Raw genomic sequence first — 57671 nt, 5'->3', positions numbered from 1 at the left:
GGCTTGAAAGTCCATGCAAAAATTGCTTTGATTGTTAAAAAAGTGGGCAAAGATATTCGTGAGTATATTCATCTTAGTACCGGAAATTACAACCCTGCAACAGCAAAGATCTATACAGATATTAGCTTTATGAGTTCTAATTATCTTATTACAAAAGATGCAACTAAGTTCTTCCATAATTTGTCTGGTTTTACGCATCGTTCGCGACTAGAAACATTGCTTGTTGCACCTTTACAAATTAAACAAAAGATTCTTGCTTTAATTGAGTCTGAAACAAAGGCGGGAATTAATGGGAGGATTATTCTTAAGGCAAATTCTGTCGTTGATGTTGATATCATCAAAGCACTTTACAAAGCGTCAAATGCGGGCGTGAAAATTGATTTAATTGTGCGTGGGATTTGTTGTTTGCGTCCTAAAGTTCCACAAGTGAGTGAGAATATTCGTGTCATTTCTATTATTGGTAAATACCTAGAACATGCAAGAATTTATTATTTCAAGAATGCAAGTCCCCAAATTTATTTTGCAAGTGCAGATTTGATGCCACGAAATTTGGAACGTCGTATTGAGATTATGACTCCTGCTTTTAATCAAGATGTGGCTAACAAGCTATTTGGTATTCTTAAGATGCAGTTGGAAGACGATATGCAAGCGTATGAGCTTCAAAGCGATGGAAATTATGTGCATGTTGAGCAGACAAAAAATATTAATTCCCAAAAAGTCTTTGAAGATTATGCAAACACGCTTTATTCTGAATCCAAATGCACAGAGAAAACAAAAACAAAGCGACTAGTGCAAAGAATGTTGAAAGAAAGCTAGAATCTGTAGTAACTTTTGTTGGTGGGGGGCTAAGCCTCCTACCCTTTGTTTTTACAAGGATTCACATTTTAGTTTCTTATCCTCGATTTGCCAAATTGCATTGCCCCAAAACTGCAAGGGAGTAGAGGATAGAGATGTGTGGGTTTTATGACATAAAAACATAAAGAATCTAGCTTCATTACAACAAAGTAGATTAAAGCATTTTTGGTTTTTGCAGATAAGCTAGACCAATTTCTCTTTCTTGTGTGTAGAGGATCTTTCCTTTTTTAGCAAGATGGTTCACATAGTCTTGAATTAATGCGTTATCAGGGCATTGATTATGAATCTGAATGTGCCATTGAATATCTTTGATAGCTTGGGTTGGTTCTAATTCGCGTTCTAAAACTTGTTGTTTGTAGATGATTGGAGGAGTATTGATGTCTTCTTCTTGTAACCATTGTAGAACTTGCGGAAGTCCAGTGGGTAACTCAAAATCAATTTTATGTAGGGCAAAAATTTTTTCTAAGAGTGGATTTTTTCTGAATCGTCCAAAACCCACATAACACATACATTCTGTGCAGAGGTGATAAGCTTTTAAGAATGCCTCTTTAGTGTTCATGGCTGGAGTCATACAGGCAAAAGAGATTTGAATGGGTGCTAAATCTGTAGTTTTAATCTGTTGCCACGCATTTGCAAGAATTGTAATGTTGTTTAAGCCTAACTCTTTAGCGTCTGCAAGGAGATGATTAAGCATCATTTGTGATAAATCTGTTGCGTAAATATGTTTCGCCTTCTCTGCGAAATGGAGTGCGAATCGCCCATTACCGCAACCGATGTCTATTAAAGTCTTATGAAAAAAATCCATACCATTTTTCTGAAAAAAATGAAGAATCTCTAAAACCTCCTCGTTATTTTTCGTAAAACGCGGAAAAGATTGTGCTTTTTTATCCCATATTTGTGTTTGCATTATTGTCCTTTCAAGTAATATAAAAATTTCCAAAAAAAATGATTAATATAATGAGAGGAATGATGTATTTTACATAATAAAACCAAAAAGTAACAAATTTCTTTGCATTCAGGCTTAATCCGTTAGATACTTCTTCTTTTGCCTCTTTATCCAAAACCCAACCTACAAAAATTGCAGAACCTAAGGCGGTGAGTACAAAAAAGATATTACTGCTAATATAGTCAAAGGCACCAAAAATATTTTTGCCGATAATTGTTACATCTCTCCACTCTCCATAAGCCATAATGCAGGGGATATTAGCTGTTAAAAACAATACACCCAATACAAGAGTAACGGAAATTTTACGTCCAATTTTTAATTTTTCTTGCACAACAGTAATAATAACTTCATAAAGTGTGATAGATGTGGTGAATGCAGCAATAATTAACAAACAGAAGAATCCTATGGCAAGAATATTTCCAAAGTGCATATTTGAAAATACAATAGGTAAAACTTCAAAAACAAGTCTAGGTCCTTCGTCAGGCTGTAGTTGAAAACTAAATAGTGAGGGAAAAATCATAAAACCTGCTAAAATAGCAATAATGGTATTGATGATACCCGTGCTTATAGCTGCTTTGAATAAATCTTCATTTTTATCCAAATATGATGAAAGTGTAATCATTACCCCAAAGCCAAGAGAGAGTGCGAAAAAGACTTGCCCTAAAACAAGCACAAATAAAGAGGGGGTAATTTTACTAAAATTAGGTGTTAAGTAGAATGCAATACCTTCAGCCGCACCCGGTAAAGTTAGATTGCGTATCACAATGGCGATGAGGCAGAGAATTAGCAAGGGCATAAGATACTTCATTGCCTTTTCAATACCATTTGAAATACCTTTAACAAGCACAAACCAATTTAGAAAAACAAATATTAAAGTATAGAGTGTAATCATTAATGGATTGTTTTCGATCTGCGTATTATAAAATTCTCGAGTCATTGTTTTGCTAATTGAGCTTGAAAGATTCAAGTCACCTGTGAGAATATTGATAATATAAGTAAAAACCCAGCCACCTAAAACCATATAATAGCCAATAATGCCAAAGCAACCAATTAGCCCCATATAGCCTAGAATTGTCCATGCTTTCGAAAAAGATTTTTGTTGTGCTTTGGGACTAAAGGCGTCAATAGAATTTCTGTGTGCTCTCCTGCCAATCACATTTTCAACAAGTAGCATAGGGATTCCAATGAGTATCATAGCGATAATGAATATAAGGACATATGCACCACCACCATTCTGCCCAACTAGATAAGGAAAACGCCAAGTCGCGCCAAATCCAATTGTTGCACCTGCAACAGTTAAAATATAAGCAATACTACTAGACCATGTGTGCCTCTTTTGCATTTTAATTCCTTGAATGCTTATCTATTATATTTAAGATTGTAATTATAGCCACAATAAATGAAATTTAAAAAGTATTGATGTTGCCCCCTAAAAATTCATCTTAGTGATAGGAAATTTTTGATTCTTGAATATAAAATGCCTTTTCTTAAGAGATTTTTGTGTAGAATGTCGGGAAGTAAAGAAATATAGAGATATAAAGAATCTAAAAGGGTTAAGGTGATGGATAAAAATTCAAATGAGCCATATAAGCGCGTTCTTGTTAAGTTTTCTGGTGAGGCTTTGGCAGGTAAAGATGGTTTCGGGATTGATCTTGAGGTTTTGGAGTATGTTGCAAGAGAGATTCAGAGTGTTCATAGCACGGGAGTGGAAGTTGGCATCGTGATTGGTGGCGGAAATATTGTTCGTGGTGTGAGTGCTTCAAAGGGTGGTATTATTGGCAGGACAAGTGGCGATTATATGGGAATGTTAGCAACTGTGATTAATGCAGTGGCGACACAGGAAGCTTTGGAGCGGTTAGGCTTATTTGTACGTGTGCAAAGTGCGATTGAGATTCAAGAAATTTGTGAAACTTATATCTATCGTCGTGCAGTACGTCACCTTGAAAAAGGAAGAATTGTGATTTTTGCAGCTGGAACGGGTAATCCATTTTTTACGACAGATACAGCAGCAACACTGAGAGCGATTGAGATTGGTGCTGATGTCATTATTAAGGCGACAAAAGTAGACGGGATTTACGACAAAGATCCTAATTGTTTTCAAGATGCACAAAAGCTTTCAACCTTAACTTATGACAGGGCGTTGCATGATAATATTAAAGTAATGGACGATACGGCAATTGCCCTTGCAAAGGATAATGCGTTACCGATTATTGTTTGCAATATGTTTAAAACAGGAAACCTAAAGAGTATTATTTTAGGTAATCGTTCGCTATGTTCTATTGTTAAAAACTAAGGAGTAAAAAATGGCTAGAGGAATGAGAATGTTGAGAATGGAGGAGATTGCTTCAAAAGCTTTGGAGCGTGTCAATAACGATCGCTATATGCTTTCTAATATTATCTTTGCACGTGTTGAAGAATTAAGTAAGGGAGTGAAGCCTCTTGTGGATATGAATGTGAAAATCCATAAGCTTCCCGATATTGCTTTGATTGAAATTGCTGAAGGAAAAATAGGAGTGAAAGAGAGCGATGGCAGAGATTTTAAGCAGTCTCGAGTTCTTTAATGAAATTAGTGCTATCAATGATCCAGAACGAGCACATGAGCTTTTAAGGCAGACTGCAGGCATTCAACAAAAGATTGAAGATGCACTTGCGTATGCGACAAAAGCACATGAGGGGCAGTTTAGAAAAGGTGGTGGTCCCTATGTAACACACCCAATCCTTGTTGCTTGTATTGTTGCACATTATGGTGGTGATGAGGCGATGATTTGTGCGGCATTACTTCATGATGTTGTGGAGGATACTGTTGCGACAAGAGAAGATGTTGCTTCTTTGTTTGGGGAAGATGTTGCTTCTTTGGTGGATTCATTGACAAAAATTGTGGAGATTCGTGAGGAAGAATTGCCTCCTGCATCGTCAAATCGTAAAATGATTACAGCAGCCTTGACTTTTCGTAAAATGCTTATTGCCTCTGTGAGGGATATTCGTGCATTAGTCATTAAGCTTTGCGATCGTTTTCACAACATGTTAACACTTCAAGCGTTAGCTCCTAATAAACGAGTGCGTATTTCTGAGGAAACACTTGTAGTGTATGCCCCCATTGCACATCGGTTGGGTATATCATCAATCAAAAATGAATTAGAGGATTTGAGTTTTCGCTATATTTTTCCAGAAGAATATGAAAAAATCGACCTTTATTTTCAAGACAATCATCAAGAACTTCAACTGAAACTGAACACCTTTCTTGGTAAAGTTAAGCGATTATTAATTTCTAATGGAATTCCAGAGGGGCATTTTCAGCTAATGGGGAGAATCAAAAGACGTTATTCTACCTATTTAAAAATGCAAAGAAAAGGAATTTCAATTGAGGAAGTTTTAGATTTACTTGCTTTACGCATTATTGTTCAAGAACCCCTTGATTGTTATCGTGTTTTGGGGATTGTGCATTTAAAGTTCAAGCCCATTTTGTCGCGTTTTAAGGATTATGTTGCTTTACCTAAGGAGAATGGGTATCAGACGATTCATACAACAATATTTGATGACTCATTGATTTATGAAGTACAAATTCGTACAGAGGATATGCATAAAGGTGCAGAATATGGCGTGGCAGCACATTGGAAATATAAAGCAGGAGGAGCAAAAACACCTTCTTTAGGTTGGTTGAATGATTTGCAGTTTCAAAACAATACTATTGAGGAATTCTATGAGCTTGCAAAAAATGATTTATATCGTGAAGATATTGTTGTTTTTTCCCCTGATGGTGATACTTATACTCTTCCTGTTGGTGCAGTTGTGTTAGACTTTGCATATGCGGTTCATACAGATATAGGGAATCATGCAAAAAAAGCGATGGTTAACAATCAGCAAGTTTCTTTATTGACAGTTCTAAAAAGTGGCGATATTGTCAAGATTATTACTGTGGATAAGCCCATTGTTCGCCCGAGTTGGGGTGATGCAGTAAAAACATCTAAAGCAAAACATCAGATAAGAATCACAACAGCGGCGCGCTATAAGGAGGTAGAGAGGTTAAGTGCCTTCAATATTATTGCAACAATTTTTGGGAAAACACCTCAAGAAATTGCTGATTTTGTTAATACTGCAAAGCTAGAAAGTTCCATTCATCGTGCTTGTACAGATCTTATCTATCTAAAAGAGCTTGAAAGTCGTATTGAGAATAGTATAAAAAAGGATGCGAATTTATTTATGCTATTAAAGATCAAGATTCTTAAATTAAAAGAGTATGTTTTTGATAGCTTTTTGATTTGTTCAAATTATAATATTTCTGAGACATTGTTTGATTATTGTTGTCACCCTAAGTTTGGTGATGAGGTAATTGCATTAAAAAGTGGCTCAAAGGCATTTATTCACCATAAATTATGCGAAAGGGCACTAGGTGAGATTGAACGGGGTGCGAAAATGCTTTATGTTTCTTGGATAGAAGATGCAATGCAGAGGTTTGTTGTGATTGTTGCTTTGGAGAATCAAAAAGGCATTTTGGCAAATTTCTTGCAGTTTTTGGCAAAAAATGATATGAATGTTCTAAGTATTGATGTGGGTGGTAGAAAAAATAGTTATTCTGCACATAGCGAAATCCATATTGAATGCCATGATACTGATGTGAAGACGCTTAAGAAACTTTTATCACAAAAATTTCGTATTATTGATGTTTATAGTTTGAAGGATGCGTATAGTAATGGTTAGGAGATGATAATGAGTGATATAGATAATCAGTTACAAGAAGCAATGAAGGAACTTTTGAGAGGGTGTAGTGAGGTTATTGGAGAAGAGTATATCTCTCTGTGTGTCCGTGAATATCTTGTGAATGGGAAGAATTTTATCATTAAAGCAGGTTTTGACCCAACAGCACCCGATTTACATTTGGGACATACAGTATTGATTCAAAAAATGGCAACTTTCCAGAAGTATGGGGCAAAAGTTGTTTTTCTTATCGGTGACTTTACGGCAACAATCGGTGATCCAAGTGGAAAGAGTGAAACAAGAAAACCCTTAACGCGTGAGGAAGTTTTACAGAATGCAAAAACCTATCAAGAGCAGGTTTTTAAAATCCTAGACCCTAATAAAACGGAGGTACGTTTTAATTCAGAATGGCTTGCAGGACTTAAGCTAAGCGATATTTTAGACTTATGTTCCCGATTCTCTGTTGCAAGAATGTTGGAGAGAGATGATTTTGAAAAAAGGCTAAAGAATCAATCGCCCATTAGTATTGTTGAATTTTTATATCCCTTGATGCAGGGCTATGATAGTGTAATGTTAAAATGTGCGGTAGAATTTGGCGGTAATGACCAAAAATTTAATCTTTTAATGGGAAGGCATTTACAGCGAAGTTATGGACAAAAAGAGCAAGCAGCATTGATGATGCCTATTCTTGAGGGGCTTGATGGTGTCAATAAGATGAGCAAGAGTTTAGGGAATTACATTGGTGTTACAGAATCTCCAAAAGATATGTTTGCTAAGATTATGAGTATTTCTGATGACTTGATGTGGCGATACTATGAGCTTTTGAGTGCAAAAACTTTGAGGGAAATTCAGCAATTACAAACTGACATTCAAGATGGGAAAAAGCATCCAAAAACAGCAAAAGAAGAATTAGGTTTGGAGATTACAGCAAGATTTTACTCTTCTCAAGAGGCATTGGAAGCAAAAACGGAATTTGATAAAATATTTTCACTTCATGAAATTCCAGAGGAAATGCCTATTTTGCAAGCAGATTCCCCTCTGTGGATTTGCAAAGCCTTGGTTGATGGTGGCTTAAGTCCATCAACTTCTCAGGCAAGAAGGGATATTCAAGCGGGGGCATTGAGGGTAAATCAGCAAAAGGTGCAGGATATTCAAATGCAGTTAGAAGAGGGTGAGTATATCGTGCAAATTGGCAGAAGAAAATTTTTGCGTATTCAAATAAAATAGAGGAAAACAAGAAATGATAGGGCGGAAAACGACACTACCGGCATTAAAAATCAGAAATCATCTTATTCCTTATCCGATTGTTCAGGGGGGTATGGGGATTGGAATTAGTTGGGATGAATTGGCGGGTAGTGTTTCTAAAGAGGGCGGTTTAGGCGTGATTAGTGCAGTTGGAACAGGATATTACAAACATTTTGCATTTGCAAAAAAACTTGTTTCAGAACGTCCTTTAGAAGTAGAGAATTTTTATTCTAAAGAGGCTTTATTTGAGATTTTTAAGAATGCACGCAAACTTTGTGGTAATGCTCCTTTAGGTGCAAATATTTTATATGCAATTAATAATTATGGACGCGTTGTAAGAGATGCTTGTGAGGCTGGGGCTGATGTGATTATTACGGGGGCGGGACTACCAACTGATATGCCAGAGTTTACAAAGGATTTTCCTGAAGTCGCACTTGTGCCGATTGTATCTTCAGCACGTGCATTAAAAATTATCTGTAAAAGGTGGACTGGGCGGTATAATCGTCTGCCGGATGCAGTTGTGGTAGAAGGTCCATTAAGTGGTGGCCATCAAGGTGTAATGTATGAAGATTGCTTTAAGGAAGAATATCAGCTTGAAACTTTGATTCCAGAAGTTATTAAGGAAGTGAAGAATTGGGGAAACATACCGATTCTTGCGGCAGGAGGAATTTGGGATAGGGCAGATATAGATTCTTTTTTAAAGATGGGAGCAAGCGGTGTGCAGATGGGGACACGCTTTTTGGGTTCTCATGAATGTGATGCAAAATATTATGCAACTCTTATGCCTAGTGTTCAAAAAGAAGATATTAAATTAATTAAATCACCTGTTGGTTACCCTGCAAGAGCGATTGTAACAGGTGTTTTAGATAGATTAAAGGAGGGGAATGCACCTAAAGTTGCTTGTATTAGCAATTGTGTGCAACCGTGTCATCGTGGTGTGGAAGCAAAGGCGGTAGGGTATTGCATTGCCGATAGACTTGGGGATGCGGCATTTGGTGATTCTAAAAATGGATTATATTTTACCGGTGCTAATGGTTATCGTATTGAGAAAATTGTTAGTGTCCGAGAAATTATGGATGAATTAATCTGTGATTAGGTTTCTTTGCTGTAGTTTTTTTATTGTTCTGTTTTCCCTTTCTCTGGAGGCATCCAGTTTATTGCGTATTGTGGAAATCGATATTCAAGAGAACGGAAAGATTTTACTTCAATTTAACAAAGAGGTTAAAAAAAGTCATTATCGTTTTTTTACACTAAAGGACAAAAATTCAACACGTAATATTTATGATTTTGATGCTATTTTAACAGATGGTAATATAACCGACCAATTTGATAATGGTGTTTTAGTGAGGGTGGCACAGAATACACCACAAAAGGTAAGGGTTGTTTTTTCTTCTCAAGATACTTTTCAGAGTGATATTCAAGTTGATGATAAAAGCGTAATCATTAGTAGTCTGAGAGAGGAAAAGCGGGACACAAATCAAATTGTTGCTTTATTTGAACACAAAGAACGAACACAAAAGCCTACAGAGACAAAAAATAAAGCTCCCACCAGAAAAAAAAGTAAGAAAGTTGTTGTGCTTGATGCAGGTCATGGCGGAAAAGATTGTGGTGCTTTAGGTGTTGCGAAAATTTGTGAAAAAGTAATTGTGTTGAATCTTGCAAAGGAATTGCAAAAGGAATTGCAAAAGCGGGGATATAGCGTTTTTATGACGCGTTCAACAGATAAATTTATTTCTTTGCGAGAGAGAACGGAATTTGCTAATGCAAAGAATGCAGATCTTTTCTTGTCTATTCATGCGAATGCAGTGGATAAATCGCGTAGTGCGACACTTAATGGCGTAGAGACATATTTTCTTTCTCCTGCAAGAAGCAAAAGAGCAGAAGATGTTGCTGCCGCAGAAAATAAGAATGACATTGAAGTGATGGGGCATTTTTCGCGTCAGACGGTGATTGGAATTATTAGCTCTCAACGTTTGTATGCCTCTAATCGCCTGGCCATTGATGTACAATTTGGCGTTTTATCTGCTCTAAAAAAACATTATAGTGTCGTTGATGGTGGTGTACGTGAAGGTCCTTTTTGGGTTTTGGCTGGTGCATTGATGCCCTCAATTCTCTTAGAAATTGGGTACATTACTCACCCAAAGGAAGGTAAACTAATTCACCAAAATACTTATCAGAAATATCTTGCTAGAGGTATTGCTGATGGTATTGACGGTTATTTTATGAAGAATTTTTAAAATTAGAGTATAGGAGTTGCAATGAGTGGTCGTATAGGTATAAGTGAGGTTATTCTTTCAGCATTATTTTTTTTGGTTGCGATTTTTACAATATCTGTCGTATTGTTAACCTATACGTTTGATACCTTTTCAGGTTTATTTTATTTGGTGAGTAAGGTTAATGGATTTTATGAATTATTTTATCTTTTAATGGGCGTGATGGGCTGTGGAAGCTTGTTGTTTTTTATGGTAAAGGAACGTTCTATTCAACGAATGGGACGCCTTTTTTATATTTTTTGTGGTGTAATGTTTATTTTTTTTCTTGTCAATGCTAGTCTTGGAGCACGTTCTTATTTTATTAGCGAGGAAGATACAGATGCCTTGAGGTTATTTTTTGCTTTAGGATACAGTGGTCAAATTATTGATTTGCTCTTTTTTTTATGTTTTATTGTTATGCCTTTTGTGTATTATTTTCGCACAGATGAAGTTTCTGTTTTTAAGAGCCTTGATACTTATCCATTTTCTATGATTCCGAGTTTGAATATGATGATTGTTGCTTTATTTGTTTTTGCAATTCAGCCTTTTGACAAGCAATATTGGTGGGAATGGGGAGAAATTATACTTGTTTTTATTGGGCTTTTTATGATTTGTTATTTATATTACATTCGTCCAAATATTTTTGGATCTTATGAGAGATTTAATATTTTACTATTATTTTTGGGAATACTTGTTTTTTTTATTTCGCATTCTGTTTTTGAGGGCTATGCAAGCCAATATGTGGCAAAAAAAGCCTTGTACATTTTGATGATTTGGTGTTGGGTTTTAGGAGCAATAGAACGTTTACGCACTAATAAACTTAAACGAAACTCCTAGTTATTTACCAGTTGACTGCTAAGAAAAAGGCTGAAAGGAGGTAATTTGCACCAAAAATTGTGATAGCACTGAATACGACGGCCTGTGTTGTTGATTTTCCAACCCCCTTTGCACCACCTTTTGTATGGAATCCAATATAACTTCCGATAAGACTAACAAGAATGCCAAAAATAAAACCTTTCAGGATTGATGTAAATAAGTCACCAAAGGAAAGAAATTGTGCAATCATACTTTGATATTGTATGGGGTTAACATCAAGCACAAAAGTGGAAATACAGAATGCAGAAATATTGCCTAAAAAATCGAAAATAATTACTAATAAAGGTAGGGAAATGGAAGTAGCTAGAATGCGCGGTACAATAAGGAATTTTTTTGAATCAATACCCAAGAGATCAATGGCATCGATTTGCTCATTCACACGCATTGTGCCAAGTTCTGCCGCCATTGCCGAAATTGCACGACTAACAAGCATCAGGGATGCAAAAACAGGACCTAATTCCCTTGTGATAGCTAAAAAAATGGGATAACTCATAAATTCTTCTGCACCAAAGCGATGAAAGCCTTGATAGAACTGAATTGCTAAAACCATACCTGTAAAAATTGAACTTAAGGCAATAATAGAAAAAGAACCTAAACCAATTGTTTCAATTTGGATAAGAATTTCTCTGAATCGAAAAGGGCGGCTAAAATATGAGGGAATAAGGTGGACATGAAAAAGCACAAAATTTCCCAGAAATTTAAAAATGCTAAAGAGTGCCACAATGGGGCGTCCAAAAAAGCTAAAAAATGCTTCAATCCATTTCATCGCTTATTCCTAATTATACTGAATGGTGTTGATTTTGTGGGATAAAATAGTTTTCATACAGTCGAACAAGAGCGACAAAAAAAGCGGTAATCGTGGGTCCTAAAATCATACCCCAAAAACCAAAGGTGATAAGCCCAGCAAAGATTGCAAGAAAAATCGTCATCTCGTTGATTTTAATATGACTTTTTAGGATAACACGACTAATAAATCCAATAATAATTGGCTTTATGACATTGTCAGCAATAGTAGCAATGACAATGATAGAATAAAGGGCTAAAAAGATGGATTGAGAAATATTACCAAGATATATTTCGTATAAACAAAGAGGTATCCATACAAGAGTTCCCCCTACAATAGGGACTAACGAGGCAAATCCATACAGCATTCCAAATAAAACAGGATCATAATCAAGAAAGAATACAGCAATAGCAAAAAGCATACCTTGAAAAATCACAGAGACAATCAAGGAGTAAACAACAACGCTAAGAACTCCAGAAACTTCAAAACAAATCCCCTCACTCTCTTTTCTTGAAATGGGTAGCAAATTAAGGGTGTAGTTATAAAGTGTTCGTCCATAATAGTAAAATAGAAATAAAAATATGGTAACAAAAATTGTGTCATTTGCAAAGGAAACGCTCCACTTCCCTATCCGACTCCCAACACCGAGAATGTATTGAATAAACGCAGCAGTGTCAATATTATTTAAACCATTGTTTAAGGAAACAAGTATTTCGCTAAAAAAAGTATTTACAGATGGAATGTAGGGGTGCAAAAAAAGTTCAATGTTAGAGATGACACTATAAAGTTGTTGTTTAAAAAGCGTGAATATCTCTGTAGAGTTGTAGGCGGTAAGTTCTTTAATGAAGTTAGCGGCCAAGTTAGCGACATAAATTAAAGGTAAAACAAAAATTGTCAATAAAACGACAATGCTTAACACAGAACTGATAATATTAAAGCGGACATATTTTTCAATCCATTCTTTTATTCCCATTGTTGCTACACAAATTAATAAGGCAATAACAATGTCCATTAATAAAAAATTAAAAAGATATAAAAGCCAATATAGACTAAAAACAAAGGTAATCCAAAAAAAATGTATAGGTTTCATTCAAGTGTTTCCTTGATGATGTGTAAAAAATTCTGTGGATTTAGTGCACCAGATCCAATTAACATTCCATCAACACCATTAATTTGGCTAATTTCTCTTGCATTGTCAGCCTTCACGCTACCACCATAAAGCAATGGAATATCCCTTGTTGGGTTAATGTTACGAAAAAGGTTTTTAAGGTTAAGATGTGTTGCAGAAATTTCTTCAATACTTGCAGGTTGTGTTGCACCAATTGCCCAAATCGGTTCGTAAGCAATAACTAGAGAAGGGTAATGCAAGTCAATTCCTGAAATTTGTGTTTGGAGAAAATCCATAACAGCACTTAGCCCCTTTTTGCGGATATGGAGAGGCTCTCCAATGCAATAAAAGATGCGAAATCCTAGTTCTTGATAGTAGGTAAACTTTGCAAGACAAAATTCTTGATTATCCCCTAATTCACGTCTTTCACTGTGTCCAATAAGGATTGTTCGAATACCCAATTCTTCTAAAATTTCGCTTCCTATTTCGCCTGTGTATGCTCCATTTTTTGCTGGATAAGCGTTTTGTGCTCCTTGCGTTAAGGGAATATCCTGAAAATAAGAAGAGTCTAGCAAGCAAGCCATATTCGGAAAAATCACTGCGTCAACAGAATTGAGTAAAGATAATTGTGTTTGAAGAGTTTCCTTGTAATGTTGTAAATCTTTACGTTTAAGATTCATTTTTAAATTTGCAGCGATAATCATATAGCCCCTTTTTAAAGAATCTTTCATTATACCAAAAACTTGATTATGTTATAATAAAGCATTCTTTTTTAAGGCAAACTATGAAAAAATTAACCCTCGTGGATACTTTCGGCTTTCTTTTTCGTTCTTTCTTTGCACTTCCTCCTCTGAAGTCTTCTAGGGGGCGACCGGTAAGTGTATTGATGGGCTTTGTGAATCTAATTATGCAGCTACACAAAGATTGCACAGAACAATATTTAATTTTTGCTTTAGAAAGCAAAGAGGAGAATTTGCGCAAAAAGATTGATATAAATTACAAAGCGACAAGACCAGACGCACCACCAGATTTAGTTGAGCAAATCCCGATTGTAATTGAATGGATTGAAAAAATGGGGCTAATTCATTGCTTTTATGATGGTTATGAGGCTGATGATATTATTGCTACTCTTGCAAAATATGCATATGAAGAGGGTTTTGAAATAAATATTATTAGCCATGATAAGGATTTTTATCAGCTAATCAATGACCGTATTTTTCTTTATAATCCCATCAAAAAAACATTAGTAAAGCGTGAGGATTGCTTTCAAAAATATGGCGTTTACCCCGAAGAATTTGTTGATTTTCAAAGTATTATGGGCGATAATGTGGATAATGTTCCGGGCATTAAGGGGATTGGGGCGAAAGGAGCTAAAACATTGATTCGCTCCTATCATTCGCTAGATAATATTTATAACAACATTCAGGATATTACCCCTGTTCGTACACAGAATCTTTTGATAGAGGGTAAAGAATCTGCTTTTTTAAGTCGCGAGCTTGTGCGTTTAAAGCAAGATATTCCACTAAAAGTTAATTTTGAAGAATCTCTTTTAACAACCAAAAATCCTCTTTTAAAAATCATTGATGATTTGCAAGAATATGATTTTAAACGCGTTCTTTCCCGACTTCTACCTTATGCCCAGCCAACACAGCGACGAAAAAAATCAGCAATAAAGCAGGAGAATGCTGAATTTAGCACTGATTATGAACTTATTCAAACAGAGGCAAGGCTTTTTGAAGTGCTTAGAGATATTCAGCCAGATAGCCTTGTGAGTTTTGATACAGAAACAACTTCACTTGAGGCAAGGCAAGCACAAATTGTTGGTTTTTCATTTGCCTTAGATTCAAGTAAGGGCTATTATGTGCCTATTTCGCATTATTATATTGGCGTTGGACAACAAATTTCTAAAGAAACTGCAAAGAAAGCGATTGAGCAAATTTTTAATGCAAGGGTTATCGGACACAATCTGAAATTTGACTTAGAAGTGTTACGGTTTAATTTTGATTTTATGGCGAACCCAAAATGTATTATCGATACTATGATTCTCGCTTGGTTGATTGATTCAAGTCAGGCTTTGGGGCTAGACTTTTTAGCAAAAAAGTGGTTTTCTCACACAATGATTGCTTTCTCTCAGGTTGTACCAAAAAAAGGTAATTTTAGCGAAGTGCACTTAGATGATGCCGCAAAATATGCGGCTGAAGATGCACAAGCAACTTTTAAGCTTTATGAACAACTTTTAGCAGAGGTTCAAAAACAGGGCTTAGGGTTTCTGTTAGAAATTGCTAAGGATGTGGAGTATCCTTTTATCTGTGTATTGCAAAAAATTGAAGAGGTGGGCATTAAGATTAATGTTGCTTTTTTTGAACAGCTCAAAGAAGAGATTAATGTCCGTATTTTAAATCTTTCGGAGGAAATTTATCGGATTGCACAGTGTAATTTTAATTTAAATTCGCATATTCAGTTAGGTGGAGTTTTATTTGATAAGTTAAAATTACCCATTCTTAAAAAAACAAAAACCAGTGTCGGAAGTACAGATGAAACAGTTCTTGCTACTTTGCTTGATGCACACCCAATTATCAAGCCTATCTTAGAGTATCGAGAGCTTTATAAATTGCAAAGCACATACATTCAACCTTTTTTGGATATTGCTTCTCAAGAAAGCGATTGTCGCATTCATACTTCATTTTTGCAGACGGGTACAACAACAGGACGTTTGAGTTCTAGAAACCCTAATTTGCAAAATATTCCTGTGCGAACAGATTTAGGGCGAAGAATCCGTGAGGGCTTTATTGCAAAAGAAGGTTATGCTTTGATGAGTCTTGATTACTCTCAAATTGAATTGCGACTTTTAGCACATTTTTCTAAAGATAAAACAATGATTGATGCGTTTTTGAATGGTGCAGATATTCATTATGAGACTGCAAAAATGATTTTTACAGAATCTTTGGCAATGGAGAAGCGACAGGTTGCAAAGAGTATTAACTTTGGATTAATTTATGGCATGGGTGCAAGGAAGCTTTCAGAGACACTTAAAATATCTCTTAAGGAGGCACGAAACTATATTCAATATTATTTTGATTCTTTTCCAACTGTGAAGTCCTTTTTGAATGATTCGCAGGAGCTTATTATGCAATGTGGTTATTCTCAAACATTGCTTGGTCGTCGTCGGATATTTGATTTTAAAAATGCAACCCCATTTCAAACCTCTGCTTATTTAAGAGAGGCAATTAATACGATTTTTCAAGGCAGTGCGGCAGATTTAATTAAGCTTGCTATGTTACAGATTGATACATGCTTTAAAGAAACGGAACTCAAAATGCTTTTACAGATTCATGATGAGCTTGTTTTTGAAGTTCGAGAAGATTTAGTGGATTCAATTTCTAAAGAGGTTGCCCATATGATGGAAAATATTTATCCTTTAAATGTTCCTTTGATTTGTGGGGTAACAGTTGGTAAGAATTGGGGAGAGTTAAAATGAAAAAATATCTATGGGTTTTATGTGTAGCATCTTTCTTGAATGCTTATGAGGCACCAGTTTCATTTTTTGGTTTACTGAAAACGGTGTATGCTTCCTCATTGTATAGTGTGTATGTTCCGCAGGTGGGTTATTTGTATTGTTCTTTATTTGGGGTGCAGGCTCCAATTTACACAAATGATGAAATGCCTTGTCAGATTGATAATCGCCGTGCCTTAGAAATGCGTTATCACGCAAAAAATTTTACACTAAGGACATTACAGTTAGAACAAAAATACCGTTTGGGCTATACGGATGGATATTGTTTGGTGCAAGATGGAGCACATTTGTATAATGCGACAATGATTAAGGAGGGTTTTGCTGTTGCAAGAAGTTTGCCTAAGCTTAAAGGTGATGCTGTTTTGAAAGATGAATTAGGTATCTTAGAATCTATTGCAAGAAAAGAAAGAAAAGGGCTTTGGGGGGATTATGAAAAGGAAATGCTTTGTTTAAAAAGGATTGCTAGAGTGCGTCCCGCAGAACCTCAAAAAGGCTTTTGAGGCTAATGAAACTACTTGTAAATCTAGGGATTATCACATCACCCCTTACGGGTATTGGGTATTATTTGTATCGTAGCATTCAAGAATTATTAAAAAAAGATGAGATTACAGAATTAGCTGGATTTACGCAAAAAGGCTGGAAACAGAATAAGCAGGAAGTAAGTGATTATTTACAGAATGTGTATGCTCAAAGTAATGCTCAAGTAGAGAATGTGTATCGGTTTGTTGCATTAAGAAAAGCACTTGTAAAGTCGCATTTTATACGACTCGCGTACTATGCAACACGTGACTTATTGTTAAAAAAAGAATTGCAGAGTAAGGAGGATTTTTTATATTGGGATGGGGGTTATATTCCTGTTGCTTTCAAAGGAAAAAGGGTTATCACAATTCACGATATTTCGCATATCCGATATGGCGAATTTCATCCCAAAACTCGTGTACAGCTTTTAAATTATTACTTACCTAGAGCAATCCAAAAAAGTCAGCATCTTTTTAGTGTTTCACATTTTTCAAAACAAGAGATTATGGAGTACTTTGGAGTAAAGGCAGAAAAAATCAGTGTTCTTTATCCGCCTATTGCACCAATTTTTAAGCCTTATCGGCAAGAGGAGATTCAGCCTTTGTTGCAGTTGCATTCTTTGCGCTATAAAGGTTATATTTTATCTGTTGCGACTTTAGAGCCACGTAAGAATTTTCAACGATTGTTAGAGGCCTATATGCGACTTGAAAAATCTACAAGAGAAGAATTTCCACTCGTGTTAGTTGGTGGCGTAGGCTGGTTGAGTGAACCTTTAATGTACGATATTTCTGTTTTACAAAAAGAGGGTAGTGTGCGAATGTTAGGCTATGTTGCTGGGGAGGATTTACCGTTATTCTATGCGGGGGCAAAGGCATTTGCATATGTTTCGTTGTATGAAGGGTATGGGATGCCTATTGCAGAATCTCTGAAGTGTGGTGTGCCGGTGGTTACTTCCCGTTGTGGTGCGATGTTAGAATCAGGTGGAAAAAGTAGTATTTATGTTGACCCATTGAATATTGATGAAATTGCTGATGGGCTGAACTATGCTCTGAAATTAGGCGAATACTCTTTAGATACAAGTCATATTTGGGATAATCAAAGGAGTGCGGAAGAGATTTTTAATGTTTTGAATGCAATTTAATGATGCTTTAAGAGCAAGGGATAATCCGTGCAATGATAGAGATAGTATTCTTGGTCGGTATAACTTATGTTAATGCTAGATACCAAAGAAAATGGGGAGCTTTTAGCTAAAGAGAGAATCAAGTGTATCGTGTTTGTCTTTCAGGGTCAATAAAAAATTATCTTTATCTATATGTTTTGGTAAAATAGTTTTTGTAGATATGAGAAATTAATAATATTAAATTTTTTATTTAATAAAAATTTAATATTTAATTAGGTGTTTTTATTAGTCTGAAAATGTTTTAATTTAAGTTTTATCTAACAGCTTTTAGGTTATGATACACCCATGAAAAAGTTAATTTGTATTATACTCCTTTGTGGGGGGTTAGCATTTTTAGCAGGTTGTGGTAGCTCAGACAGTAAGGGTTTTGGCTTTCGTTCCAGTAATTGTGATGTTGTTCATTCTGATTGTATGTCGCAGTGTTCTCGGGATAAAACAAAGAATTCGCGAAGTTGTTTAGATGAGTGTGAGAAGTCAAGGGCGATGTGCAATGCACTGAAGGTGAAAGGCTGTATGCAAAAATGTAATGACCAGTATGGAAAAAAGAATAGCTCCTCTGATGCGTGTAAGAGAAATTGTCAGCAAACAAGATAGTAAATTGAGGTTATTTTATGTTTTTAGTAAAGTTGTAATGAGTTAAGGAGTTTAAAGATGCGGCTTTTTTTGAAGATTTTAGTAGGTTTTTTTATTCTCCTTGCAATTCTTATCACCCTGCCGTTTACTTCGTTGGGGAATTCTTTAATGAAACCCTACATTCAAGACACAATCAATCAGTATTCCCCTTTGCCTTTGGAGATGACCGAATTCCAGCTTGGATTTTCGTCGTTCAATGTAGAGATTAAGGGTGAAGAATCTGTATTTATCCACCTTAAAGGTTCTTTCTCTGTTCTCGCCTTGAGTTTGGAGGCGTTTTTGAATGTTGATGTTAAGGATTTGGCTTATGCCTCCAAACTTGCTGGAATGGATTTGAAGGGTGCTTTTGTTTTGGAAGTTGTTGCAAGTGGGGATATGAATCTCTTAGAGGTTGCCGGAACGAGCAACATAGCAAACTCCCAAACAAAATTTGCCGCTGAAATTAAGGATTTGAATTTTTCTAACTTACACTTACAAATCAAAGATGCTGAAGTGCAAACACTTCTTGCCACCATTGCACAGCCACCTTATGCAAAGGCACTTTTAGATATTACCGCTGCTGTGAGCAATGACATTAGTCAGGGGCTTGGTGGAAACGCTGAACTATTATTGAAAAATGGGGAAGTAGATGGTGTGCTTATCCAAAAGCAATTTGGAGTTACTGTTCCTAAAACGCAATTTAATACAAAGTTGCTTACTTCGTTTAGTGGTGAGAATGTCAGCCACGACCTTTTGGTGAAGTCTAATGTTGGTTCAATTACAACAAATGGAACAACAAATATCAACACTCTTGCAACAAACTCTAAATATGCATTGAATGTCAGTGACCTCTCCCCTCTTACCCCTATTGCACAAATACCTTTGAGAGGGCAACTTAATGTTCTTGGAACGGTAAAGGGTGATAAGAAATCTTTGTTGATTGATGGCACAACAGATATTGCAGATTCAAAGACGACTTATCGAGCAACACTTGTAGAGTTCTTTCCGTCATTGGCAGAAGTATCTATTCAATCTCTTAAAATTGATCAATTACTTCATATGCTTCATCAGCCAATTTATACAAGTGGGCGCTTGAATCTAAATGCAAAATTGAGTGATTTTAATGATGGGATTTCTGGAGAAATTGCTTTAAATATTCCGTCAGGACGCATCAATGGTGAAGTGATGAAAAAAACTCTTGCATTGGACATGCCCTCGTCCTCATATACTCTAAGTTCTAAAGGAACAATGCATAGGGGAAGCGGTGAATTCAACACGAGTTTAAAATCTGATATTGCTAATTTAACTGTTAATCCAACAGCAGTTACTTTAAACCCAAGTTTTGCGGTTAAAACTCCCTATGAAATAAGTATTGCTGATTTGGGAAGTTTAAAATTTGTTACTGGTATTCCGCTTAGAGGTGCTATGAGTGCAAAGGGTAATGTAAGCTTAAATGATTCAGGTTTGCAGGCAGACTTTTTAAGTCAGATTTTAGGCGGGGTGGTAACCGCAAACCTTGCCAATAATATCATCGATGCAAAGCTTGATAAGTTGCGTAGTGAACAACTTTTAAGCATGTTAACTTATAGACCATTTTTTGAGTCTGAACTCAATGGGACTTTTCATTATGAATTGTTGAGTGAACAGGGTGCTTTGGAGGCAGTTTTAAGTAATGGGCATTTGGCGAAAAGCCCATTAACAGATATTGTATTGCCTCTCTTGAAGGTTGATTTAACGAGAGAGGTGTACCAGAATGCTTCTTTGAAAAGTGTTATCAATAAAAAGGTGATTTCATCAGATGTTACTCTAAAGTCTCACAATACAGCAATCACAACGAAGAGTGCGAAGATTAATACAGAAAACAATCAAATTGATGCCCTCTTGACACTTTCAATTAAGGAAAAGCCAACAAATATTACTGTTAAAGGTGATTTGAATAAGCCAAAAATTTCTATTGATGCCGTGAACCAAGCGATTGATAAGGCAAAAGATAAGTTGCAACAGGCTGTTGATAAACAAAAAGATAAGGTGCAAGATAAGTTAAATCAAGCAATTGATAAGAAACTCCAGAGTATTGGAGATGAAAATAAAGAAGGTGTGAAGAATCTCCTTCAAAATATTATAAATAGATAAGGAAAACTATGGAAGATATAGCAAAACGATACCCAGAAGCGTTACATTTTCACAAGGGTGGAAAGATTGAAGTTAAGGCAAGAAGAAGCTTAGAAACAGAAAGAGAACTTTCGCTTGCTTATACACCGGGCGTGGCAGTACCTGTTGAAGTGATTCGTAAAGATCCATTAAAGGCTTTCGAGTATACCTCAAAAGGGCATTTGGTGGCTGTTATTTCAAATGGCACGGCGTGTTTGGGGCTAGGCAATGTTGGGGCTTTGGCTTGCAAGCCAGTCATGGAAGGTAAGGCGGTACTTTTTAAAAAGTTTGCAAATATTGATGCGTTTGATATTGAGGTTAATGAAAAGGACCCAGATAAGTTTGTTGAAATTGTAAAAGCAATTGCACCTACATTTGGCGGCATCAATCTTGAGGATATTCGTGCTCCTGAATGTTTCAGAATTGAAGAAAGATTGAAAGCGGAATTAGATATTCCTGTAATGCACGATGACCAGCATGGCACAGCGTTAATTTCAGCAGCAGCGTTAATTAATGCTGTTGAGTTGACTAATAAAAAAATGGAGAATCTTAAGGTTGTTGTGATTGGGGCAGGTGCAGCAGCAACTTCTTGTACGAGGATTTATAAAAGTTTGGGTGTTCAAGAGGTTGTGATGTTTGATTCTCGTGGCGTGATTCACAATGGGCGCGATGATTTAAATGAAATCAAGAAAGAGTTTGCGATTGATACACATTATAAGAGCTATAAGGAAGCATTAAAAGGAGCTGATGTTTTACTTGGACTTTCTAAGGCAGATTTGATTGATGGCGATGATATTATGGAGATGAATGTTCACCCTATGGTATTTGCCATGAGTAATCCTGTGCCAGAGATTATGCCAGAAGTCGCAAAGGTTGCTAGACCTGATGTTTTGATGGCAACAGGTAGAAGTGATTATCCAAACCAAATTAATAATGTTTTAGGTTTTCCATATATTTTTAAGGGTGCGTTGCGTGTGAGGGCATCTTGTATTAATGAGCCGATGAAGCTTGCTGCTGCATATGCACTTGCAGAGCTTGCGAGAAAAGAAGTTCCGCATGAATTAAGTGTTGCGTATGGCAGGAAGCTTGTTTTTGGGGAAGAATATTTAATTCCCTCTGCTTTTGACCCCCGCCTGAATGAATTTGTATCTATAGCAGTTGCAAAGGCAGCTGTGGAAAGCCAAGTTTCTCGTTTGCCACTTTAATTGATGAATGTCGCAATCCCCCACAAACCCGTTTTGCTTGAGGAGGTGAGTCGGGTATGTTTTGGGCTAGAGGGCGTATTGATTGATTGTACATTAGGATTTGGTTCGCATAGTTACACCCTTTTAGAGCAGAATCCAAAACTATCTATTATTGGTGTTGACCAAGATAAGGAAGCATTGGAATTTGCAACAAATCGCCTTTCTTTATTTAAGGAGAGATTTGAGGCAAGGGAGGGAAGTTTTGGGGAGGTTTGTGCAGAAATTTTGAGTCATCAGAAGGTATCGGCTATTTTAGCTGATATTGGCGTGTCTTCTTATCAGTTAGATTCTAAGGCAAGGGGTTTTAGTTTTGAATCTCCTGTGCTTGATATGCGTATGAATCAAAAGAATAGGCTTACTGCAAAAGAGGTTATCAATCGCTACTCTAGGGAGGAATTGGAAAAAATTTTTAGGGAATATGGTGAGGTTAGGGAGGCAAAAAAACTTGCTTCTCTCATTGCAGAATCTCGCAAAAAGCAGCCTTTTGAGTCTGCAAAACAACTTGCAGACTTTATCCAAAAGCATTCTTTTTCAAAGGGTGGGATTCATCCAGCTACTTTACCTTTTCAGGCAATTCGGATTGAAGTTAACCAAGAATTGGAGCAATTAAAAATGCTCTTAGATGTCGCAAAATGTAAGACAGATATTTTAATTGTTATTTCTTTTCATTCTTTAGAGGATCGTCTTGTTAAACAAGCCTTTAAGACTTTTACGAAAGATTGTATTTGTCCTGATAATTTTATGTATTGTGAATGTGGTGGTGGTCATGCATTAGGAGAGATTCTTACGAAAAAACCTATCGTTCCAACCTTGAAAGAGATTCAGAAAAACCCACGTAGCCGTAGTTCTAAAATGCGTGTATTTCGATTTTTTTCATGAAAAGTCTATTTTTTGTTTTATTGGATTAAAAGTTGGAACATTTGTTGCTAGAAGTAAAGTGCCTCCATAAATCCCTTAGTAACTTCTCCTGCTTAGCAGGAGGAGATTTTTCTGGAGGCAAATTCTACAAATTTACCCCTTTATCTTTTGATGTAAGTTTATTTTAATGCTAACAGGATATAATCCATCATTTTATTAATGGAGGGTTGAGTTATGTTGTCTGAAAAAGTTTCTTTGTCTCTCCTTATTTCTTGTCTCTTCCTGCTGCATTAGCAGCGTACCCTCTTTATCTTATCTTGTTTTTGTGTAGTATAGGTTTTTTGAATCTCTGTGGAGATTTTTTGTAAAAATAAATATAAAAAGGATAGTCAATGGAAATGGTTAAGATTTTAGATACAACTTTAAGGGATGGGGAGCAAAGTCCAGGTGCTTCGATGAATATTGAGGAGAAGATACAAATTGCTCTACAATTAGAGCATTTAGGCGTTGATGTGATTGAGGCAGGGTTTGCGGCGTCAAGTCCGGGTGATTTTGAAGCTATTAATCAAATTGCTAAACAAATTACAACAAGTAGTATTTGTTCTTTGGCTAGGGCAGTTCCAGGTGATATAGAGGTAGCAGCAAAAGCGATTATGCCTGCACCACTCAAACGCATTCATACTTTTATTGCTACAAGCCCTATCCATATGGAATATAAATTGAAGATGAAGCCAGAACAAGTAATCCAACGAGCAGTAGAGGCAGTAAAACTTGCAAAAAGTTTTGTAGAAGATGTTGAATTTAGTTGCGAAGATGCCTGTAGAAGCGATATGTCTTTTTTAAAAGAAATTTTAGATGCGGTAGTTGAAGTAGGTGCGAAAACATTAAACATTCCGGATACAGTAGGGTATCGTCTACCTCATGAAATGGGTGCAATTATTGCAGAATTACATCAGCATATCCAAAATCGTGCGATTTTGTCGATGCATTGTCATAATGATTTGGGTTTTGCAACCGCAAATTCAATAGCAGGTATTTTGAGTGGTGCAAGGCAGATAGAATGCACAATCAATGGTTTAGGAGAAAGGGCTGGTAATACGGCTTTAGAAGAAGTTGTAATGATTCTTAAGACACGTAAAGATTTATTTTCTAACCTACAAACAAGAATCCGTACGCAAGAAATTTATTCTACAAGTAATCTTGTTGCCAATATTACCGGTATTCGTCCACAACCTAACAAGGCTATTGTTGGTAAAAATGCATTTGCTCACGAAAGCGGAATTCACCAAGATGGAATTCTTAAACATCGAGAAACTTATGAAATTATGCGTCCTAGTGATGTTGGGATTGTTGGAGAAAATAATTTAGTTTTAGGTAAGCATTCAGGCAGAGCAGCTTTTAAGGATAAGATTGTTTCAATGGGATATCGTGTGAGTAACGAAGAATTACAAAAGGCATTTGAACGATTTAAAGAATTGTGTGATTCTAAAAAAGAGATTTTTGATGACGATATTCGTGCAATTTTAAGTGAAGAAACAACGCATATTCCCCAAATTTTTGTGCTTGAATCTTTGCAGGTAAGTTCTTGCTCTCACAATCATCACTGTGCTGCAATTTCTATTGCTAAGGAGGGTGCTGTTTATAGCGATTCAGCCTTAGGAAATGGTTCTGTTGATAGTATCTTGAAAACAATTGACAGAATCAGCGGTTTTGCAAGTCGTTTGAAAGATTATAAGGTGGAAGCATTGAGTCGGGGCAAAGATGCTTTAGCAAAGGTAGTTGTTAAGGTTGAATTTGAAGATGGAAAGGGTGCAATTATTGGACGTGGTGTTGATGTGGATACGATGAATGCAACGGCAAAGGCTTATTTGTCTGCCCTTAATAGTTATTTGAGTATGAAGCAGTTTTTGAGTTAAGCTTAAATGCAAACCTTTTTGTTGGGTTTAAGCCTTTCTCTTGGGCTATTTTCTTCCATTGGTGCACAAAATATGTTTGTTTTGAAGCATGGTTTAATGAATCAATATATCGTTTGGGTGTGTCTTGTTTGCGTACTGATGGATTTTATGTTTCTTTTTTTAGGTATTATGGGTGCTGGGAGTTTGTTTGCAAAAAGCCCCCTTTTTAGCCAGATTCTAGCTGTTGCAGGGATTATTTTTCTTCTTGGATATGGTATTTTGGCATTTAAGAATGCTTATTTAGGCAAAAGTGCAATGGTTGTTTCTCTTGAACAACAAAAACCACCTTTAAAGAAAATTCTTACACAGACGATTCTTGTTACATGTCTTAACCCGCATGTATACCTTGATACAATTGTTTTGCTTGGTGGTATTGGTTCTGTCCTAGAGGTTAATGAACGTTTGTTGTTTATGGTGGGTTGTATGTTGGCTTCTTGCATTTGGTTTTCTATTCTTGGGTTTGGTTCAAAGGCTTTGCGTCCATTCTTTGAAAACCCCACTTCTTGGAGAGTTTTGGATTGTGTTGTTGGCATAGTTATGTTTGTGATTGCTTTTGGATTATTACAATTTATCTTTGGTGATTGAATTGTGTTGATAAATCTCTGCACCCTTCTTTGCACCTTTATCAATGAGATAATCTGCAATTTCTAGAAAACCTTCTTGCAAACTTTCATCAAGTGCACTTCTACCAGATTTATCTAACAAATTGGGGTTTGCACCTTCCGAAATAAGGTATTCGATTGTTTTAAATCGTCCATTTGTTGCTGCAATCATTAAAGGGGTTGCCCCTTGAAAATCTTGTGTATTCAAGTCAGCCCCCCTTTCAGTAAGAATTTTGATAATTTCAAGATTTGCAGTGAGGGCAATAGCAGATTCCCCTTTATTGTTTTTAGCATTAATGTCGCTATTTAGGAGGGCTGTTGTTGCGTTGATGAATCCACCTTCAGCTGCGAGTAAAAGCGGTGTGAATCCGCGTGTATCGCGAACAGAAGTATCTGCTCCAGCAGCAATCAGTGTTTCGATAGCAGTCTTTTTGTTGTGTATTGTTGCAAGCATAATGGGGGTAAAACCCTGTTCGTTTTTTTGTTCGATATCTGCTCCAGCAGCAATCAACATATCGAGGATTTCTTTATCCCCACGTTTTGCTGCCAACATTAGGGGTGTTTCTTGATGATTGTCTTTTACATTAACTTTGACGCCTAATTGAAGGAGTTTTTGCGTCATTGGTAGTGCTGTTTCTTTGTTATTATTGATAGCTAAATGTAAAATACTTTTCTGTTCTTGATTTTTTTGGTTAATATTATTTTTTTGTACAAGTAAGTGGAATGCTCCTAAGTTACCCTCCATTGTTGCAATCATTAATGCCGTATTTCCATTTTTGTCGCGCGTATCTTGCCTGGCTTTTGCCTGCAATAAGAGTGTAATATTTTGTGTATTTCCCTCTTCAGCTGCCCACATAAGGGGCGTCCATTGATTTTCGTCACGTGCTTCAATATCTGCTTTTGCAGCCAATAATGTCTTAAGCATTGTTTGGTTGCCTATTTTTGCTACTTCAATGAGAGGAGTAGAGGCATATTTATTGCGTGCGTTGATGGAAGCTTTATATGCTAATAAAAGATTAAAAGATGTAATATGATTATTTTTAATGGCAATCATTAATGGTGTGTTTCCTTCTAAATCACGTGCTTCAATATCTGCTTTTGCTTTCAGTAATCGTTCTATGGCGTGGGTTTGATTGTTGGCTGTTGCGAGAATGAGTGGTGTTGCACCTTGTTTACGTGCTTCCAAGATTGATCGTCTTTCCGCTAATTTATTTAGCTCCTTAATGTTTCCTTCTTGTGCGGCAACAAGAATTTTTGCACTTAAACTATCAATACCTTTTTTTGCACCGGCAGCTTGTAGGTAATTGCTAACTTGATCATAAACCCTTTCAATCGCACCATCAAGAACACTAAAAGAGCGATTGTCTTTTGCGTTGATGTTTGCTCCAGCTTTGACAAGAGTTTTAACAGCTTGAATGTTGCCATTTGTTGAAGCAAGTAAAAGAGGTGTTGCTCCATTAAGGTTACGATTTTCAAGATGTGCTTTGTGTTTTAAAAGTAGTTGTATTATTTCAATATCATCGTTTAGGGCAGCGATAGCTAGGGGCGTATTCCCTTCCGAATCTTTCGTTTCAATATGAGCTTTATTGCTTAAAAGAAGAGTTGCTGATTCTTTGTCGCCATAAATAACGGCACTCAATAATGCAGTATTTCCTTCATTATTACGCACCTCAAGATTTGTCTTTGGGATTAATAGTTGGACAATGGAAGAATGTCCATAAAAAAGGGCGATAAGAAGGGCTGTATCGCCATTTGTGTTTGTTGTGTTTGTGTTTGCACCTTGTTGCAATAAATAGTTAACAATATGGATATGACCATCACGACTTGCTGCCATTAAAGGTGTAAAATTTAAAATATCAGCTTGCTCAATATTGGCTTGATTTTGCAACAGAAGCTTACAGATTTGTAGATTCCCTCTTTCAATTGCTAAAAGTAGGGGTGTATTTTTGTCTTTATTGTGAATATTGACATTAACCCTATGCTCCAGCAAGAATCGAACCATACTTTCTGAGTCCTCGTCAATGGCGGTTAATAGTGGCGTATCTCCGTCATCATTGCGTATTTCTAAATTCGCACCTTTAGCGCTAAGATGAGAAAAAGCAATCCAATCTTTATTTTCTATTGCGATATGTAGGCTACTTTTTCCTTTTGTGCCTTGCGCATTGATATTTGCCCCTTTTTGCAATAAGAGTTCAATGATGGGGTGAAGTTGTACAATGGTGGCAAGAATGAGGGGGGTATCCCCCTCTTGGTCGCTTATATGAATGTCCGCTCCAGATTGAATAAGGTAGGAAGCGACTTGAATTTGTTTTTCTTGGATAGCAATCATTAAAGCGGTGTAACCTTTTGGGTTTTTAAAGTTAATATCCACCCCCTCTTGGAGCAGGATTTCAATATTTTTTATATGTCCATATCTTGCGGAGAGAAATAAGGCATTTTCTGCATTAGAATCTAGAGAGTGTAAATCAGCCCCTTGTTGTAAAAGTTGTGTAAGTTTCTGTGTATTACCCGTTCTTGCAGATTCTAAAAAAGCTTCATCAAGTGTGATTATTTCCTGAATGCTTAATTCATTACGCAATGCCAATGGACTTTTTGCACAACTTAAAAAAATTAGAGGAATAAGAAAAGAGAAGCAGAAAAGTAAAAAACGAATAAAACCCATGTATGTTTTAACAAGGGAATCTACCGAGTGCCATAAGTAATCCATTGTTTTAAAACAGAAGGTAACTAAATAGAAATACCCATTCAGTTACCTTCAAGAATTACTCATCAGAACCGAGAATCCCAAAAAGTTGGAGTAATGAAATAAAGATATTCAATACATCAAGATAAAGGCTGATAGCTGCTGAAATAGGGCTATCAAATGCACCTCTTAATAGCATTTGAGTATCATAAGCAATGTAGAGTGAAAAAACAAGAGTAGCTATTGCTGCGATTCCAACCTGAAGTAAGGGGCTTCCTAAAAAGATATTCACGATTGAGGCAATTAAAATAACAATAACAGAAATAAAAAGAACTTTACCCCATGATGCTAAATCTTTTGAAGTTTTCATAGCATAAACAGACATAATGCCAAAAATAATTCCTGTCATTCCAAGTGCATTCATTACAGCATTTGCCCCACTAGGCATATCCAAAACACGACTCAAAAGAGGAACGAGCGTGACTCCTGAAAGTGTTGTGAATGCAAAAAGCAATGCTAGATTAATGCCGGGTTTGTTGCGTAAGAAAATTACACCGATGAGTGCCGCAATCTCAAGAATAAATAGCAACCAATAAACGGAGCTAATCTCTGCTACATAATTCAAACCTACATAAGCTCCAGCAGATGCAGCTAGAATCGAAGCCGCAAAGAGTTGGTAGGTTTGTGAAACAAATGCAGACAACTCGCTGGAGGATTTGATTTGTGTTGTGTCGTTGTATTGATATTCTTCTCTTCTTGTAGAGGTTTGTCGATTGTAAAGTGATGACATTTTTTCTCCTTAAAATAAATTTCGGAATTCTATCACAATTTGATTAACAATTCAAGTAAAGCTATTTAAATCGTGAGGCTTTCTGATGTTCTTCTTGCAGTTTGTTTACATTTCTTGAATATTTGAGGTGTTTGTATTGGAAAGCAGAATGCATCTGTCGCATTTTATGAATGTGGTCTGCAATATCTTGTGAAACAAGATTGGTATTAAATTCAAATAACCCATCTTTTGCAATTTGTTGCATAATGTGCTGGTCATTTTCCCACAATTGTTGCAATTTTGCTGAGTCAATATGTCTATCCATTCCACTCAATTTCCCTCTATATGTCGCTTCCCCTTCTTCTATTCCAAATGCTTCACGCATAAATGCAATGAATATGCCACCTTTAGAGATACTTTCGTCTGGATGCAGATAGTATTCTCCATGCGGATTCCAGGAAAATCCATCATCTTCTGCGTGATATTTTCCGTATAGGCTAGAAAAAATGTATTTTGATTGCAAAATACCTTTTGTGAAGAATGTTGCCCTCAAAGCGATATTGTGTTTGAAGTCAATATGAGAATTTGCATCTTGAAATTCCGTATGTGTTTTGTAGATTCTTGTTACCTCCAAAGTTTGGCGATTTATTGCATAACCATAAGGAAAGCTTTTGAAGGCTGATGCAGGGATGTTGTGAGATAAAAATTTTTTAATGCTATCGCCTAAAACTTGCTGAAAAACTATGTGGGTATTTTGAATACTTTTCAAAAGATTTATTTTTTTAAAAGGTGGAAAAAGAGTGGAATTAGTGTGGCAACCGGTGAGTGTAGATATAAATGATTGAAGAGACTTATAGTGTAGGTGAAAATCTGCGGGTAAATTTGCCATTTGATTGAAAGTTCCTAAGAGATACCCTTCTGGGTTTAGGTGAAATCCATTCCATTGTTCTTGATCATTGGACAAGAAAGAGTCATATTGTCGAGTCATTATCTCTCCAAAATTATTTTATGAGTTATGTTTTGCATTAAGTAAGCAAAAATTATTCCATACAAGAAGACTTAGCTTCAAAATTTAAGAATTATGTTTTAGTATTTTATATGCTTTTTATGCTATAATTTATCTATAGCTTATCTCTAATCTCTAAAGTGATGATTTTTGAGTTTAGAATTGTCTATTTATGATTACTTCTGATAAACTAATGATTAGGCATAAGGGCAATTGATGTAGCTTTATTTTCAGATTTTAAGGAAACATAGTGAATATTCTTAGTGGGTTGAAGATTGGGACAAAGCTTGTTGTTGTTGTTTTAATGGCGATTCTTTTTGGCATTTTAATCCTTTCGGCTGTTGTGTCTTATCAGGTTTATCATGTAATGAAAACAGATGCAGAGGAAATTTTGAGTGCAAACGCGTCTCGCTATGCAAATTATATGCAAGGCAATTTTAATGAGGTTATCTCTTTGTTGGCTAGTACAAGAGATGTCATTTCGGAGAATTTTCAAAATTCTGATGAGAGTGTTATTCGCTTAGATTCTCTGAAAAAGAATGTGATTGATATGTTGAAGAATAGTCAGTGGAGTACCTACGCATATTTGCATCTGCTAAATCCCCCCCAACATTTAGCAGAAGATGAGAGTTCTTTTACAGATAGTGGAAAGTTTATGCTTTTCTTTGATGATCCTGGTTTTGAAAGCAAGGAGCAAAAAAAAGCCATATTGAATAGTTCTGATTATAAGACAAATATTGTCCAAATTGATGGGAGTGATGAGATTTTAAAGCTTCCTTCTGTGCAGGAAGCTTTAATGGGACAACGAACATTTGGTAGCCCTCGCCATATTATTATTGATGATTTAGATATTTTTGCGGTGAATATTGCATACCCTGTTTATGGTCGTTCTGGGCAGGTGATTGGGGTAATTGGAGCGATTGTCGATTTACATGAGATGTCAACAGTGTTACTTGATGAACGTTTTAATGTTTATGAGAATGATGCACGATTTGTAATTAATCAAGAGGGTATTATTGCGATTCATAGTAGTGATAGTATGCTAGGTAAATCATTGGATAGTATCAATTCAAGCCCCGCAGCAAAGAAGATGCTTTTAGCACTTCAAAGCAGACAACTCGAGGAGCATATCTATAGCGATTACATATCTGTAGAAAAGCAATTGGCTAGTTATGCTGCATTTAAGCCATTTGAGATTGGGGCTGGGCTTAATCAATGGATTATGATTTCAACAGCACCGATAGAATCTGTGAATGCACCTCTAGCTAAGTTATTGTTTTCTGTCGCTGTGGGATCGATTTTATTTATCGTGATTGTTACTTTGGCTGTTTATTTATATATTCAAAGACTTGTTACAAAACGTATTGGCATTGTGTCGCAGGCTTTATTGAAATTTTTCGCATACCTAAACCATGAGAGCAAGGCAATTGAGCCTATCCAAATCCGTGTTAATGATGAGTTGGGTGTGATGGCGGCAGCAATTAATGAGAACATTAAGCGAACACAATTAGCATTAGAGCGAGATGAGCAAGCGGTGGAACAATCTGTTGAGACTGCTAAAAAGATTGAATCTGGAGACCTACAAGCGAGGATTACGCAAGATCCTGCAAATCCTCAATTAATCGAATTGAAAAATGTGTTGAATAGTATGTTGGATGTTTTGCAAACGCGTATTGGAAAAGACATGAATACCATTAAAGCGGTTTTTGAATCTTACAAAGAATTAGATTTTACACATAACATTCCTGATGCTTTTGGTGAGGTAGAAGTTGCAACAAATGCATTAGGAGAAGAAATTAAAAAAATGCTTATAGCTTCTTCTGGCTTTGCAAAAGAATTGAATACGCAAAGTGAGAATTTAAAAGAATCTATGCAAAAACTTCTTCAAGGTAGCAATCTTCAAGCTTCTTCCATTGAGCAATCCGCAGTTGCAATTGAACAGATTAGCTCTTCTATGCAAAGTGTTGCAGATAAAACAAATGATGTAACTAAGCAAACAGAGGATATTCAGAATGTTGTAGGCATTATTCGTGATATTGCCGACCAAACTAATCTGCTTGCTTTAAATGCAGCAATTGAAGCAGCAAGGGCTGGGGAACACGGCAGAGGTTTTGCAGTGGTAGCTGATGAGGTAAGAAATCTAGCTGAACGAACAGGAAAAAGTTTGAGTGAGATTGAAGCAAATATGAGCGTGTTAGTTCAGGGTGTAGGAGATATGTCAGAGAGTATTAAAGAGCAAACATCTGGAATTAGCCGAATCAATGAAGTTTTGACGCAGCTTGAAGCAATTACGCACGAGAATTCAGGTGTGGCAAATAGCACATTCCAAATTACACAGAAGGTTGATAATATTGCAGGGGAAATTTTTGATGATGTAAATAAGAAAAAGTTTTAGGGAAAAATTGGTAATCTTGCATTAAATGTTTTTGTAAGCTATAATGTTTGCTGGATAAACTCAAGCGGAGGTTTTGATGGATTCTGCAGATGCCTTTAATGTTGCATATACGCCATTTTTGCAGGCCGCATTCAAGGCTGTAAAGGTTGTGTGTGAAGCCTTGCAAGTAGCACCGAATGAAGAATTGTTCAAACGATATGGAATTGGTGCGGGTGGGGATAGAAGCTTGGGGGCTGATTTGTTGTGTGAAAAGATTTTCTTGGAACATCTTCTCCCTTTTGGTTCTGTGCACTCGGAAGAAAGTGGTTTGATTCAAGGGGCGGGGGAAGATATTATTTATCTCGATCCTCTTGATGGCAGTTCTAATTTTACCGCCTCTATTCCTTATTATGGAGCTTCTATTTCTTTACACACAAAAGATTTAACTCCTAAGGAAGCTTTAGTTACGAATTATTGCTCTCAAGAAATCATATTTAAAAGTATGGACTTTGAGGGAGGAAAGCCCTTTGTTATCTATAATCAAGAATTAAAGCCATTTGTGGGTAAGGGTGCAAAACCAAAGCTAGGTATTTTTGAGGCCGCATTTGCTAATATGGACCTTGCACAAGAGGTTCATCAGGCAGGTTTGAAATTTCGGTCACCCGGTGCGATGGCATTATCTTTTGCTTACGCGCGATATTGTCGTTTTGTGATTTATGGTGGAAGATTGCGTCCGCATGATATTGAGGCTGGATTGTTTATTTCTAGTGACTTAAATGTTTATAGAGGAGATAAGTTTTTGCTTGTCTCTGCTGAAGAGAGTGTTTTTCAAGATATTCTAAGAATGCTTAAAGAAAGGGAATAATGATGGGTTTCGCGGACTTTTTTAAAAATTTTGCAAAAGAAAAAGAAAAAGAAAATTCAAAAGGTGCAGATAGTGCGTCTTGTTGGGTAAAGTGTCCTCATTGCAATGAGTTAATGTACTACAAGGAAGTCATTGCACAAAATCGAGTTTGCCCAAAATGTAATTTTCATATGAAAGTGGATTTGCAAGAAAGAATTGCCATGCTTTGTGATGAAGGTAGTTTAGTTGAATACGATAAAGACTTAACACCAACAGATCCCATTGCTTTCGTGGATAAAAAAAGCTATGAAAAACGTGTAGAAGAAGGTATGGAAAAATGTGGTCGCCCGAGTTCTGTCTTAGCGGGTGAATGTCGAATTAATAATGTGCCTGCACAGATTGTTATTTTTGATTTTAATTTTATGGGTGGTTCTTTGGGGTCGGTTGAAGGAGAAAAAATTGTGCGAGCAATTAATCGTGCTATTGCGAGAAAGCATGGCCTAGTTATCGTGAGCACAAGCGGAGGAGCCAGAATGCAAGAATCAACTTATTCTCTAATGCAGATGGCGAAGAGTTCTGCTGCTTTAGCAAAGCTTTCAGCACACAAGCTTCCTTATATTTCAATATTAACAGACCCTACATTAGGTGGCGTGAGTGCATCTTTTGCATTTTTAGGTGATATCATCATCGCAGAGCCTGGTGCAACTGTGGGTTTTGCTGGTGCAAGAGTGATTAAGCAAACTATTAGTGTAGATTTGCCTGAAGGATTCCAAAAGGCAGAATTCTTACTTGAGCATGGATTGATTGATATGATTGCACATCGCAAAGACCTAAAAGGGCGCGTGAGTGCATTATTAAAGTTTTTAAACCAACATGATCAAAATACGACTTTATTGCATTTGTAAGCCTGAAAAAGATCATTTTTTTATGATTGCAGAGCATTATCAAAAGCTTTGTAGGGGGATTGGTGTAGTTTTGGAGTTACATTCTTTGTTTTCTAAAAAATTGCATTCTGTACATAAGCAACGGGAGGCAAAGAAATTTTATGATGAGTTATTCATGCCTTATTTGCACGATGCTTTTTGTGTGGCTTTATCACCTAATGGAAAGGTAGTAGACACAGAGCAATTTGCACAATTTATGGCTAATAAATCCCTCATTCATTGTTTTGTGGGGGGTGCTTATGGCTTAAGTCACGAATTTCAAGCAGCTTGTCATCAAAACTTTTCATTATCGCCTCTTACTTTTTCGCATAAAATTGCTCATATTGTTTTGTGTGAGCAAATCTATCGAGCGATGAGTATTTTATGCCATCACCCCTACCATAAGTAAAGGAAATCAATGACAAATATACAAAGAGAGGAATTTAAGGAGATTCTCCTTAAACGCAAAGAACAACTTCAAGATAGTTTCGCAAATCATGTTAATGAAATGGATGCCCTAAAGCACCAAAAAATGAGTGATGAAATTGACTATGCGAATGCCAGTATGCAGAATTTAGTGGGTAATTCTATTTCTTTGCATCATAAAAAAGAGTATGATGATATTGAAATCGCCCTTATGAAGATTGAAGAAGGGGAGTATGGAATTTGTGAAATGTGTGGTGAGGAAATTAGGATAGACCGACTTAAGGTTAAACCTCATGCAAAGTACTGTATTATTTGTCGTGAATTTATAGAAAAAGAAGGGAGAAAATAATGCGATTGCGTAATTTAACGATTTTATGGGTAGTGTTAAGTTTAGCGGTTGGGCTTTGTGCGTATGCTATCACGGGGGAACATTATTCTCACTCCTTTCATATCCCCTTTATGCAAGAATCCTTCACAGTTAGTTTACCTATTGCAGTTTGGGTAGTTTTACCATTAAGTATTTTTTTCTTTATTGTCTGCTTAGCGTTATTTTGTACAAAAGTGAAGGCTTTTTTAGAGAAAAGGCGCTCACAGGAAGATTCTGAATTTTTAATTAATCAAATTGTTGCCCAAGTTTTTGGGGAAGATTTTTCACATACTTTCAAAATCAAGAACTTAAATGAAATCTCAAAATCTTTGGCAAGATTTAATATTACACCCAACATTCAAAGTATGCCCAGCGGTGTAGAAAAAATTGACCAGGTTGTGCAGGTTTATAAATCATTACTAGAAGGAGAAGTAACAGATTTAAGACGTTTTAGAGTTTCTGAGGATTCAGCATTGCTTTTCATTGAAAAACGCAATAAGATGGCGAAGGATGCAAATTATGCATCCGAAATTCTTAAGAAAGATACAGAGCCATTAAATCTAAAACGTGAGGCATTTCTTGCTTTGTTACAGTATGATAATACCGCTGAACAGATTCATAAATACCTACATATTGTAGAGATGGATAAAGAAATTGCTAAAGCATACTTGAATGCGGTTTTGGCACAGAGAATCTCCTTTATCAAAGAAGAAGTTATAATGACGATAACAAAGGCTGAGTTTACTGATAAAAGAACAATTAAATGGGTTCTTGAATGCAAGAAGATTCTTAGCCCGGACCAGTGGTTAAATTTTGCTGAAGAATTGGCGAATCGTTATGAAGTAGCTGAAGAAGCATATTTATATGTTTTAGCTAATTTAGAGATGATTCATAATCTTAAGGAACGTTTAAAGCTACACACAGAGCATGAGTTTTTGCGTATGCGTGCGTTTGCAGATTTGCGTGATGAGGGTAAAAATTATCCCCTAGAAGCATTTTATTCATAAATGTATCGTTTTTTATTTATTTTTATCTGTTGTGTAGATTTGTATGCAGAAATGGCACGTTTGCCAGAATGGCTAGAGCCACCTCTAAGTACGAGGAGTTGTGATGAGAATCAGGTTTGCGACGCGACACTTTACCTAATTAACAAGCCCTTATTGGAAACATATGCGGTTTTTGCTCAAGCAGCATCAGAGCCAAAAATGGGGATTCAGCCACCCTTGTATCAGCTAGTTGAACGTTTGAACCCTTTGGAAAGTTTTGTGGATACGCGTTATCCCGTGAGTGTGTATTATTTATGGAGAAGTTTGCACAAATTAGAAGTGCAAATTTTATGGTCAAGTGGAATTGAGAGTTTTTATTTTGAGGAGATTGAAGGATCAACAAAGTTATATCATTTTGTTAAGCCTTATCAGCGATGATTGGAACACTTCTTGCTAAGTAGTCGTTTGAAACTCTACAAAAAGTTAGAGTCTTTTTGTTAGGGAAGAGTTCTCCGCCTCCTCCCTAATTTTTTTATAAGGAATCCTTATGCGACCTTCTTTGCGTTTGTTGTTACTTTCAACTAAGTATGCGGCGAATCAGTATGCCAAACGCCATTTTATTTTTATTTTTATTTTTATTTTTTCAGCGTTATTTTTGTGGCTTTTTATTTCAAATAGCTTGGATACGCAACGACACTATGGTTCGATTATTAATGTGAGTGGTAAGCAAAGAATGTTAACACAAAGGATTATTTACTTAACACAGAATCTTCTATCTTCCCCAACAGAACAGCAAAAAAATCAACTTTATGTTGAATTAAGAAAATCTCTTATGGAGCTTTCAGAGATTCACAAAAACCTTAAAGAACAAATTAAATTGTTTGATTCAGCTTGTTCAATTTATAGATTGTATTTTGGTTCTTTGAATCTAGAGACAAAATTGGATACTTTTATTCTTTTGGGGCAACAAATATTAGAAGAAAAGCAAGTGAGTAAGCAACACCAAATTGGGGAATATATTTTCAATTTATGGGTGGGGGATAATGTTTATAAGGTAAATAATGATTATGCTTATGCTCCTTTGTCGATTCCAGAATCTTTTTTGATTATTGAAATTGAGGACAAGTCTATTATGCCAATTCGAGAAGGGATTTTGGGTTTACTTGAGTTGGCAACTTTTAATTTTCAAACACTTGCAGAAGAGCAAGCAGAAAAAATTAAAACACTTGTAATGATTTCTTATATTTTTTTAGCATTGATTGTCTTGATTGAATTTATTTTTTTAATTATACCTATGTTGATTGTGTTACTTTCAAGAGAAATGTAAAAGTCAATCTATAAAAAGTCTAGCTTTTAAGCGAATCTACTACTTTTTTAATCTAAAATACGATAACTATATGAAGGTTATAACTGAGTTGCAATTTTGGAGTAATTTTAATGACACAAGAAGAGTTAGATTCTTTAATGAATGGCGATGTAAGCCTAGATGGTGTGCTTGATGAAACAACAGATACTGCAGATGCAGAAGAAGAGGGTATGGTTGTGAATACAGCAGACGCTGAAGGGTATCGGGTTGCAGCTTCTAATCAATGGCCACCGCCTCCGCCAACAGAAGATCATAAGGTTGTCAGTCAGCTGGATGATGTAACAAAAGGGATTGAAACAAAAGCAAATCAAGTTTTTGATTACCTTGAGACAATCAGTAATCAAATGATGGATATTGAAGGAAATGGGCGCGATATACAGAAATTTGTAAAAACTCAAAAGGAGTTGTTTGAAAAGCTTCATGAGGCTTTTCCTCAGATTCAAACTTTCTCGAAAGCTCTTGCAGATATAGAAAATGCTCAAAAGAAGGTAGATTTGATTATTACTTCAAGTCTTGATGTTGGTGATGGTATTATGAGTATTATGGATACTATGCAGTATCAAGATATTCACCGCCAAAAGATTGAAAGGGTAATTAATGTTATGCGGACACTTTCAAAATATATGAATTCTCTTTTTGAAGGTAAAATTGATGATTCTAAACGCGTAGCTTCGGCGACACACATTGCAGGCGACAAGGATACAAAAGATGTTGTTAGCGAAGATGATATTGAAGCTCTCATTGCTTCTTTAGGTGGAGGACATAGTTGATTGTTTGAGCTTCTTTCTCCAGCAGGAAATTTAGAAAAATTAAAAATTGCTCTTGCCTATGGTGCTGATGCACTTTATGGTGGAGTGAGTCATTTCTCTCTACGGAATCGTTCGGGACGTGAGTTTGACTATGATTCATTTGCGGAGGGTGTGAATCTAACGCATAGCTATGGTAAAAAAATTTATGCTACCGTGAATGGTTTTCCTTTTAATTCTCAAATCCAGCTTTTAAAATCACATTTGCAAAAGATGGCGGATATTGGTGTTGATGCTTTTATTGTTGCCACGCCCGGTGTTATAAGGCTTGCTAAACAAATTGCACCACATATTCCTATTCATCTTTCTACACAAGCGAATGTGCTTAATGTGCTTGATGCTGAAGTGTTTTATGAAATGGGTGTGAGTAGAATTATTGCTGCAAGGGAAATTAGCCTGAAAGATTTAAAAGAAATTAAGACTGCTTTGCCACAGCTAGAGCTGGAAATTTTTGTTCATGGAAGTATGTGTTTTGCATTTTCTGGACGTTGTTTGATTAGTGCTCTGCAGCATGGGCGAGTGCCTAATCGCGGGAGTTGTGCTAACGATTGTCGTTTTGACTATGAATATTTGATTCAACCACCACAATCAGAAGAGATTGTAAATGCAAAAGAATGTATACATTTTGTAAGAGAGCCTGATACGGGTGTTATGATGCGTCTTGAGGAGGAAGAGGGTGTTGGGACGCATATTTTTAATGCGAAAGATTTAAGCTTGATTGCCCATATTGATGATATTATTCAAAGTGGCGTGGTTGATTCCTTTAAAATTGAGGGGAGAACAAAGTCGAGTTATTATGTCGCCATTACGACTAAGGCTTATCGCTGTGCAATTGATGACTCTTTGAATCATTGTTTTAATGCAGAATTATATCAGCAAGAAATTGATACACTAAAAAATCGGGGCTTAACAGATGGGTATATTGTCCATCGCCCTTTTGTGCGCTTGGATACACAAAACCATATTACACCTATGAGTGAAGGAGATTTTCAGGTTGTTGCAGAGGTTTGTGAAACGCAACAACATGCCTTAGCCAAATTTCGTATTGATAAAAACAAGGAATATGAAATTGTTTCTCCTTTGGGTTTTGTTCCAAATCTTGTTAGTAATGATATTGGTGAGATTACACAGAGAAATGGGAGATTTTACCTCTCTTTGCATAAAATTATCACAAAAGAGAGTAAGGAGCTAGAATCTATCCATAGTGGTAATACACAACCTTTTTGTCTTCCTGCCACTTTGAAAGCATTTAGTTTTTTACGAACAAACATAAAGGAGTTGTAGATGGAATTTGTATCAATTGTGATTGGTAGCAAGAGTGATTATGGTGTTATGCAAGAGTGTGCAAAAATTTTAGAGAAATTTGATGTTCCCTACGAAATGATTATCAGTTCTGCTCATCGTAGTCCTGAGCGTACAAAGAAATATGTTCTTGATGCTGAATCTAGAGGGGCTCAGCTATTTATTGCAGCAGCAGGAATGGCAGCCCATCTTGCAGGAGCCATTGCGGCGATGAGTACAAAGCCTGTGATTGGTATTCCGATGGCAGGGGGGGCATTAGATGGCTTAGACGCTTTGCTTTCAACTGTGCAAATGCCATCTGGAATGCCTGTTGCAACTGTTGCTATTGGGAAAAGCGGTGCAATTAATAGTGCTTATATGGCTATGCAAGTTCTTGCATTAAAAGACAAAGAATTAGCAGAAAAACTCAAAGAAGATCGTGTGATGAAGGCTAAGAATGTGGAACTAGATTCTGCTCAAATTGAACATTTATTACCGCGTTAAAAAGGGGGTAAAATGGAAAATTGGTTAAAAATCGATGATTTTTGTGAAGCGACGAACCTGAAAAGAGAGCTTGTTGAGAAGTTAATAGCTGATAAAAAACTTAAGTCAAGAGAGGAAAATGGTGTTATTCTTGTTGATGCAACCTCAAGCACGAATGCAATCATCAAGAAAGAAGATGTTGATGTCCCCGTTTTGAGTCAAGAAACGAACGCACACATTGCTTTTGCTGAAAAAACAATCGGAACAATTTTGAATTTACACGAAAAGGTTTTGGAAGCAAAAGATGATTCCATTGCTTCTTTGAAAGATGAAAATAAATTTTTAAAAGATGCATTATATTCTATGCAAGAGCTTTATGATGATGATCAAAAAGGAGCACAATTTTTGCGTGAACAACTTGCACGTTCGCAAGAAGAATTAGAAACACTTAAGCGAAAATATCGATTAATGTGGGGTAGGGCTGGCGATAAAGTGGAGTTATCACCTTTAGTTAAAGATGAATCAAAAAAACCAGATTCTCAATCACAAGAAGAAGAAGATGCTAAGTAGGAATTTGCAAGAAGTTATTGCACGTATTGAAAAAGCAAGGATAGCCTATTCACGTCACCATATTGTTAAAATTGTTGCAATTAGCAAATATCATCAAGTGGAAGAAATTAGGGAATTGTATGAATGTGGGCAACGCACATTTGGTGAAAACAAAGTGCAGGATTTAAAAGCAAAAAGTGAGGATTTGGAAAATCTTCCTTTGGAGTGGCATTTTGTAGGTACTTTGCAAAGCAATAAGATTAATGCGTTACTTTGTTCTCCTGTAAGCTTGATTCATAGCATTCACAGCTTGTCAATTGCCTTAGAGCTAGAAAAACGTTTAGAACGTGAGAAAAAAACTCTTAAGGCATTATTGCAGGTGAATAGTGCTAATGAGCAAAGTAAAAGTGGCTTTAGCCCTAATGAAGCTTTAGAGAAATATATTGAAATTTTAGAAAAATGTCCGCATTTAAAATTGTGTGGATTGATGAGTATTGGAGCACATTCAGAACAAAGAAGTCTTGTGCAAAAGAGTTTTGAGATAACACAAAGACTTTTTGAAGAATTAAAACCAAAAGGGGCAGAAATTCTTAGTATGGGTATGAGTGGTGATTTTGAACAAGCCATTGCATGCGGAAGTAACTTAGTTCGCATTGGAAGTTTACTATTTCAAAAGGGACGATTTTTATAAGTATTGAATGTGTGATATTAGAGGAGAATGGCAGAAATGATCATTGCAAAAAAATTGTTTTCATACTTACCTGTGAGTTTGTTTGGTTCGGTGATGGGGTTAAGTGCAATTTCTGCTGCTTGGCAGTTGGTTGAGGATTTATCTGTTTCCTCATATTTTTCGGCAATATTTGCTTGTCTTGCAATGGTTGTTTTTGTTATGTTATGTGTTGCTTATGGCTTAAAGATTATTACAAGTTTTCAAGATGTCAAAGAAGAATTTGCAAACCCTATTACGCGTCCATTCTTTGCAACATTTGCTATTTCTCTTTTATTGCTACCTTTTTGCCTACATTTGTGGGGGTTTTTTCAGCTTGCTTTTTATGTTTGGACTTGTGGGGTAGTTTTAATGCTAATATTTAGTGCATATATTGTGAGTTTTTGGATTAGTTATCCGCATAATATTTCTCATATTACTCCTGCTTGGATTATTCCTGTTGTTGGAATTTTGGATATTCCGCTCGCTATACCTATTTTGCAGATTGAATTATTAGGGATAATGGAGTTGGCAAGAATATCTGTTGCTATTGGTTTGTTCTTTACAACACCATTGCTTACATTGATTCTTGCAAGGGTAGTTTTCTTCGAGAAATTACCTGATAAATTAATGCCGACATTGGTGATCTTTCTTGCACCTTTTGGGGCTGGGGTTGGTGCGTATTTAGTTGCCTACAACGATCACTTACTCCCTCTTTCTTTATATTTTATTGGCTTATTTTTCTTTTTTGCACTCATTCCACAAATTCTTAGAGTTTATTTGTGTTGCCCTTTTAGGGTATCTTGGTGGGCAGTGAGCTTTCCTTTGGCGGCGATGAGTGTGGCAGGGCTTAAGATAAGTAAAATGGTTTTTATGTATGAATCTTTGCTGGTAACTCAAATCTACCGCTTTACTGCCATTGGATTCTTATGTTTAACGACACTTATTATCATATGGTTAACTTTAAGAACACTGCAAGGTATATTTAAGGGGGAATTGAAGAGTTTAGCTTAGCAGTAGATTTTTTCTGCTAAGCTAAAGAGTTATTGCATTTCGTGAATGTATGGAACGCCCTGAATAAGACGAGTTCCAAAAATCATTTCTGCACTTTTTGCAACAAAAGAAGTATCAATATTTCTTTCACTTACAGGAATTTCATAACTTTCAGCATAAACTTCTTTCAAGACAGCAATAATACTCGCATTATCTTTTAGATTTTTGGTTTTATTGATGATAAGTTGTGACTTAATGGCTGAGCTTTCGCCACTCAAAGGCACGATAACTAGCTTGACGTTTGTTTCTTTGAGACGTTGGTCAATACTACTTAGCTCTTTGCGACAAAAAGGGCATTCAGGGCTTGTTACGACAATGGTTGTTTTCTTTGCACCTTCTTTTGTTGTTGCGGCAAGATTAATGAAACGTTCTTTTGGCATGGCTAAGAAGAAATCATTTAGTTTTGCTGAACGTTGTGAAGCATTAAATGTGTCGATATTGCTTAGCATTTCCTTTATAAGAATATCATTTTTCTGGTTACTTGAGTAAAATAAATCTGGCATAAGAATCATTACACCTTTTCCCTCTTGTGTCGCAACAAAAGGAACTCTTTGTATCCCCATTTTATTGCTGAATTCGATATTGACTAGACGCAAATTATCCATATCGATGAGGGGTTTTGAATCTATTACCTTTACCTTATGTCCAGTTTTGGATAATAGAGAAACTAAATTATCTTCGAAAGTTGCTGCGTAAACAACAGACATACTAAGTAAGAATCCAGCAGAAGTGACTAGAAATTTTTTTCGCATAATATTTACCTTATTTTTGAATTTATACTAAAAGTATTACAAGCCCATTCTGCAGTAAATCAAAGATAATTTTTCTGATTTCAGGATAGTTTGTAATTTTTTGATGTAGAATTATAGTTTACTTTCATAAATCAATCTTAAACAAAAGGATATAAAAATGGCAAGAAGGTGTGCTATAACAGGAAAATCTCCTATGGTTGGCAATAATGTAAGCCATGCAAACAACAAAACAAAAAAACGTTCACTTCCTAATTTAAGAACTTTACGCATTGCATTGGAAGATGGTTCTAGCATTAAAGTTAAAGTGGCTGCTTCTATGCTCAGAACGCTTAAAAAATCTTCATAACCTTACAAAAAGGATCTGTTTTAGTTTTTTGCAGTTATTTTGCTTCACTAAAACATTAAAGCCTAATCAGGAATGGAACTTCTTAAAAAGCTGGGTAAGATTTTGCACTGGGAGCGTCCAACGCGTCCAGAAGTTGATTTATCGGGTGATCTTTATGAACAACTAAAGCCCTTTAGGTTACCCTTTGTCCTCCTGCAACTAGGTCTTTTAATCAGCACATTGGGTTATATGCTGATTACGGACTATAACCTTATGCAGGCTTTTTTCCAAAGTAGCTATACTTTTACGACGACTGGTTTTGGTGCATTAGAGGAAAAAAATTTTGATGGCTTGGCAATACTTTATACAAGCTTGGTTATGATTGCGGGTTCAGCGGTATTGAGCTTTGCAACAATTAGTGTGATTGATATTTTAAATCGTGGGAAACTTGTTGCTATCATTAAGGAGAGAAGAATGATTTATCGTATCGCCCGTCTCAAAAAGCATTTTGTGATTTGCTACCATAATGAATATACAATCCAACTTTCAAAACATTTTAGAGAGGCACAAATTCCCTTTGTTGTCATTGACCCATCGCCAAATTTTGAGGAACAAGCTTTAAAAAATCGTTACCCTTACTTTGTGAGTGCAGAACCCCATACAGAAATTGCGATGCTTAAATCTCATTTATCTAGTGCTAGGGGTGTGATTACAGTTTCTAAAAATCCTGCAGATAATATTGCACAAATTGCTTCTGTACGTCTTTTTGAGAAAGAATTAAAACGTAAACCTTACTACATTATTTCAAGTGCAGAAAATGATGAAGATATAGAAAAACTTAAAAAATTAGGCAGTAATGTTGTTGTTTCTCCCACGCGTTTGATGGCACAGAGATTAAGTACAATGGCGACTCGTCCGGATATGGAAAATCTGTTAGAACAGTTTGTCTTTAAAAAGGATACGCCACTCGACTTAGAAGAGGTGGTTGTTCCACGTGTGAGTTGGATGGCATTAAAAAAGATTAAGGAAACACATTTGTCTGAAATTGCACAAGTGCACATTGTCGGTATTACGCAAAAAGATGGAAAGTTTATTTCTATGCCAAAGGGTGATACGCTCATCACAAGTGAATGTCGTTTGTTGCTTATTGGTGGGTCTAATAGTATTCGTGCTGTTAAAAAAATAATCAATAAACATGAAAAACCAGAGGAGTTAAAATATGTTTAGTGTATTTTCGATTGATGGAGGAGTTTGTGCCCCTAAGGGTTTTTATGCTGATGGGCTTTATGCGGGATTGAAAGCACCTGGCAAGCTTGATGTTGCTTTTGTGTATTCTGAATTTAATGCTTCTTTAGCAAGCGTATTTACAAGTAATCATTTTTGTGCAGCACCTATTGTGCATGCAAAAAGCCTATTTCAAACAAAAGGTAAAAATGGTGTTCTACCTTGTAATTTTATTTTAGTGAATGCAAAAAATGCGAATGCATTAACAGGAGAGGAAGGGTTGCAGAATGTTAATTGCTTAATGCAAAAAATCAATCAGCAATTTCAAAATCTGCAAAACCCTATCATGGCTTCTACTGGTGTAATTGGCGTACAACTTCCAACAGATAAAATCTCTTCCATATTTAACAAAATTAATCTCCATAAAAGAGACGGAGCGGCTGCAGCACAGGCAATTATGACAACAGATGCTTATTCCAAAGAAATTGCTTTTGAGATAGAATGTGAGGGAAAAAAGTTTCGCATTGGTGCAATGTGTAAAGGGGCAGGAATGATTTGCCCATCAATGGCAACTTTGCTGTGTTTTGTAACTACAGATGCGGCTTTACCGACAGAAGATATGAATGAGCTTTTGTCTGAGAGTGTTGAGGAAACTTTTAATACAATTAGTGTTGATGGTGATATGTCGACAAATGATTCAGTATTTTTAATGAGTAATGGTGCAAGCGGTTTTTACCATAAAGAAGCATTTCGATTTGCTTTAAGGGAGGTGTTACATAAACTTGCGATTGACATTGCACGTGATGGTGAGGGTGCAAATAAGCTTGTTGCATTTGAGGTAGTGGGTGCAAAGACGAATGAAGACGCAAAAAAAATTGCAAGAAATTTAAGTAATTCTTTGTTAGTAAAAACGGCTATTTTTGGGGAAGATCCTAATTGGGGACGTATCGCTTCAACAATTGGTGCAAGCGGTGTAGAGTGTTCTGAGTATTCTTTATCTATTTTTTTTGATGAGGTGTGTGTATATGAGAGAGGGAAGATTCTATTTACCGATGAATGTGAAAAAAAGGCAGCGGAGGTAATGCAAAGAGAGCATATAAAAATTATCTGCAATCTTGGTTTAGGTGAAGGAAGATTCAAGGCGTATGGCTGCGATTTGGGTTATAATTATGTGAAAATTAATGCTGACTATCGTTCGTAGTCGGTTAATGATGAGAATTTAAGGCTAACAAGATGGAGCAAATTGGATTAAATGAATTAGCAAGACATATTTATGATAAAATGAATTGGTTTAGGGGGTATGTGGCAAAACATCCCATAGGGAAGCAATTTAAGGCGGAACATTTTACTCCAAAAATGCCCATTCAAGAGGTTGCACAAAAAGCATATGAAATTTTAAAGAACCCTGAAGGAATACTAATTATGAGACAGTCTTTATATCGAAATACAAAGTCTATGCCCATTCCTGCCGAAGTTTATGCCTATAGTTTATATGATGATGCCTATCCCTTGATTTTTCTGAATGCACAAAAAACGCTTGAAGAACAGACGCATTTATTATTTGTAGGTGTAATCCGCATTTTGCTTGCAAATGATGGTTACTATTCGTTAATGTTTGATTCCTCAATTAAGGATAGCTATGCCGAGAAAGTTTATTATAATTTATCTGAATTAGCAGGAAGTGAGGTCTTTTTAGAGCCGATTAGAACCGAAGATTCTTATTATGAGCGAGAATCTGCATTGAGTGATATTTTTATGAAAGCGGTGAGAGATTGTTTGTATAGCGGTAAGCTTTCCAATCGTGATGCGGCGGGATTATTAGATGTAAGCGAACGCACTTTGGTCGCAATGTTTCCATGAAAAGAATTTATTATACACAAAACCCTTTGCTTTCAAGTGCAAGAAACTATATGTTTTGGGGTTATCTATTATACACAATTATGGGGTTTGGTGGCGAGATTCTTGTGCTTCTTGGGTGTGTCGCAGGGATTTTTTATTTAGTCGGTGTTTATCGTTTTTCTGTTGTTACGAAATCGAAAATTTTTCGTTGGTATATGCTAAATGTATTATCTTGTTTTATCGTATCTTTGTTTGCGGGAATTGTGATAAGTTTATACATTATTTCTTCTAATGAAAGCAGAATGAGTGAGTCATCATTATATATATTATTTGGAATTAGTGCGGTTTTTGTTGCGGGCATTATGACTATTGATATTTATTTTAGCTATCAAATTTCTAGGGCATTTACATTGTTAACGAAAAATGGGCTTTTCTGGTTATCTTTTCAATGTTATTTACTGCTTTATTTGTTGGTAATTATTATTTGTGTAATTGGTTTTTTTAGTTTTGGAACACTTTTAATAAGTGGGGATTTAGGGGATTTTAATTATTTAGAAAATCTATTCAGTAATAATATTTTACTTATTGTTACCTTTTTGCTTTACTTATTTTTGGCGGTGATTCTTTCATTGATGCGTGTAGGTGGTTTTCTTATTGCCCTATATTCGATTGAATCAGTTTATGTTCCAGATTCCAAGATTAAGGAGGAAGGATGAGAATTCTCTTGCTTTGCTTATTTGCCTGTATTCAACTTTACGCAAAGGATTTGAAGGCTGAAGAAGAGGTGATGTTGAGGGGCGAACTACCACGAAGTTCTTTTTTAAAAGCGGATTGTTATACAACGCCAGATTCAGAAGAATGTCGTGATCTTTCTTTGAGTGGAATGTTGGTTTTTCAAAATCGTCCAAGCAATCAATTAGAATGTGAGGGAACAAGTAGCATTGCTCTTTTTTATCCTGATGAGGAGAGTGTAGAATCTTTCAGAGGTATTTTGATTTATGGTGCTGATGCCATTAAGGTTTCTATTAAGGGCGATAAGGCTTTATACGAGCGATTAGATAAGGAATTTTCTCAATGGTATAAAGAAGGCTTAATGGGAGAGGTACGTTTTTTGCTTAAGAAGGGGACATTTTATAATTTTTCTGCGGCCGATATGGTTTGCAATGGGGGGTGGATTTATCAAATTGAAGCAAAAGATATTGAATTAGGTGAAAAAATTTTTGATGAGTTGGGTAATCGCGAACAGTATGGTAAGGTATTTGGTGGTATTGATAGGCAGTACGATAGCTTATTACTGAATTCTAAAAAGCAAAGTGTAAATCTGTATATCTCTCCCAATAAGAAAGTTATTGCTACAATTCTTCCAGCCAAGCAAAAGCAGATTCTACTTTATCGCATTGACCATATCCATACAAATAAATGGGGCGATAAACGGTACCCAATCACATTTGACGAGAGCATTAAAATAAAAAATCAACAAGAAAAACATAAAAATTGGGTGAAGGTAATCTATTTCCCACCCGAAGAGCAATCAGGTAAAAAAGCTTATATGGGCTATATTAAACGTAGCGATATAAACGCTGAATCTTTACGTAAAAGCGAGAATGGCTTATATTAGAAACGCTAATCGAATTTTGTGAAAACTGCAAAAGCTATCAAATGGGGCTGTGTTCCACTTCATATTATAGCTTGAAATATCAATCCCTTCTTCAAGCTGGATAATATCTGCTGTATCTACATTTTGAAAAATATTGCTAATTGCATCAAATAAGCATATTTTAGAGCCTTTGTAACCAATCTCAAAAGTTGTTTTCATTTTTTTAAGCATTTCTTCTGTAGTTGCTTGTTGACAGGTAAAGCTATAATCTGGGAGCATGGAAATCTCCTTGCTTACTTCAACGATGGGATTTAGCCCATTATACTTAAAAGTCTGATAGATTTTGTCAATACTAAAGCCGTGATCCGTCTTTATGAATACATTTTCAAAAAGTAATTCTTTGTAGAGATGGTAGTAAACCCCATAAGCCCAAAAAACCATTTTGATTAGCTTAATTACATTGGTTGGTGGATTAACGCATATAAAGTAGTTTGCTACATCAAGCGGACAAACTTCTAATTGTCCTTGAACTGATTTAGTTGAAATGATGGAATCTGCTGTTTTAACCTTTTTTTTAAACATATCTGCGACACTGCTCATAGTTATCCCCTGGTTAGTTAGAATTCATTATTGTAATGATAATAATGTTGTAAATTGTATAAACCCCGATATTATAACATAAAAAGGTAATAAGTAGATTAAGATTTACTTTATTGAATCCAAAAATTAACATAATTTTTTTAGGTTATAACTTTATTGTGGTAGATCTATAAAAAAATTAAGAATTTATAGGGTTTTGCTCGGAGTAACGTAGCAATGTTGCAAATTTTCTTTTAGTTAGAATGAATACAAAAATATCTTAAAAAGATTACTTAATGCTTTATTATAAGCTTTGCAGGAGGCATTGATATTTTTTTAGCGATAGATGGGTAAGCGACAGAAAAATCATCCGGAGTGAAAATTCTCAATATAAAAAAAATAATAGAAATTAAAGTTGATTAGAAAGATTATGATATAAATTTTCAAATTATTATAGACTCTTATAATAATGCATAATATTAGATAGGTGGTTGTTGCCAAGCAGGAAAGTTAGATGCGGTGAATATAATAGATAAAACAGTGGTAGTATGACAACAGGAGCATTTGAATTAGCATTTAGGAAAAAAGAATTCAATGTAGATAACCCTAAATTTTATGTAAGAAGTCACATAGGCGGTTTTCACTTAATAGAAACAAGCCTTGAATCTACTTTTGCAGAGTTTAGCACACCGGTCGTATCAAGGCTATATTTGTCAACATGAGGACACGGAAGAAAGAATTTGCAAGATTTAAAGTGAATAGACTCACTTTAAATCTAGAGTGAATGTTTAATGTCTTGTGTTGATTCTTTCTATTGCAAATTTTTTAGCAGTTTCTAGTGCTTCATTTATTTTTGTTTTGTCTTTTCCTCCAGCGGTAGCAAAGTCGTCTCTCCCTCCACCGTTGCCTCCGAGCACTAAAGCAACTTCTTTAACCCACGCACCTGCTTTGATAGGGGCATTTTTTACTCCTGCTGTAATGGTTACTTTATCATTTGATTCTGTAATGAGTAGAATGGCTACATTCTCATTCTCATTTTTTGCTTTATCTATAGCCTCTTTTGCGTCTTTTGGCTCAAAGTCTAATTTTAAGATAATTAATTTTATATTCTCAATCATTTCGTAATTAAGATTTCTGACAAACTGTTTTGATTTATTGTTTTTTTCTTTTACTTCTACCAACTCCTTTTTTATTTTTTCAATACCCTGCAGTAAGTCTTGTGCCTTAAGTAACTCCTTTGCCTTTGCGATAGTTTCAAGGGCATTCTTGCCGTATTGATAAGCCGCTTTTCCACAGACCGCTTCAATGCGTCTTACTCCGCTACTTACGCTACTTTCTTTAATGATATAAAAACTCCCAATTTCTGCTGTGTTTTGCACATGGATTCCGCCGCACAATTCAATCGAATTCCCAAAACTAATCACCCTTACATTTTCACCATATTTTTCACCAAATAAGGCCATTGCTCCCTTAGCTTTTGCTTCCGCAATATTCATTGTTTCACATATTTGCCGACTTGCATTTATAATTTGTTCGTTGACATATTGTTCAATTTGTTGCAGTTCTTCACCACTTAAGCTTTTTGGGTGAGAAAAATCAAATCTTAGGCGATTAGATTCAACAAGACTTCCGGCTTGGGCAATATGGTTTCCTAAAATATTGCGTAATGCCAAATGTAGGAGATGTGTGGCAGAGTGATGTTTTGTTATCTCTGTCCTTAATGTCTCATTTACTCTTGCTATTACACTCTCTCCAGTATTTAGGCTAGATTGACATTCAACCAAAGAAAGATTTAAGCCAAAATATTTTTGTGTATCCAAAACCTTTGCAATGATAGAATTTTTCTTAAGTAATTCTCCTTTATCGCCAATTGGTCCCCCACTTTCAGGATAAAAGGGTGTGGTCTCTAGCATTACATAACCCTTTTGCCCACTTTTTAAAAATTCAGTGCTTTTAAAGTGAGAATCAAGTATGGCTAATATTTTAGATTCTGAATTTAAATGTGTGTAGCCCACAAAAGTATTTGTTCCAAATTTACTTAAAAGCAGATTAAAATCCCCTTCTTTAAGAGTGTCTCCACTTCCTTTCCAGCTTGCTTTGGAGCGATTTTTCTGCTCATTCATACAATTCTCAAAGCATTGCATATCTACTTCTATGCTCTTTTCACGCAACATATCTTGTGTTAAATCCAGAGGAAATCCGTAAGTGTCATAAAGTTTGAATGCGATTTCACCACTAAAAAGAGTTGTTTTAGAATCTAGGAGTTGTTTTAGTTCTTTATTGAATAATTCCATTCCGGATTCAATGGTTTCAAAAAAACGTTCTTCTTCATTTTTGCATTGTTCTATGATGGTATTTTTTCGTTCAGCAAGATAGGTGTAATGCTCACCCATTGTTTCACATACAGCACTAATAACTTTATATAAAAATGCATGTCTAAGTCCCAGTAAATATCCGTGTCTTACGGCTCTACGTAAGATTCTACGTAAAACATAGCCCCGCCCTTCCTTATCAAAATTAACACCTTGTGCAAGTAAGAATGTAACACTTCTTGCATGGTCTGCTATAACGCGAAAGCTTGCCTGAATTTCCCTGAATTCTTTAATCTCTGATGGACTTAAATTTGTGATATTATCTAATAATACATCGTCATGATGATATGTTTTGTTTGTAAGTTGGGCAATGCATTCCATAAGTGGTGCAAAAAGTGAAGTATCAAAATTATTAATCTTACCTTCAAGTAATGCTATTACGCGTTCTAAACCCATACCCGTATCAATGCTTGGTTTTGGAAGAGGGGATTTTTTTCCATCCTTTTGATTATATTGCATAAAAACAAGATTCCAAATTTCTAAGAATCTATCACCTTCGCCACCAAAATAATCTTCATCGGAATTAAAGTATTTTTCACCCTGGTCGACATAAATTTCGCTACAAGGCCCACAAGGCCCACTATCACCCATTTGCCAAAAATTATCTTTATCACCCATTCTTTTAATGTGACTTGAATCGATGTGTTTGCTCCATAGCTTAAATGCCTCATCATCGCTTTCATGGATACTTACATAGAGTACGGATTTATTAAAACCTAATACTTGCGTTACGAATTCCCATGCATAATCAATCGCTTGTTCTTTGAAGTAATTTCCGAAGCTGAAATTTCCTAACATTTCAAAAAGTGTGTGGTGACGTGCGGTATAACCAACATTTTCTAAGTCATTGTGTTTTCCACCCGCACGAATGCAAAGTTGTGAACTTGTTGCACGTGGTGTCTCTGGAATAGGAATTTTACCTGTAAAAATATCCTTAAATTGCACCATTCCCGCATTTGTAAAGAGCAGACTTGCATCATCTGGCACAAGAGGCATAGAGTCATAAATCTGATGCCCTTTATTGGCAAAAAAATCTAAATAAAGTCGCCTCACATCTTTTATTTTTGTATCATTTTTGATTATATTCGACATAAATACTCCTTTATGGTATGTCAATTTTACCATAACATAGATTAAGTTTCTCGAATCTATCTTTTTTATTATCTGTAGGGTTACTTTAGGTTGTCAAGTGTATCCTAAAACATATGTTTGTTGCTGGAGTTGTGAGGATTTTAACTCTTTTGAATCTGTTTTTGTGAGGAGAATTATTGACAATTTATTAAGTTTATTTTTGGTATGATTGCGTTGCTTTCAAAGTGTCTTTAAAGCATAATTCAAGGATACTTTGGCACATTTTTACCTTAAAGAAGGGGGACTTTATGTCTAACAGCACAGGAACAAGAATTGAGCATGACCTTATCGGCGATAAGGAAATCAGCAATGAATTCTATTATGGTGTGCAAACTGCACGTGCACAGGAGAATTTCCAAATCAGCGGAACGACATTAAAAATTTATCCGGATTTCATTAAAGCCTTTGCACAAGTCAAGAAAGCAGCGGCAATGGCAAATGCAAAACTTGGCTTGCTAGATAATACACTAAAAGATTACATTTGCAAAGCTTGTGACGAAGTGTATAGTGGTAAATATAATGATCATTTTGTTGTGGATATGTTTCAAGGTGGGGCAGGAACTTCAACAAATATGAATGCAAATGAAGTAATTGCGAATGTTGCACTCGAGCTTATGGGCAAGAAAAAGGGTGATTATGACCATTGTCATCCTAACAACCATGTAAATCTTTCACAATCAACTAATGATTCTTATCCAACTGCCATTCATATTGCACTTTACAATAAGATTGAAAAATTATTAGGTGCATATGAAGTTTTGGTTAAATCTTTTGATAAGAAGGCTGAAGAATTCAAAGATGTGATTAAAATGGGAAGAACACAGCTTCAAGATGCTGTGCCTATGACACTTGGACAAGAATTTAAAGGTTTTGCTGATAGTATTAGAGATGATATGGAATATCTTAGACTTGCACAGAAAGCTTGTTTAGAGGTTAATATGGGTGCGACAGCAATTGGAACAGGAATTAATTCTCATCCAAATTATACGAAAGAGATTGAAAAAACATTGTGCGAAGTGACAGGCCATGAATACACAATTGCAAAAAATTTAATTAAAGCGACTCCAGATCAGAGTGCGTATCTTGCGACTTCATCGGCATTGAAAATGTCAGCAACAAAAATTGCAAAAATTTGTAATGATTTAAGACTTCTTAGCTCTGGACCACGTGATGGAATTCACGAAATTAGTCTTCCTGCAATGCAACCGGGAAGCTCTATTATGCCAGGAAAGGTTAATCCTGTTATTCCAGAGGTTGTGGGACAGGTTTGTTATTACATTATTGGGCAAGATGGTTGTGTTGTTTTAGCTGCAGAAGCAGGGCAGTTACAATTGAATGTGTTTGAGCCCGTTGCAGCTTATACATTATTTAAATCTTTAGATATGCTTAAGAATGCACTAAAAACTTTTGCGACACTTTGTGTCGATGGTATTCAGGCTGATAAAGAAACTTGCCGTGAGTATGTATTGAAAAGTATTGGGCTTGTTACGGCACTCAACCCTTATATTGGTTATGCAAAATCAACTGAAGTTGCAAAAGAGGCTTTAGAAAAGAATCTTAGAGTAAGTGATTTGGTGATAGAGAAAGGTTATTTGACAAAAGAGCAAGTGGAAAAAATTATTGAACCTGAAAGCCTTATTGCTCCACGCGAAAAGATTAAATTCTAATTTTTATGAAAAGAGTAGTTCAGCCTTATAGTGGCTGGGCTACACGCCCTTTGCTATTTTTCTGCCTCATTTTTAAAGTCAATAATAATCATACCACAAAAGCGACGATTCTTGTAAAACTCGACTCGTACAAGATACCCCGATGCATCAAGAGTGTAGCGCGACGAGATATCCGATTTTTTAAGCGTAATATTTTCCTCGCTTACTACACCTTTCCTTTGAAATCCGATAATATTTACACGTATACTTGGGTCATCAATGTGATTAACTAAAAAACTTTCTTTTGCTTTGATGATTTGCCCCATTGCGACCTGTTGTGTTTGTTTATCAATTGTCATCGTTACTTCAGGTAAAGAATCATCAAAGGAAAAAAAATCAGGAGAAAGCTTAGTGCTAACGCGGTTACCATATTTAATAAGATGATTTTTGCCTTTAACATAATAGTGCACAATCGGATTATCTGAATGGTAACCTAAATTTTTTGTCATTGGAAAGTAATTGATGATGGATTTAAGGCGGTTAATAGGAAGTGTAATACGATTATCAAAATGGATTAAAATATTTTCATCATTCAAAATTTGGCTAACGCCTTGAGGTGTTAAATCAAAATCACGTTCAAACTCGATTCCTAAGTATTTCATCATTGCTTCAACGCTTAACAAATGATAATATACGCGTTCATTTACATTCAGACTTTTACTTGCCTCATTTGCAAAAGCTGCTTTTTTCTGCTTAATTGCATAAAATGTTAGTGATTTCTGTTGTTCTTTGTCGCTGGTTGCGGTATTTGTATTACGAATACGGTAGCGATGTAAATCATTTAGCAAATGCTGATTAATCTCGTCAGTAACCTGTTTCATAATTTGGTTTAGCTCACCATGTGCTGTATCTTCTAGCTTCTCTTGGTCAATAATGCCAATTTGTCCCCATCGTTTAGGATTTTGTAGGCTACTAATGTAAGCTTCATTGTAGAATCCGCTACCATCGTGCAAATGTAAAATCACTTCTATTTTTTCATCTTTAATAATTTTTTTAATACTTTGAATGCGTGCATACTCTGGATCACTTTTACTTAATTTATCAAACTTACGATTCATGTCTCCATAAATACCGCGATGGTTTTCCAATATGCTATGTTGATTGAGATTTGGAATAACCCATATGTTGCCTTTTTTTATTGTGTAATGAGGGCTTGCAACAATCGTTGCAGCATTAAATCCGCCGGGTTCATCACCTTGAATCCCACCTAAAAGGAGAAAAGTTTTCTCCTCCGGTAGTGTTTCTTTTTTAAAAATTTGTAAATTCGGCTCAACAGAAAAAAGAGGACACAAGCTTAAAAAAATAAAACCAATAAAAATAAATTTCAATTCTATCCCTTATTTTATAAAAATAACTTCTACCTTATCATTGTAACGTAGAGCAACTGACATAATCATTAAAGCTAAAAGTGGAATGAAAAATGCTTGTATTTTCACATTAAATTTAATCCATGGAGGAGTTTATAATGACAGAAATCAATACAGGTAACGCGGGACTTTCTTTAGCATTACTCAAGAGCCGGTTGGGAGAATTTTCAAATGTGCCGACAAGCAGTTCAAATGCTGAATTTAAGCCTAATGCAACAGAGAACAAGGGAATGATTACCCCTAAGCAAGATAGCCTTAGTCTAAGTAGTTCTAACTTTGAGGTTCTTGCTTTTACAAAAAGTGTGAAGGGGGCAAATGAATTTATTGGTGCACTACAAACAGCGAATGTAACGCTTAAAAAGATTGATAAGGCGATGAGTGAGGGTGCAGACACAGGTGTAGTGAGTGACCTTGCGGAAAAAAGTAGCTTTATGGGTAATAAACTTTTTAATAAAAACTTGCTTGTCTCTGTTGGGGGTAAGGATTTTTCATTAACTTTGCAAAATCCTGCAGATCTTTCTGATGACAGTCGTGGCGAATACATTAGCTCCAAACGTGCTGAAATTGCACAAGTTCTTTCTGATGTGAATGTGGCTGTTAGTTCACATGAAAGTATGCCGAGTGTTCCTACGAATGGAAGCAAATATAATTTTGAAGAATTTGATGCCGAAGCCTTCAAGAAAATGTTTTAACACCATATAAATGAGTCTTATTAGGATTCTTAAGGGAACTTGGGTATCCTGATAAGTATCTGTATATTTTAAGGTTATTTTACCATTCCTTAGCTTTTCCCTTTACAATCCGTAACATCCCCCTAACTAAAAATATAAATTTTAATATTTTTTAGAAAATAAATAAGAAATATATTTTAAAATCAATCATCATATTATTTTATGTAAAACTTTATTATTAGGATCTTTTATGGCGGAATTTAAAATAGATACAAATGGCGTGCAATATTTTGAGCATGAGGGGATAAAGATTGGTATTGGAGGAAATGGAGAAATCACCAGCGATACCATTCCTTTAGAAGGTCTAATGCAAGCTGTTGAGGAAATTCAACAAGCACAGGTTGCACAAGCACAAGGTAGAGCATTCCCGATTAGCAGAGCTTGGATTAATAAGGTATGGTCTAGCGAAAGGGGCACAGAGGATGTTTCAGGTAAATTTATGACAGAGAAAAATCATGGTGGACACATGAAGGTAGAAACTATTATGTATGGAGATGGTATGGTTTTTGGTTTTGTGAATGAAAGACAACTCCAATACACGCATAATAATGGCGATTCTTATAGTGCTTGGTATCATTATTGGGATTTAGGGGTGCATGAGAATGCAATTTTTAAATTTAGGGCGACTTCTTGGGGAATAGCAGATAATTGGGAGAGTCAAATCAGTATTCTTTAAGCCTTATTACCTCTCCTGTGGGAAGGGAGACTAATCTCTAGCTATTTTTAGAATATGCCTCTTTTATGGTGTTCTTAAAGCTAGTGATGGTTTCTACATCTTTTTGCACCTGTTCTATAGAATTACCACCTGCGTTGTTTTCATTCATTTTAAGGCTCTTATCGATTGTCTTAAAGAATTCATTCATTATCTCTTCTTTGCTTGTAGAATTAAAAAAAGGAAACTCTATACCTCGCTCAAATGCACTAAAGGGAGTTCCTGTATAAAGTTCTGCTTGCTTTACTTTATGTTGAGTATATGTGGAAGATGCCATGAATTGCTCATGAAAACTCAATGTCTGCCAATAATCACTCGCCGCCCTTGCTTCTTCTGTTAGCCCTGCTTTATTGAGTTCCACTGCCCAAGGATTGCCTATAGGGCTATATAAAAACCAATCTCGTTTAGGATTTCGTATAAAGGCATCAGTTACTTCTCCTTTTTCATTAAAAACAATTTCATTTCTTCTCAGTGCTTCTGCAACTTGTTCTTCTGTGATATTATTGCGTTTAATTTTATTAGGATTAAACTTCTCATTAATGTGTTTTGTAATCCTTGCTATTTTTTCTGCTTCTGTTTCTTGTGGTTCTTTGTTTTCTACTTGTTGAGGAGAGATAAGACTTAAAATACCTAAACCATCTTTGAGTGGAGTTTTAATCTTTTGTATAGAATCATTTTCTAGCCAATTTGTAGATTCTTTAGTGTTTGTATTCTGTAAATCGAGTGAGAAAGTATCTTTAAAGGATTTTACTTGCTGTGGTTGTTTTAAATCTCTTACAAAAGTATTATGATTGTTGTAACCTGTTGTTATCATTTTATTTCCTTTATTGTTGATTTGAATTCTTAGAATAAACTTCTTGCATCACATTTCTAAATTCAGTAAGGATTTTTTTATGCTTTTGCACTTGTTCTATAGAATTACCACTTGTATTGTCAATAACTATCTTAAGACTTTTATTAATTATTTTAAAGAATTCATTCATAATATTTTCTTTGCTTGTAGAATTAAAAAAAGGAAGTTCTATGCCTTGATCCCGTGCACCAAGAGGAGTTCCTGTGTGGAGTTTTGATTGTCTTGCTTCATATTGAAAGTATTCGATATATAAAACACTCTTCTCCTCAAAGCTAAGTGTTTGCCAATAATCACTTGCCGCCCTTGCTTCTTCAGTTAGCCCTACTTTATTGAGTTCCACTGCCCAAAGATTGCCAACTCCAGAAATTAAACGCCAATCTCGCTTGGGGTCACGTTCAAAATAAGCTGTTACTTCTCCTTTTTCATCAAAAACAATTTCATTTCTTCTCAGTGCTTCTGCAACTT

General features: G+C 35.8%; 54 protein-coding genes (1 of these 54 running past the window's edge). 40 read left to right on the top strand and 14 right to left on the bottom strand.

All coding sequences use genetic code 11. The features are described 5' to 3' along the window. On the top strand, positions 1 to 816 hold the 3' end of the coding sequence (locus tag CCZ01_RS02155) for an RNA degradosome polyphosphate kinase (protein ID WP_112051597.1). The gene continues 1272 nt to the left of window position 1, outside the view; the window shows 816 of its 2088 coding nt (coding positions 1273-2088); its start codon lies off the left edge, out of view; the stop codon is at positions 814 to 816. Positions 817 to 1009: 193 nt separating this feature from the next. Here the strand turns inward: CCZ01_RS02155 and CCZ01_RS02150 are convergent, their stop codons facing one another. Together CCZ01_RS02150 and CCZ01_RS02145 are read right to left on the bottom strand one after the other, a co-directional pair. Then, on the bottom strand, positions 1010 to 1762 hold the full coding sequence (locus CCZ01_RS02150) for a class I SAM-dependent methyltransferase (protein ID WP_112051596.1): 753 nt from the start codon (positions 1760 to 1762) through the stop codon (positions 1010 to 1012). 10 nt (positions 1763 to 1772) lie between these two features. Beyond that, complete coding sequence (locus tag CCZ01_RS02145) at positions 1773 to 3143, bottom strand: sodium-dependent transporter (RefSeq protein WP_112051595.1); 1371 nt, start codon at positions 3141 to 3143, stop codon at positions 1773 to 1775. A gap of 219 nt (positions 3144 to 3362) precedes the next feature. On the opposite strand from CCZ01_RS02145, the gene pyrH reads away from it, so the two are divergent. The 7 genes from pyrH (at position 3363) to CCZ01_RS02110 (ending at position 10830) form a co-directional block, all read left to right on the top strand. Next, positions 3363 to 4094 carry a UMP kinase gene (gene pyrH / locus CCZ01_RS02140; protein ID WP_112051594.1) on the top strand — a complete coding sequence of 244 codons (732 nt, stop codon included), beginning with the start codon at positions 3363 to 3365 and terminating at the stop codon, positions 4092 to 4094. A 22-nt stretch (positions 4095 to 4116) separates the two neighbouring features. Continuing rightward, the gene (locus CCZ01_RS02135) at positions 4117 to 4362 is read left to right on the top strand and encodes a DNA-directed RNA polymerase subunit omega (RefSeq protein WP_181566283.1); all 246 of its coding nucleotides are present in this window, start codon (positions 4117 to 4119) and stop codon (positions 4360 to 4362) included. Then, on the top strand, positions 4328 to 6499 hold the full coding sequence (locus CCZ01_RS02130; protein ID WP_112051593.1) for a RelA/SpoT family protein: 2172 nt from the start codon (positions 4328 to 4330) through the stop codon (positions 6497 to 6499). Before CCZ01_RS02135 ends, CCZ01_RS02130 begins: the two co-directional genes overlap by 35 nt. A gap of 9 nt (positions 6500 to 6508) precedes the next feature. Then, positions 6509 to 7723 (top strand): tyrosine--tRNA ligase, encoded by a 1215-nt coding sequence (gene tyrS / locus CCZ01_RS02125; RefSeq protein WP_112051592.1) that lies wholly within the window; start codon positions 6509 to 6511, stop codon positions 7721 to 7723. 13 nt (positions 7724 to 7736) lie between these two features. After that, complete coding sequence (locus CCZ01_RS02120) at positions 7737 to 8837, top strand: nitronate monooxygenase (protein WP_112051591.1); 1101 nt, start codon at positions 7737 to 7739, stop codon at positions 8835 to 8837. A 70-nt stretch (positions 8838 to 8907) separates the two neighbouring features. Next, positions 8908 to 9978: an N-acetylmuramoyl-L-alanine amidase family protein gene (locus CCZ01_RS02115; RefSeq protein WP_258436447.1), complete on the top strand. Its 1071-nt coding sequence runs from the start codon at positions 8908 to 8910 to the stop codon at positions 9976 to 9978. A 21-nt stretch (positions 9979 to 9999) separates the two neighbouring features. Continuing rightward, positions 10000 to 10830, top strand: a complete 831-nt coding sequence (locus tag CCZ01_RS02110) for a hypothetical protein (protein WP_112051589.1) — start codon at positions 10000 to 10002, stop codon at positions 10828 to 10830. A gap of 4 nt (positions 10831 to 10834) precedes the next feature. Here CCZ01_RS02110 and CCZ01_RS02105 read toward each other — a convergent pair whose 3' ends face one another. From CCZ01_RS02105 to CCZ01_RS02095, 3 genes are read right to left on the bottom strand one after another with little or no spacing between them, the layout of a single operon-like run. Then, positions 10835 to 11635 (bottom strand): MlaE family ABC transporter permease, encoded by an 801-nt coding sequence (locus CCZ01_RS02105; RefSeq protein ID WP_112051588.1) that lies wholly within the window; start codon positions 11633 to 11635, stop codon positions 10835 to 10837. Between the two features lie 13 nt (positions 11636 to 11648). Next, entirely contained in the window at positions 11649 to 12743 is a 1095-nt protein-coding gene (locus CCZ01_RS02100) for an AI-2E family transporter (protein ID WP_112051587.1), read from the bottom strand. Beyond that, positions 12740 to 13465, bottom strand: a complete 726-nt coding sequence (locus CCZ01_RS02095; RefSeq protein ID WP_112051586.1) for a triose-phosphate isomerase — start codon at positions 13463 to 13465, stop codon at positions 12740 to 12742. Before CCZ01_RS02095 ends, CCZ01_RS02100 begins: the two co-directional genes overlap by 4 nt. Before the next feature lie 80 nt (positions 13466 to 13545). Between CCZ01_RS02095 and polA the strand changes: the two genes are divergently transcribed. The 9 genes from polA (at position 13546) to CCZ01_RS02055 (ending at position 25379) form a co-directional block, all read left to right on the top strand. Then, on the top strand, positions 13546 to 16239 hold the full coding sequence (polA, locus tag CCZ01_RS02090) for a DNA polymerase I (protein ID WP_112051585.1): 2694 nt from the start codon (positions 13546 to 13548) through the stop codon (positions 16237 to 16239). Beyond that, positions 16236 to 16775 (top strand): thermonuclease family protein, encoded by a 540-nt coding sequence (locus CCZ01_RS02085; protein ID WP_112051584.1) that lies wholly within the window; start codon positions 16236 to 16238, stop codon positions 16773 to 16775. The genes polA and CCZ01_RS02085 overlap by 4 nt, the downstream gene beginning before the upstream one ends. A gap of 5 nt (positions 16776 to 16780) precedes the next feature. Further along, positions 16781 to 17935: a glycosyltransferase family 4 protein gene (locus CCZ01_RS02080; protein ID WP_112051583.1), complete on the top strand. Its 1155-nt coding sequence runs from the start codon at positions 16781 to 16783 to the stop codon at positions 17933 to 17935. Positions 17936 to 18259: 324 nt separating this feature from the next. Further along, positions 18260 to 18568 carry a hypothetical protein gene (locus CCZ01_RS10205; RefSeq protein WP_146745201.1) on the top strand — a complete coding sequence of 103 codons (309 nt, stop codon included), beginning with the start codon at positions 18260 to 18262 and terminating at the stop codon, positions 18566 to 18568. A 57-nt stretch (positions 18569 to 18625) separates the two neighbouring features. After that, positions 18626 to 20719, top strand: coding sequence for an AsmA family protein (locus CCZ01_RS02075; RefSeq protein ID WP_112051582.1), 2094 nt, complete (start codon positions 18626 to 18628; stop codon positions 20717 to 20719). A gap of 8 nt (positions 20720 to 20727) precedes the next feature. Beyond that, the gene (locus CCZ01_RS02070) at positions 20728 to 21942 is read left to right on the top strand and encodes a malic enzyme-like NAD(P)-binding protein (protein WP_112051581.1); all 1215 of its coding nucleotides are present in this window, start codon (positions 20728 to 20730) and stop codon (positions 21940 to 21942) included. Positions 21943 to 21945: 3 nt separating this feature from the next. Next, on the top strand, positions 21946 to 22860 hold the full coding sequence (rsmH, locus tag CCZ01_RS02065) for a 16S rRNA (cytosine(1402)-N(4))-methyltransferase RsmH (protein WP_112051580.1): 915 nt from the start codon (positions 21946 to 21948) through the stop codon (positions 22858 to 22860). A gap of 371 nt (positions 22861 to 23231) precedes the next feature. Further along, the gene (locus CCZ01_RS02060; protein WP_112051579.1) at positions 23232 to 24755 is read left to right on the top strand and encodes a 2-isopropylmalate synthase; all 1524 of its coding nucleotides are present in this window, start codon (positions 23232 to 23234) and stop codon (positions 24753 to 24755) included. A gap of 6 nt (positions 24756 to 24761) precedes the next feature. Further along, positions 24762 to 25379 (top strand): LysE/ArgO family amino acid transporter, encoded by a 618-nt coding sequence (locus tag CCZ01_RS02055; protein ID WP_112051578.1) that lies wholly within the window; start codon positions 24762 to 24764, stop codon positions 25377 to 25379. Here the strand turns inward: CCZ01_RS02055 and CCZ01_RS02050 are convergent. From CCZ01_RS02050 to CCZ01_RS02040, 3 genes are all read right to left on the bottom strand, one after another. After that, positions 25356 to 27980 carry an ankyrin repeat domain-containing protein gene (locus CCZ01_RS02050; protein WP_181566277.1) on the bottom strand — a complete coding sequence of 875 codons (2625 nt, stop codon included), beginning with the start codon at positions 27978 to 27980 and terminating at the stop codon, positions 25356 to 25358. The genes CCZ01_RS02055 and CCZ01_RS02050 overlap by 24 nt on opposite strands. 178 nt (positions 27981 to 28158) lie before the next feature. Further along, positions 28159 to 28869 carry a Bax inhibitor-1/YccA family protein gene (locus tag CCZ01_RS02045; RefSeq protein WP_112051576.1) on the bottom strand — a complete coding sequence of 237 codons (711 nt, stop codon included), beginning with the start codon at positions 28867 to 28869 and terminating at the stop codon, positions 28159 to 28161. Positions 28870 to 28930: 61 nt separating this feature from the next. Beyond that, entirely contained in the window at positions 28931 to 29836 is a 906-nt protein-coding gene (locus CCZ01_RS02040; RefSeq protein ID WP_112051575.1) for a Cj0814 family flagellar-dependent secreted protein, read from the bottom strand. A 268-nt stretch (positions 29837 to 30104) separates the two neighbouring features. Here CCZ01_RS02040 and CCZ01_RS10915 point away from each other — a divergent pair, with 268 nt between their 5' ends. From CCZ01_RS10915 to CCZ01_RS01970, 14 genes are all read left to right on the top strand, one after another. Then, positions 30105 to 32249 (top strand): methyl-accepting chemotaxis protein, encoded by a 2145-nt coding sequence (locus tag CCZ01_RS10915; RefSeq protein ID WP_112051574.1) that lies wholly within the window; start codon positions 30105 to 30107, stop codon positions 32247 to 32249. A gap of 76 nt (positions 32250 to 32325) precedes the next feature. Next, positions 32326 to 33093, top strand: coding sequence for an FIG domain-containing protein (locus tag CCZ01_RS02030; RefSeq protein WP_112051573.1), 768 nt, complete (start codon positions 32326 to 32328; stop codon positions 33091 to 33093). A gap of 2 nt (positions 33094 to 33095) precedes the next feature. Next, entirely contained in the window at positions 33096 to 33977 is an 882-nt protein-coding gene (gene accD, locus CCZ01_RS02025; protein ID WP_112051572.1) for an acetyl-CoA carboxylase, carboxyltransferase subunit beta, read from the top strand. Positions 33978 to 33999: 22 nt separating this feature from the next. After that, complete coding sequence (locus CCZ01_RS02020) at positions 34000 to 34404, top strand: 23S rRNA (pseudouridine(1915)-N(3))-methyltransferase RlmH (protein ID WP_258436385.1); 405 nt, start codon at positions 34000 to 34002, stop codon at positions 34402 to 34404. A 9-nt stretch (positions 34405 to 34413) separates the two neighbouring features. After that, on the top strand, positions 34414 to 34770 hold the full coding sequence (gene dksA / locus CCZ01_RS02015) for an RNA polymerase-binding protein DksA (protein WP_112051570.1): 357 nt from the start codon (positions 34414 to 34416) through the stop codon (positions 34768 to 34770). Then, positions 34770 to 35795 carry a hypothetical protein gene (locus CCZ01_RS02010; protein WP_112051569.1) on the top strand — a complete coding sequence of 342 codons (1026 nt, stop codon included), beginning with the start codon at positions 34770 to 34772 and terminating at the stop codon, positions 35793 to 35795. The genes dksA and CCZ01_RS02010 overlap by 1 nt, the downstream gene beginning before the upstream one ends. Further along, a complete protein-coding gene (locus tag CCZ01_RS02005; RefSeq protein ID WP_112051568.1) occupies positions 35796 to 36212 on the top strand; it encodes a hypothetical protein in 417 nt (138 codons plus the stop codon). A gap of 109 nt (positions 36213 to 36321) precedes the next feature. Next, positions 36322 to 37101: a type IV pili methyl-accepting chemotaxis transducer N-terminal domain-containing protein gene (locus CCZ01_RS02000; protein WP_112051567.1), complete on the top strand. Its 780-nt coding sequence runs from the start codon at positions 36322 to 36324 to the stop codon at positions 37099 to 37101. Positions 37102 to 37211: 110 nt separating this feature from the next. Then, positions 37212 to 37910, top strand: coding sequence for a chemotaxis protein (locus tag CCZ01_RS01995; protein WP_112051566.1), 699 nt, complete (start codon positions 37212 to 37214; stop codon positions 37908 to 37910). After that, positions 37911 to 39230: a peptidase U32 family protein gene (locus tag CCZ01_RS01990; RefSeq protein ID WP_112051565.1), complete on the top strand. Its 1320-nt coding sequence runs from the start codon at positions 37911 to 37913 to the stop codon at positions 39228 to 39230. It abuts the gene before it with no gap. Continuing rightward, positions 39231 to 39731: a 5-(carboxyamino)imidazole ribonucleotide mutase gene (gene purE / locus CCZ01_RS01985; protein ID WP_112051564.1), complete on the top strand. Its 501-nt coding sequence runs from the start codon at positions 39231 to 39233 to the stop codon at positions 39729 to 39731. A 12-nt stretch (positions 39732 to 39743) separates the two neighbouring features. Then, positions 39744 to 40280 carry a DUF3972 domain-containing protein gene (locus tag CCZ01_RS01980; RefSeq protein ID WP_112051563.1) on the top strand — a complete coding sequence of 179 codons (537 nt, stop codon included), beginning with the start codon at positions 39744 to 39746 and terminating at the stop codon, positions 40278 to 40280. After that, positions 40270 to 40950 carry a YggS family pyridoxal phosphate-dependent enzyme gene (locus CCZ01_RS01975; protein WP_112051562.1) on the top strand — a complete coding sequence of 227 codons (681 nt, stop codon included), beginning with the start codon at positions 40270 to 40272 and terminating at the stop codon, positions 40948 to 40950. The genes CCZ01_RS01980 and CCZ01_RS01975 overlap by 11 nt, the downstream gene beginning before the upstream one ends. Before the next feature lie 27 nt (positions 40951 to 40977). Next, entirely contained in the window at positions 40978 to 41979 is a 1002-nt protein-coding gene (locus CCZ01_RS01970; protein ID WP_112051561.1) for an SLAC1 anion channel family protein, read from the top strand. A gap of 29 nt (positions 41980 to 42008) precedes the next feature. Here the strand turns inward: CCZ01_RS01970 and CCZ01_RS01965 are convergent, their stop codons facing one another. After that, positions 42009 to 42770: a hypothetical protein gene (locus CCZ01_RS01965; protein WP_112051560.1), complete on the bottom strand. Its 762-nt coding sequence runs from the start codon at positions 42768 to 42770 to the stop codon at positions 42009 to 42011. A gap of 157 nt (positions 42771 to 42927) precedes the next feature. Between CCZ01_RS01965 and rpmB the strand changes: the two genes are divergently transcribed. From rpmB to CCZ01_RS01935, 6 genes are all read left to right on the top strand, one after another. Further along, positions 42928 to 43116 (top strand): 50S ribosomal protein L28, encoded by a 189-nt coding sequence (rpmB, locus tag CCZ01_RS01960; RefSeq protein WP_112051559.1) that lies wholly within the window; start codon positions 42928 to 42930, stop codon positions 43114 to 43116. Between the two features lie 72 nt (positions 43117 to 43188). Beyond that, positions 43189 to 44322, top strand: a complete 1134-nt coding sequence (locus CCZ01_RS01955) for a potassium channel family protein (protein WP_112051558.1) — start codon at positions 43189 to 43191, stop codon at positions 44320 to 44322. Continuing rightward, positions 44315 to 45520, top strand: a complete 1206-nt coding sequence (gene argJ / locus CCZ01_RS01950; protein ID WP_112051557.1) for a bifunctional glutamate N-acetyltransferase/amino-acid acetyltransferase ArgJ — start codon at positions 44315 to 44317, stop codon at positions 45518 to 45520. The genes CCZ01_RS01955 and argJ overlap by 8 nt, the downstream gene beginning before the upstream one ends. Positions 45521 to 45552: 32 nt before the next feature. Next, positions 45553 to 46179, top strand: coding sequence for a hypothetical protein (locus tag CCZ01_RS01945; RefSeq protein ID WP_112051556.1), 627 nt, complete (start codon positions 45553 to 45555; stop codon positions 46177 to 46179). Beyond that, complete coding sequence (locus CCZ01_RS01940; RefSeq protein ID WP_112051555.1) at positions 46176 to 46874, top strand: hypothetical protein; 699 nt, start codon at positions 46176 to 46178, stop codon at positions 46872 to 46874. Before CCZ01_RS01945 ends, CCZ01_RS01940 begins: the two co-directional genes overlap by 4 nt. Next, positions 46871 to 47776, top strand: a complete 906-nt coding sequence (locus tag CCZ01_RS01935) for a hypothetical protein (RefSeq protein WP_112051554.1) — start codon at positions 46871 to 46873, stop codon at positions 47774 to 47776. The genes CCZ01_RS01940 and CCZ01_RS01935 overlap by 4 nt, the downstream gene beginning before the upstream one ends. On the opposite strand, the gene CCZ01_RS01930 is transcribed toward CCZ01_RS01935, so the two are convergent. Together CCZ01_RS01930 and alaS are read right to left on the bottom strand one after the other, a co-directional pair. Then, positions 47768 to 48355, bottom strand: coding sequence for a Panacea domain-containing protein (locus CCZ01_RS01930; protein ID WP_112051553.1), 588 nt, complete (start codon positions 48353 to 48355; stop codon positions 47768 to 47770). The genes CCZ01_RS01935 and CCZ01_RS01930 overlap by 9 nt on opposite strands. A gap of 767 nt (positions 48356 to 49122) precedes the next feature. Beyond that, positions 49123 to 51798 carry an alanine--tRNA ligase gene (gene alaS, locus CCZ01_RS01925; RefSeq protein ID WP_112051552.1) on the bottom strand — a complete coding sequence of 892 codons (2676 nt, stop codon included), beginning with the start codon at positions 51796 to 51798 and terminating at the stop codon, positions 49123 to 49125. Between the two features lie 287 nt (positions 51799 to 52085). On the opposite strand from alaS, the gene aspA reads away from it, so the two are divergent. Then, positions 52086 to 53504, top strand: a complete 1419-nt coding sequence (gene aspA / locus CCZ01_RS01920; RefSeq protein WP_112051551.1) for an aspartate ammonia-lyase — start codon at positions 52086 to 52088, stop codon at positions 53502 to 53504. A 53-nt stretch (positions 53505 to 53557) separates the two neighbouring features. Here aspA and CCZ01_RS01915 read toward each other — a convergent pair whose 3' ends face one another. Next, complete coding sequence (locus tag CCZ01_RS01915) at positions 53558 to 54871, bottom strand: M99 family carboxypeptidase catalytic domain-containing protein (RefSeq protein WP_112051550.1); 1314 nt, start codon at positions 54869 to 54871, stop codon at positions 53558 to 53560. Between the two features lie 137 nt (positions 54872 to 55008). Between CCZ01_RS01915 and CCZ01_RS01910 the strand changes: the two genes are divergently transcribed. Then, the gene (locus CCZ01_RS01910) at positions 55009 to 55602 is read left to right on the top strand and encodes a flagellar FLiS export co-chaperone (protein ID WP_181566276.1); all 594 of its coding nucleotides are present in this window, start codon (positions 55009 to 55011) and stop codon (positions 55600 to 55602) included. Positions 55603 to 55831: 229 nt separating this feature from the next. Then, a complete protein-coding gene (locus CCZ01_RS01905) occupies positions 55832 to 56317 on the top strand; it encodes a DUF4879 domain-containing protein (protein WP_112051548.1) in 486 nt (161 codons plus the stop codon). Between the two features lie 37 nt (positions 56318 to 56354). Here CCZ01_RS01905 and CCZ01_RS01900 read toward each other — a convergent pair whose 3' ends face one another. Further along, the gene (locus CCZ01_RS01900) at positions 56355 to 57167 is read right to left on the bottom strand and encodes a hypothetical protein (RefSeq protein ID WP_112051547.1); all 813 of its coding nucleotides are present in this window, start codon (positions 57165 to 57167) and stop codon (positions 56355 to 56357) included. A gap of 10 nt (positions 57168 to 57177) precedes the next feature. Further along, positions 57178 to 57671, bottom strand: a 494-nt coding sequence (locus CCZ01_RS10290; protein ID WP_181566275.1) for a hypothetical protein, incomplete at its 5' end; no start/stop codon positions are given.

Source organism: Helicobacter monodelphidis (assembly GCF_003288845.1).
Classification (GTDB): domain Bacteria; phylum Campylobacterota; class Campylobacteria; order Campylobacterales; family Helicobacteraceae; genus NHYN01.
The sequence above is the reverse complement of the archived record's forward strand: the minus strand, read 5'-3'. Positions and strand labels throughout refer to the sequence as shown.

Excerpts from the sequence above, each read along its gene's own strand:
- CCZ01_RS02150 (WP_112051596.1), bottom strand. The coding sequence starts at position 1,762 with ATGCAAACACAAATATGGGATAAAAAAGCACAATCTTTTCCGCGTTTT.
- CCZ01_RS02145 (WP_112051595.1), bottom strand. The coding sequence starts at position 3,143 with ATGCAAAAGAGGCACACATGGTCTAGTAGTATTGCTTATATTTTAACT.
- pyrH (WP_112051594.1), top strand. The coding sequence starts at position 3,363 with ATGGATAAAAATTCAAATGAGCCATATAAGCGCGTTCTTGTTAAGTTT.
- CCZ01_RS02135 (WP_181566283.1), top strand. The coding sequence starts at position 4,117 with ATGAGAATGTTGAGAATGGAGGAGATTGCTTCAAAAGCTTTGGAGCGT.
- CCZ01_RS02130 (WP_112051593.1), top strand. The coding sequence starts at position 4,328 with ATGGCAGAGATTTTAAGCAGTCTCGAGTTCTTTAATGAAATTAGTGCT.
- tyrS (WP_112051592.1), top strand. The coding sequence starts at position 6,509 with ATGAGTGATATAGATAATCAGTTACAAGAAGCAATGAAGGAACTTTTG.
- CCZ01_RS02120 (WP_112051591.1), top strand. The coding sequence starts at position 7,737 with ATGATAGGGCGGAAAACGACACTACCGGCATTAAAAATCAGAAATCAT.
- CCZ01_RS02110 (WP_112051589.1), top strand. The coding sequence starts at position 10,000 with ATGAGTGGTCGTATAGGTATAAGTGAGGTTATTCTTTCAGCATTATTT.
- CCZ01_RS02105 (WP_112051588.1), bottom strand. The coding sequence starts at position 11,635 with ATGAAATGGATTGAAGCATTTTTTAGCTTTTTTGGACGCCCCATTGTG.
- CCZ01_RS02100 (WP_112051587.1), bottom strand. The coding sequence starts at position 12,743 with ATGAAACCTATACATTTTTTTTGGATTACCTTTGTTTTTAGTCTATAT.
- CCZ01_RS02095 (WP_112051586.1), bottom strand. The coding sequence starts at position 13,465 with ATGATTATCGCTGCAAATTTAAAAATGAATCTTAAACGTAAAGATTTA.
- polA (WP_112051585.1), top strand. The coding sequence starts at position 13,546 with ATGAAAAAATTAACCCTCGTGGATACTTTCGGCTTTCTTTTTCGTTCT.
- CCZ01_RS02085 (WP_112051584.1), top strand. The coding sequence starts at position 16,236 with ATGAAAAAATATCTATGGGTTTTATGTGTAGCATCTTTCTTGAATGCT.
- CCZ01_RS02080 (WP_112051583.1), top strand. The coding sequence starts at position 16,781 with ATGAAACTACTTGTAAATCTAGGGATTATCACATCACCCCTTACGGGT.
- CCZ01_RS10205 (WP_146745201.1), top strand. The coding sequence starts at position 18,260 with ATGAAAAAGTTAATTTGTATTATACTCCTTTGTGGGGGGTTAGCATTT.
- CCZ01_RS02075 (WP_112051582.1), top strand. The coding sequence starts at position 18,626 with ATGCGGCTTTTTTTGAAGATTTTAGTAGGTTTTTTTATTCTCCTTGCA.
- CCZ01_RS02070 (WP_112051581.1), top strand. The coding sequence starts at position 20,728 with ATGGAAGATATAGCAAAACGATACCCAGAAGCGTTACATTTTCACAAG.
- rsmH (WP_112051580.1), top strand. The coding sequence starts at position 21,946 with ATGAATGTCGCAATCCCCCACAAACCCGTTTTGCTTGAGGAGGTGAGT.
- CCZ01_RS02060 (WP_112051579.1), top strand. The coding sequence starts at position 23,232 with ATGGAAATGGTTAAGATTTTAGATACAACTTTAAGGGATGGGGAGCAA.
- CCZ01_RS02055 (WP_112051578.1), top strand. The coding sequence starts at position 24,762 with ATGCAAACCTTTTTGTTGGGTTTAAGCCTTTCTCTTGGGCTATTTTCT.
- CCZ01_RS02045 (WP_112051576.1), bottom strand. The coding sequence starts at position 28,869 with ATGTCATCACTTTACAATCGACAAACCTCTACAAGAAGAGAAGAATAT.
- CCZ01_RS02040 (WP_112051575.1), bottom strand. The coding sequence starts at position 29,836 with ATGACTCGACAATATGACTCTTTCTTGTCCAATGATCAAGAACAATGG.
- CCZ01_RS02030 (WP_112051573.1), top strand. The coding sequence starts at position 32,326 with ATGGATTCTGCAGATGCCTTTAATGTTGCATATACGCCATTTTTGCAG.
- accD (WP_112051572.1), top strand. The coding sequence starts at position 33,096 with ATGGGTTTCGCGGACTTTTTTAAAAATTTTGCAAAAGAAAAAGAAAAA.
- CCZ01_RS02020 (WP_258436385.1), top strand. The coding sequence starts at position 34,000 with ATGATTGCAGAGCATTATCAAAAGCTTTGTAGGGGGATTGGTGTAGTT.
- dksA (WP_112051570.1), top strand. The coding sequence starts at position 34,414 with ATGACAAATATACAAAGAGAGGAATTTAAGGAGATTCTCCTTAAACGC.
- CCZ01_RS02010 (WP_112051569.1), top strand. The coding sequence starts at position 34,770 with ATGCGATTGCGTAATTTAACGATTTTATGGGTAGTGTTAAGTTTAGCG.
- CCZ01_RS02005 (WP_112051568.1), top strand. The coding sequence starts at position 35,796 with ATGTATCGTTTTTTATTTATTTTTATCTGTTGTGTAGATTTGTATGCA.
- CCZ01_RS02000 (WP_112051567.1), top strand. The coding sequence starts at position 36,322 with ATGCGACCTTCTTTGCGTTTGTTGTTACTTTCAACTAAGTATGCGGCG.
- CCZ01_RS01995 (WP_112051566.1), top strand. The coding sequence starts at position 37,212 with ATGACACAAGAAGAGTTAGATTCTTTAATGAATGGCGATGTAAGCCTA.
- purE (WP_112051564.1), top strand. The coding sequence starts at position 39,231 with ATGGAATTTGTATCAATTGTGATTGGTAGCAAGAGTGATTATGGTGTT.
- CCZ01_RS01980 (WP_112051563.1), top strand. The coding sequence starts at position 39,744 with ATGGAAAATTGGTTAAAAATCGATGATTTTTGTGAAGCGACGAACCTG.
- CCZ01_RS01975 (WP_112051562.1), top strand. The coding sequence starts at position 40,270 with ATGCTAAGTAGGAATTTGCAAGAAGTTATTGCACGTATTGAAAAAGCA.
- CCZ01_RS01970 (WP_112051561.1), top strand. The coding sequence starts at position 40,978 with ATGGCAGAAATGATCATTGCAAAAAAATTGTTTTCATACTTACCTGTG.
- CCZ01_RS01965 (WP_112051560.1), bottom strand. The coding sequence starts at position 42,770 with ATGCGAAAAAAATTTCTAGTCACTTCTGCTGGATTCTTACTTAGTATG.
- rpmB (WP_112051559.1), top strand. The coding sequence starts at position 42,928 with ATGGCAAGAAGGTGTGCTATAACAGGAAAATCTCCTATGGTTGGCAAT.
- CCZ01_RS01955 (WP_112051558.1), top strand. The coding sequence starts at position 43,189 with ATGGAACTTCTTAAAAAGCTGGGTAAGATTTTGCACTGGGAGCGTCCA.
- argJ (WP_112051557.1), top strand. The coding sequence starts at position 44,315 with ATGTTTAGTGTATTTTCGATTGATGGAGGAGTTTGTGCCCCTAAGGGT.
- CCZ01_RS01945 (WP_112051556.1), top strand. The coding sequence starts at position 45,553 with ATGGAGCAAATTGGATTAAATGAATTAGCAAGACATATTTATGATAAA.
- CCZ01_RS01940 (WP_112051555.1), top strand. The coding sequence starts at position 46,176 with ATGAAAAGAATTTATTATACACAAAACCCTTTGCTTTCAAGTGCAAGA.
- CCZ01_RS01935 (WP_112051554.1), top strand. The coding sequence starts at position 46,871 with ATGAGAATTCTCTTGCTTTGCTTATTTGCCTGTATTCAACTTTACGCA.
- CCZ01_RS01930 (WP_112051553.1), bottom strand. The coding sequence starts at position 48,355 with ATGAGCAGTGTCGCAGATATGTTTAAAAAAAAGGTTAAAACAGCAGAT.
- alaS (WP_112051552.1), bottom strand. The coding sequence starts at position 51,798 with ATGTCGAATATAATCAAAAATGATACAAAAATAAAAGATGTGAGGCGA.
- aspA (WP_112051551.1), top strand. The coding sequence starts at position 52,086 with ATGTCTAACAGCACAGGAACAAGAATTGAGCATGACCTTATCGGCGAT.
- CCZ01_RS01910 (WP_181566276.1), top strand. The coding sequence starts at position 55,009 with ATGACAGAAATCAATACAGGTAACGCGGGACTTTCTTTAGCATTACTC.
- CCZ01_RS01905 (WP_112051548.1), top strand. The coding sequence starts at position 55,832 with ATGGCGGAATTTAAAATAGATACAAATGGCGTGCAATATTTTGAGCAT.
- CCZ01_RS01900 (WP_112051547.1), bottom strand. The coding sequence starts at position 57,167 with ATGATAACAACAGGTTACAACAATCATAATACTTTTGTAAGAGATTTA.